We start from the raw sequence: 57671 nt of genomic DNA, 5'->3' as shown, positions 1-57671 counted from the left end.
GGTTTCTCTAGTTGAGAAGGAAAACTGTCGCAGTCCATATGACCTCCTGAAATCTCTCTGCAGTCCTATTTCGGCTCGTCAAAGCAGCTTGTCAATTGCCGCTGCCTCAACGTCATTCCCGGCTTGTTTTTCCATCTCCGAGCTGACATGCGCCAGTATGGATTTTTCGTGTGGCGCCAAATTCAATCGCCTGCGACTGTGACGTGGCTGGAGCTTGCCGTTGTACACATCAGGGTGAATAAGGCCCAGTAATTGAGTTACGTCCGATTGGCGTCTTGCTGCATCACCGGATGCATTTGGCACAAAATCGGCTCGGCATAAATCGCGAAGTTCTGGACGCATCAGGAATCGCTCGAAGCGGGCCGTTTCAATGAACGCCGCCCGTATTACGCGTGTTAATTCGCGGATGCTTTGCCGGCCTTGATCGTCGGTGAGTTGATCTTTTCGCACCAGTGTTTTTACAGTTCGAATGTAATAGTCAAAATGGACGACGAGATCGCTGATTGCATAGCCGTACGGGCTTTTGAATCCCAACAGAAGCACCTTTGGTTCGGCTGAACGCAAGATCGAATATTGAAGGCCCCGGACACGCTGCGCTTCCAGTTTTTGCTGCAGTCGATTGACTTCCCGTTCTAATCGACGGGTGATGTCCTGCATCAGTTCTTCGTGGCGTAATAGTGCCCAATCTGCATAGGGATTATCAGCGCCAGATAAGAGCCAAAGGCATTTAAGTGCGGCAGCGACACGTTTTCCGCCTACAATCTGCGCGTATTGCCCATTTGGATCTTTAGCACGTCCCATAAAGAGGCGAAACGCTTCCTTGGTGTGCAGTTGCATCGTGTCTTGGTCCTCATTAATTAGAGATCCAAGACTTCGCAAATGCACAGCTTCTTGTGTCGAGACAATTTTTTCTGCGCCAGCCCGGTTTTCGTACTCTTCCTGCATGACATTGAATTCCAAGAGACGTTCCTCATACATCATTAGTCGTTTAAATCGTGGGTCATTTTTGTCCGGCGTGTCGGATTCCAAGAGATCACGCAATGCTTCCCGTTCTTTGGGAATGGAATAGCCGTCCGTAAATGGTGAGCCCTCTTCGGTTTCGAATACCACCTCAGTTGTGGTAACAAACGGAGACGGAATAAAAGAGTAGATATCTGCTATTGAAATGAGTCTTGTCGAGGCGTCATTGCCGTTTGCTGTTGAGTCGTCCTGAATATTATCCGCCATGTTAGTCCCCTGTAAGTGGAATATGTTTTATGAAATATTTGAAGCCGTTCTCTTGGACAGGTTAACCAGTTTGTGTACGCAGTTACCTCCATCCCATTTGGTTTCTTGTCGCGCGAGTGGCTGATTATTCTTGGCGGTGCCTTGATTGGTATATGGTTCGAACTCATTAATTACCAGCCACAAAGTCGCCAGGGTATGAGATGGGAAAATATTATGAAGTGAAAAAAGTTGTTCCCGAATTGGCGAAGTCGGACTTGCCTTAACAATTTTGTCCCAACTTTCATGTATGTCCTCGCGTTCATAGGGATTTGGCATTGGAGGCCGTCCCAAGCGTTGCTCGGAAAGTAGAAGATGTTTTGCTGCCTTGGCTTCTTTGCTGCTCATCTTGAACATTTTGCAAATCATCGATACTGAAGCACCATGTCGTACAAAATATTCTTGCAAATGGCGAACCCGCCGTTCATCTGCCGCCTGAGCGAAGGCATGGGATAGTTGCTTCTCGTTTAAGGTAACCTCCATGGTTACGTTTTGAAAATGTGATACACGGAGGGCGTCCCGTGACGACAGGTTGCGTAGATTCTCAACCCATTCGGAGTCGATACCTTGGCTTAACAAGGAGGCGGTATTGTTGTCCGCCTGATCCAGCAGAGATTCGATAATCAATACCCGAATTGCGGCATCTTTAATATTGAGTCTGATCATTTTATTCCCCATGGATCTGATGAAGGGGAGCTATTGGCATAGCGGTTCGAGCCGATGGATGAGATCGGAATGAAGCTAAGGAATTGAATTTTCTCTTCTTTGCCGGAGCGGAGAAGGGGGGATAGATGGGACGCGTCTATAGGATGGAGAAGAAGTCCCGTGGAGAGGAAGTCGCTTCCGAAGGAAATTGCAATATTAAGTTGCAATCTGTGGTCATTAAGCGGCCCCAGCTTTAAAACTGGGGGGACGAAATAAATGATGGGTTTGCTTTGGATTGTCATGATAACTCCTCAAGTTCATCGAACATGAGGAGTTGGCCATGTAGAAACTACACTTTCATTCCCAAAATGGATGAGTCCGCATTTTGTGCTAACGCAATTTTGTATTCAGCCTTCCACCGACCAACCCCGCAAAGTTAATTTAGCACAAAACTCGGGATGTCAACATATTTTTTATCGGTTTGTCTTATGAGCTTACGCAAGGAAGTTATTGAACAGCGATAAAAATTTCATTTGAAAAATAATTGAACATAATAAAAATATATTCCGATAACTAATGAATCTAGAGGAAGACGCCGGCGGCGCCGGGCAGTACCTGCATCGTTGACAGTATCGCGCCGCGCCGCGCCGCGCCGCGCCGCGCCGGCGGCGCCGTGTGGCCCTGCGGCCTGTGGCCGGCGGGCAGGATAAACACATTCATCGATTTTGACAACTAAAAAAAGTTGTCAATGGCTTTCCATGGACTATATTGAATTCACCAAAAACGCTTCCTCAGGTGGTCATCATGAAAATGAAACCGCATGAAATTGATTCTCTGGTCGGTACTCCATGCCTCTGCGGCCAGGTTGGCGTATGGCAAATACACTGCTACCAGGGTAAATCCACACAGACCATCCGCATCGAATTGGCCGCAGCGTACAAGAAGGTTGCGGATGATATTCAGTCTGGAAAATTGACGATCAACGGCTCGGCCATCAGCACCGGAATCGCCTACTGCACAGGCTGTGGGTGTGATGATCGCCATGCGTGCGCGGCGGGTTGCTGGTGGCTGCGCGTTGACTATACAACGGGGATAGGGGTTTGCAGTGAGTGCAGGCACCATGTAGAGCGCTTTGATGATGGGGCCCGGCATTCCTTCCTCCCTGGCACTCGCGTATCGGATCCTGGTCCGACCCACACGCTCGATTTATCCGCACTCATTCCCCCGGAGTTGTCATCTGCTATGCGTGGCGGCACCCTCAACTGGGGCGTACATGGGTCGGCAGCTCAACATATCCGATATTTGGTACTCCGCCCGCTTTTTGTGCTGAAAAGTCCGAAACTGCGTAAGCGTCGATTGAAGGAAGGTCTATGCGCCGCTGGGCCTCTGGTCCAAGATGCTAGCGTGCTATTCGCGCCAGAACGGCTTGGTGATCGCGCTGCGCGATCTGGGGCGCATAGAGCGGACGCTGTTCATTCTGGACTGGCTGCAAAGCGTTGAACTGCGCCGACGCGTGCATGCGGGTTTGAACAAGGCCGAGGCGCGTAACGCCTTGGCCAGGGCGTTCTTCATCCACCGGCTCGGCGAGATCCGGGACCGGAGCTTCGAACAGCAGCGCTACCGTGCCAGCGGACTTAACCTGGTGACGGCCGCTATCGTGCTGTGCAGCCTGCACCTGCGCGCGTGATCATACCGCCAATCGCATGCCAAAACTCAGCGAATATTTCTTTTTTTAAAATAGTCTCAAAAATACAACTCGGCGATATCTGAGTTGCCTTTCCGTCTACTCTTGTAGGCACAAGTTCGTACCGCGCCTGTCAATCCTCTTCCCGCCATGTGCCCTCCGAATCTGCTGCCTCTAGAACACAAGTCTCCAATCCTTGCAATCTGTCCCGGCGCGCTGATGATCAGCGCGTGACTGAATATCAGGAGAAAGCGCGTGTCGATCTACATTGCAATCCCGGTTCCCGGCTTTCCCCAATTTTTCTTAACCGGTCAAGCGGACGGCACCCTTGGCGAAATTGTCACCCCTGCTAACGTCCTGAGCGAGGCTTATGTCGACATCGACCGTATCGTCGGCCCGTGCACGGCCGCACCGCAGGAGGCTGAACCGGCGGCCTGCAGCCTGAGCCTGGCCAGTCCGGTGCGCGTGCACGGCGCTTTGCTGGAAAACGGCGCGTTGCGCGACTCGCTGCAACTGGCCACGGCGCTGGCGCAAGTGGCCGACAGCGTTGTGCGTACGCGCTTTCTGGCACTGGTAGCCGAGGGCCAGCGCCGACTGCAGTCGGTTGATGTCGATTACCAGGCCAGCAACACCGCCTTCCTTGGCGTAACCACACCTTTTGGTGGCGCTGCCGCCTTTGCCAGCGCCAACGTGAAACTGGAACTGTGGAGCATCACCAGCACGCCCGGCGCCAGCGCTATCCTGGCGCTCAAGGTCCATGTCGCCATCGCGGCCCAGGCGCTGGTACAAATTGCCGGCACCATGCGCCCGTATGCGCTGGTTGTCGTCCTCGACGCCGCGCTTGGCGCCACCCTGCGCATCGATCTCGACGATTTTGCCTTGCGTTTGCCATCCTTTGAGCTGCCCTCGTTCGACCTGCGCGTCACTGCTTTTTTGCTCACGCTGAAAGCCAACGGACTGGCACTGGCCGAATCGACCTTCCGGCAGTTCGGACTCGACACACTCGTCAACCTCGAGCATACCAATCCCAGCCCCGCCGCGACCGAGCCACGGCTGTGCCTCAAAATGCGCAGCGGCCAGGCCAAAATCGACTGGGCTGTGGTCACCAACGATTTTGCCGACAGCGAGGACCTGGCCACCACGACCAAGATTGCCACTTTCAAGGTCACGACCACCCAGACTGCCGGGCCTCTTTCGATTGCTATCGACAATCTGCAGCTGGGCGACCTGCCCAACCGCGAAGTGCTGGGCGGCGTGGTCGTGGCCAGCATGGCGCCAATCCATGTCGCCCCCTCCGCGCCACGCCGCCTGGGCCCGTTCGAAGTGAGCTGGAAGGACATGACCATCACGCCGTCGCATCAAGGCAATGCGTTCGGCGGAGCCGCTACTCCGAGCGGCCCCACACTGCGTGCGGTCATCGCGTTCGATCAGCTGACGCTGCGCGTGCGCGACGATGCCGACGCCTTTCTGACCTTCGACGGCAAAATTGAAATCGATCCATCCGGTGCGCGGCTGCTGGAACTGGCGCTGGTGGCACCTTTTCCCATCGTGTTGCTGGCCAAGGCTGCCGACGCTATAGTGCGCGGCGGCGCCGCCGTGGTCAACCTGCTGGTCGACTTCGGCGCGCTGGTGGCCGAGCAGGCTGCCAAACTGCTCGATATCCTCGGCCGCATGGCACTGGCGGCCGGCCGGGCCGCCATCTTCGTCGCCGAACAGGCATGGGCCGCGCTCGGGGCGGTGGGCGACCTGCTGGCGAAAGGCTTGGCAGCCGTCGGGGAAATGCTAGGCGAACTGCTGCGTCAGATCGGCAAGCTGTTGAGCTCAGCCACACCGCCGCGCTTCGCGCTTGAACTGCGCATTGCCACCCAGCCTTTCGAACTGCGCCAGGTGCTGATCACCTCACGCGAGAACGGCGCACCTAGCCCTGCGCGCATCCATGAACTACTCGGCTTGCGTCTGGAGGTGCCGGGCGAGTGGCAGCCCGGCCTGCTGCTCGACTTCGTGAGCGCCCCCGGTGCCTATCTGATTCTCAGCCGCGAGGCGGCCCCCGGCCCCGGAAAAATGCGTGCCGCCACCTTGTCAACCGATCTGTGGCTCGACAGTGCTGATGCCGGAACCGGCCCCTCCAAGCGGCCGCTGCGCGATGTCGACGGCGCCCAGACGGCGCCCGCGGACCGGACTGAAAAAACCAAGCCCTTGCTGAGTCTTGGCCTGGATTTCAAGACCGTGGACGACGGCGCGAATGTGGTAGTGGTGCTGGCCGGGCTGTCGCGCGGCCAACCAGTATTTTTTCAGCGCATGGCCGGCAAATCAACTCTGATCGATGTGCCGGGCAAAATTGGTGTCAAGGTGCGCAGCATGGAAGGACCGATCACGCTGCTGCCGCTCGAGGATGGCTTCGACCTTGACGTGGGATTCGAACCGAAACGCATTTTGCCGCTGCTCGGCATGGGCGAGTCGGGCAACGAAGCGGCGCCTGCCGGCGGGCCGAGCTTCCTCGAAAAACTCCAGGGATCGCTTTCGAACGTCATCTGGGTCAAGGACAGCAAGACCAGCGCCCAGCTGGCCGAGCGCAGCGCCACTGTCCATCTGATCCTCGGGTTGAAGGCGGCCGGGCTGGAGACGAGCATCACGCTCAAAGCCATCCTATCGCTCGATACGTTGTCGATGAAATTTGAAGCCGGTAACAGCTTCCCGATCGCCTCGCGCCGCATCGAGGAAAGCGCACTGGGCCTGCTGTGGGTGATTGAACAGGCCGACCCGGACGAGCGCGCGCAAAACACCAGCATCGACATGTTCGCGCTGGGCTTTGCCGGCGGCCAGAGCGGCTTTGAACTGAATTCGCCCAAGGCCGGTGCCACGAGTCTGAAAGGCAAAGCGCGCATGCAACTGCGCTTTGGCGGCCTATCCTCGGATGGCCAGGGCATCGTGTTCGAGGTAGCGACATTCAAGATTGGTGCCGGCGGGCTCGATTTGGTGGCCAACGTGGCGTGCAATCCGGTGCGCCTGAACGGCATTGACGTCCCGTTCCAGTTCACCCAGGGTTCACTCGAAATCAAGGGCGGCCGTCTGGTCAGCGCCACGGTCGCCGGGCGCGGCGCGCTGCCGCCGGACCTGATCGGCGAAGCCGATTGCACGGTGGCACTGACGTTCGGCCAGGTCGAAGGCGAAGGTATTGTTCTGCAGTCGGGCAAGGTGGAACTGGACAAGAAAAACGACCCGATCATTTGCCACGCCGCGCGCTTCACGCTCACCATCAGCGATCTAGACATCGCGTTCGTCAAGGATGGCGGCTACCACTTCTACTATCTGGTCACGGGGTCGCTGCGCTTTTCGCCCAAGTCTGGCGAGTTTGAAAGCGGCTTGCTGCAGTACCTCGATGGCGTCGAGATGAACCTGGAGCGCACGCCGCTCTCGTCTGACCCGCGCGTTTTGATGAAACATATCACCTTTCAGAAAACCCTCAATCCGAAGAAAAGCTTCAACCTGTTCAACCTGTTCACATTCGAGCTGCGCGGCTTCGGCTACCACCCCGCCTCGCCCAAATTCGATGGCGCCCCGGCGGTGAATATTTCCGGCCAAATCAAGTTCGTCGAGATCGGCGACGTCATGCAACCGTCGATCGATTTCCACGGATTGTGGATTGCGCCGCCTGCCAAAGACCAGTCGCTGCCCCGCATCAAGGCTGACGGTCTTGGCATCGACCTCAATCTCAAAGGCGCGATCCGCGTACGCGGCGCAGTAATCGCCGTCGACGAGAACACTACCACAGTGGAAGGCAAGGAACTGGCGCCCGAGGGCTACAACGCCTACGGCTTCCTGGGCCGGGGCGAATTTGACATTCCCGGCTGGGGATCGATGGGCGCCAGCCTGGGGTTTCTTGAACTCGAAAGCAAGGAACGGCCCGGCGAGCGCCGCAAGTCGTTTTACTTCTACGCCGAGAAGCGCAAGATGGCGATCGAGATTCCCACCGTGATCTGGAATTTCTACCTGCGCGAATTCGGCTTCGGCCTGGGCTTCCGCTACACGCTGGAGGCCATAGCCGCGGCCGACCGCGCCACCTCGATTCCCAAGTTGATCAACACGCTGGACGAGGTAGCCAAGACCCAGGGCGACCTGCACAAATTCTCGGCCTGGAAGCCGGAGGCCGAGGGCGACCGCGTCACGCTCGCGCTCAAGGGCGTGATCCAGGTGTACCCGGCCAACAAGAGCTGGGACGAGGATCAGGAGAAAGCTGCACAAAATCCCTTTCTGTTCGACCTAGTGGCGGTCATCCGCTCCGATTTCACCTTGTTCATGGGCTTGCGCGGCTGGGTCGGCGTCAACTACATCGATTACCTCAACGACAAGGATGGCCTGCGCGCCAATCCCGGCTTGCGCGGCTACCTGTTCATTTCGGCGCCCCAGCAGCGCCTGCTGGCACGCATGATCGGCAACAGCAAGGGCTACATCGGCGATAGCATACCGGCGCTAGCTAAAGGCTCGCCGCTCCGCTCGGCCTTGCAGACGGTCGACTGGTCGGCCACGCTGTTCATCAAGCCGGGCCTGTTCCATTATGAACTGGGCTGGCCGAACCAGCTGGTGGTGCGGCTGATGGAGCAGGAAAACATGCGCGTGACTGTGCGCGGCGGGATGATTTTCCGGGCGGCTGACGATGGCCTGCTGTGGGCTTACAATATCGAAGCCGACGCTTACTTCCATTTCAGCGGCGCCTTGCAGATTGGCCCGGTGGGCATCTGCGCCGAAGCGACGCTCACCGCCAGCCTGGTGGCGCGCGTGCTGTGCTACCTGTCGTGGCGTTTCAAGGGCTCGCTCGTGTACGGCCTGATCTCGCTCGACGCCAGGCTGGAGGTAGCGTTCCGCGCCTGGATGGAAATCGACCTTGGCCTGACCAGCTTCACACTGCGTATCGGCTTTACCGTCACGCTGCAATTTTCGGCGGCGATCGAAATCGCCATTTCGACGGAGGGCGTGGGCGCCAGGGTGCAGGCGCGCGTGGCCGTGTCGGTGTTCGGCTGCACCTTGTCGGTGGCCCTGGGCTTCGTGGTCGGCCAGGGCCAGCTTGATGATGCCCGCGCACGCGTACAGCGCTTCATGGCCATGTCGATCACGGCCGAGGAACCGGATGCCGCGCCGGCCTGGCTGGCCCGCTCTGGCGATGAACGCATGACCGACGACGCACGCCACGCCGATGCTGTGGCCAGCGCGCCGGCGCCGGCCAGCCTGAAAATGGATCCGACGCCATCCGCGCCTGGCCGGCCGGTCAAGCCTCCTTCGCAGGCGCGCTCGCATCTGGGTCATGTACCGCGCCGCACTGATTTCTGGTGCGTCATGCGCAGGGCCGCCATGCACCAAGGCGCGCCGGCGCCCGAAGGCTGGGGTTATGCCGCGCTCATTCCACAGCAGGCCCGTCTGCTCGATCCGGCCATCAAAAAGCCAGCCAAGTCCGATTTCAGCTCGGCGTTCTATGCGGCTCCGTCCAAGTTCCTGAAGGACTCGCCACAGCGCGATGAAAGCCATCCCCCTCATATCCTGGTGCTGCCGGATGCGCCCGGTGCGGCGCTGGTGGCCGCGCTGGCGCAGCTGCAGCATTTCGATTCGGCTCAGGGCAAATTCGTTGCCCTCAATTTTGATGCAGGAAAGCTGCCCGTCAAGGCGAGCTGGAACAAGCCGGTCAAGACCGAGGACGGCTCGACGCTGCTCACGCTGGCCCAGATGTTCGACGAGTGCTACCTGTCCGATACGCTCTGGCACGACGGCGTTGTCGATGTCACGCCGTATCGCCAGTCGGGCCCGTGGCAAGAGCCGGAGGCGCGCATCCACTTGCGGCCCGGCGCCCCAGGCGGCGGCAATGAAGACCAAAAAAACGCCGAGCGTGACAAATTCCAACGGGGACAGCTCAGTGCCGCCGAGGGCAAACCGGTCGACGATGCGGTGCACCAGGCCCGTTCCACCGTGCTGGGCATGTTCGCCGACCAGTTCGTTTCGCTGGCCGACAGTGGCGCCGCCGATGCCCGCTTCGCCCATGTGACCGACATCGGCCTGGTGTTCTATGGGCCGGTGGCGGCGCTGGAACAGCTGGGCAATCTGAAAATTCACCGCAACGATCTGGCCGCGCCGGAAAAAGAGCCGGGCCAGATCACGACCCTCAACCCGCTCTCAACCTGGTTCGACCTGGTCGACCCCACCCTGGCTGCCGATCGCAGCGCGCGCAAGGCCGATGGCATCAAGCTTGACTGGGTGCTCCAGGTGCCTTTCGTGGCTGCCGACCCGACCGCCAACCCCGAGCATTTCCTCCAGCACTACGAGGTCGTGCGCACTGTCGAGGGGCAGGAGTTCACCCCGCGTCCGATGCTGGTCAAGGCCTGCGCCACGCTGGGCCCGTGGAACGAGGCCGAGCGCACCGTCAGCCAGCTGGCACCGGAATGGCAATTGTCGGACGACCTGGCCGACCTGGCGCCGGAAGTGCGGCGCGCGCTGTTACCGGCCAATGGCGAGGCCGATGCGCTGGCCGGCGCGCTCTCCTGGGCAGCCCAGTTCGGCAGCTCGGAAACCGTCTCGCTCAGCTATACCGTCACGCCGGTCGACATCGCCGGCTCGCGCGGGCTACCCAAGTCCTTTCTGGTGGACGTGCCCAAGCCGGTACCGCGCCTGCGTCCGGCCGAGGCGGAGCTGCGTTTTGTCGTCAAGCGCCTGGGCGCGCAGGGCGGCACCGCACCCCACCACGGCGCTGACATGCCGCTTGAGGCACTCGGGGTGGTGATGGGATTGAAGGATGCCTCCATGGCCAAAGCGCCCGGGCATGACGTGGAACGGTACTATGTGCTTTACGCCGATCCGGAAAACATCAGCCCGTCCGGCCACTATGGCACCGATGGCCTGACCGAGCGCCGCCTCGGCATGGCCGCGTCGGCGCAGGCCGGCGCCGACGCGCGCGCCTGGCGCATCGACCCGGCCAGCTTTGTGCTCGTCACTGATGACAATGGCAAGGTGCCGCCGGATACCTTCATCGATGCCCTCGAGCCCGACCACGACACCCTGGCCACTTACCCGCACTGGGCCCTGCTGGCAGGCAGCACAGGCATGGAACGGGTCGACACGGCACTGGCCGGCAAGCCCGCCCCGTTGCCGCACGAACAGGGCGCCATGGACTTCCTGGCCAGCCTGTGGCGTCGCAATGGGAACGGCGCGCGCATTGCCACCCGTTTCACGCTCGTGACCGTGCAAGTGCACACCACGACCCAAGTCGTCAGCAGGTCGCAGCCGGTACCAGTCAGCATCGAGGTACGTGTCGAGCCGACCGACGCGCTGCGTTACGATATCGGCTTGATGCGGCCGGAAGCGTTCGAATGGCCGGTTCATCTCGAGATGCCGCCGCACAGACCCGGCCAGGTGCGCGCCAGCACCGGCTTTGCGCGCTTTCGGGCGCCGTCCGCCGATGCCCGCCTGGACGACCTGCTCAAGCAGACCAACACGCCCCTTGCACTGGTGCGCGACCCGGAACGGCGCGTGATGACCACCGTCAGCTTCGACGCCGCGCCGCTATTTGACGACACCAGCGCCGGCGCCATCGATGCACTGCATGCGCGCTGCGTGGCCGGGTTCGATTTGCACGAACTCGACCTGGACGACCTGGCACCGCTGGACACTGCGGCATTGCCGGTATTCGAATCGAACCCGCTCACGTGGCAACGTGCGCGCCGGGTGGCCCGCATCGAACGGGTATCGACGCACACGGCGCGCCTGCTGCCGGATGCGAACAAGGATTGGCCAGGGTGGCAAGCCCACTATCCGAGCGAGACCTGGCGCCTTCAACAACGCGCAGATGGACGCGCGGGACAATCGGCGCCGCACCGTGCTGCCTGGTATTCAGCGGCCGAGTCAACTATCGCTTTTGCGCGCCGGGTTCCACGCCTGCGCCTGTTTTCAACCGCCTCGGAAGCGGCAGTGGCCGACCTGCTGGCACATGGCGAGCCGTGGCGGCTGCAGGCCAGCATGGTCTGGAGCGGCGCCACCGAAAGCGCCGCCCTGGTGGCGAAGCTTACCGGACGCCACACCCTGGAACTGCATCAGCTCGGTTTTGGCGCCGATGGTGTACCCGCCCATTTGCTGCTTAAGCCCGAAGCGCCGGGCGCCGTGATGAAACTGCAATCGGCGGCGGGCAAGCAATTGAGCCCGGCACAAGTGCGCGCGGCTTTGCTGGCACTGGTGTGCCGGCTCGAGAACAGCCTAGCGGATGATCTCGCTACCGCACTTGCCGACGGCACCAATCTGCTGTGCTCGGTGTCGGTCAGTGCGCTGGACAAGACTGGTGCCAAGGTGCTGTCAACGGTTATCCAGCCGGTCACGTTGTCCGCCGCCCTGCATCCGGTGCTCGAGGAAGTGATCGGCGAGCTTGAATACAGCAGCGACCATGCCAGCCTGTATCGGCGCTACGTAGTGTCGGTCCAGCCGGTGCAGCCGGTTGAAGCGACTACCATGCCGGGCTTTCTGGCCAATACCGCGCCCGATACCGATCCGTACGGTTGGGGCGCCTTGCAACAGCTCGGGCTGGCCAGCACGATCCGTCTGTACGATCGCGATCTCGATCAATTTCTCAGCCCGCACGAGCTGCTGCTGCGTGTGCGCCACGTATTCGAGTCGACCGTGGCCAGATATCGGACCATCTACGCCGCCGGCCCGTCCGCGATCGGCCAGCCTTTCGTGGAGGTGCTGCTGCGTCCCGGCCAGGACCGGGTGGCCGGTCCCTTCGACGCGGTGCTTGCCAGTGCAGGTAAAGAGCTCGAGGCCGAAGGTTTGGAGCTCGACGACGCCGGCCTGTCGCTGGCCCAGCTCTCGCTGCGGCCAGTCCAGGTTCCGGTCTATGATTATCACCGTCTCGACATGACCTGGGAACCGGGCAACTGGCCACAACAGCTCATCCAACTGACGCCCGGCGAACTGCTGCCAGGACAAACTGCGGTGCGCAGCCTGATCGGCTACGAAATCGAATTCGAAGCGCGCGGCCAGACTTGCGAGCTGCTGTCCATGCTCGATGGCCAGGTGACCGAACTGGCTGTCGGCCTGGCCGAGCGCCTCCCCGTGCAGGACTGGAAGAAGGGCGCCGTGCGCGAACTGCTCCCCGCACCGGGCTTGCAGTTTTTCCTGCGCGTGCGCAGCGGCTCCACACTGGACCAACCGGCCATCAGACTCAAAGCGCGAGTGCGCACGGCCACGAGCACAGTCATCACCGCGGCGCTTGCCGCCACTGCCACCACGCCCGCGGTCGCGGAAAAAACCGAACTGGTGATTACCGAAAAGTTGTACAGCGTGACCGAGTTGTTCGCGCTGGTCGACCAACGCGCGACCGAGGCGCTGCATTATCCGTCCGACGGGCTGGTTTCCAGCAAAATCGGCGAACCGGCGTTCCAACCGATTCTCTCGCCAGCAGCGCTGGACAAGGGTGCATCGCCGTACGAACGCTTTGCTGCCATTAATAGTGAGCAGTGGGCACAAGATTTGATGGTGTCCGATGCAAAAGGTGGGGCCTTCCGCTCGTTGCGTATGAATTTGCGCTTCGCCGCGCCGGCGCTGGCCTGGCCGAAAGAACCTGGCTTGGCCGCCGGCACGCTAGACCAGTTCAAGGATATCGCCGCCGTGTACGTTCCCTGGACCATGCGATACCTGGCCCACGGCGCCGCTCTGGATCGCCTGCAGGAAGGCGTGCATTTCGCCTTGGCCGCGCCGATCAAGGCCAATCCGCTTAACCTAGCTGCCGATGCGCATGGACAGATTGTGCTGTCGTTCCTGCATGCCGACCGCTGGGCTCACGCGCGCGTCTATGCAGTGCGGCCAAGTCCGCGCTATCAGAACCTGGCGCTTGGCGCCGGCTACTTTGAAGAGCAGGCCCACAGCGAGCAACTGCTCACCGAAGGCTTGATTGCACGGCCCGCCGGCCAGAGCGCGGTGCTGCGGCGCGCCCTCGGGTACGCGCTGGCAGCCTCGCCCCGTACCGAGCGTATCGAGCCGCCGGTGTTCCTTGGTTCGCGCCTGGTTCGTTCCCCTCAGACGGACAGCGGCCAGTGGGAACTGGTGCTGGCGCGTCACGGCGAGGAGGGCCTGGCGTTCTCCAACCGTTCCCTGTTCGCGCGCCTGGGTACCGAGGGCACGGCCTTGAGCTTCGTGCGCGAATACCGCGATCCCGACTGGCCGGCGCGCCTAAATGCCGCCATTCTGGACCAGAGCCCGCCCAAGGTCGAGCTCTATCCGGAACGGCTGGCCGCGCTGCCAGCGCCACAGCCGGACGCCAGAGCGGGCATCGACGGCGCCGACCTGCAGTATCTGGCCGGGGCTTATCCATCCTTGTGGAAAGGCGCCGATGTCTGGCGCGTCAGCCAGCTGGCGGCCCATTACCGGGTCACCGCGTTGGCGGTGGCGCGTGCCGGACTGGTGGTCTCACGTGTGGTGACAAGCGTCCAGGACGCGACGCCGCGACGGCCGCTCAACATGCTGATGCGCGAGGCCACTGCGGCCGAACTGGCGGCCGGACCATTGCTGGGCAAACCCACGCTGCGTATCAAGCGCGGTGCGGGCCCACTCGCCCAGATCCGTATCGAAGCACTGCGCATGGTATCGCATGCCGACCTGAGCGAAGCATCCAGTCATGAATGGTTCAAGAGCGGCAGCGAAGATGTGGCCTGGTGGCCCGATCCGAACGTGCGCTACACATTACTGCGGCGCGGCACGCTCGACGCAGGCGCCAGCTATGAGGACGAGGAGGCCGAACTTAACCTCGTAGCCAAACCGCTCGGCACCCCGGCCACCGACCTGCCCGAGCCGATTGTGCTGCGCTGCCGGGGCACTCGGTTCGTGGCGGCCGGGACCAGTGGCGATATCCGGGTGAAGTATGCCGACACGGGGCGCGAGCGGGCATTCACGCTCGCTTTCGGCCTCCAACGGCGTACCGATGCAGCGGGAGCTGAACAGCAGCGCCTGCGCCTGGCACCGGCGAGTGATGACCTGACCAGCGCGTTCAATGCCGCAGCTACCGCGTTTGCCCGCATCGACAACCATGTCGTGCTCGCGGTGGGGCCGTTTGACGGCGCGCCCGCCGAACGCGATGCGGCCCAGGCGTGGCTGCGCGGCATGGCCATGCAGGTCGGCGTGTTCGCAGCCGTCCTGCAAGCCTCGGTCGAACCGGCGCTGCTGCCGGCCGCCGTGAAACTGGCCGAGATCGGCGCTGCTATGCAGGCCGAAGCTGACGGCATGCCTGCGGCGGCAGACTACCAACCTCTGCTGGCACGGATCGAACGACTGCGCACGATCACCGTGGACCTGGCGGCAGCCGCCCTGGCGCCGCTGACGGCCGGTGTGACATTTCCATTGACGGTGGAGGCGGAAGCACAAATTCTGACCTTGCACGACTTGCCGACCTCGGAGGAAGCTAAGGCGGCGGCGGGCACCGGGCATGCGGCCGCCGACAAGGGCGGGCAGTTGTGGGCCGCTTGCCGCGCACGGCTGCTGGGCGCGGCCGACTCGCTGGCAGTACGCGCCGTGGACGGGCGCAATGCCATCGAAAAAAACGGCGATAACTGGAGCGCACCGGGCGAAACGGACTGCGTGGTGACACTGCCTGAATGGGCTGGCTGGTAACGACGAGGAGATGAAACATGAGCATCATTGACGAACTGGCTGACCAGCCGGACAAGCTGCGCAAGGTTGCCTTGTTCGGAACCTTGGCTGGCACGGGCGAAGGAGCCTGGCCAATGTGGGTACTGAGCGCCGCCGCACCCGCGTTCAAGCGCCAGAACGCTTACAACGACAAGCAAAAACCATCCGGCACCACCGCCGACCATGCGCACCCGCTGCGCGTACTCAGCGCCGACCAGGTGGACGCCAGGCAGGGCATGCGCCCGCGCTTGATGAGCCTGCACTTGGTGATGGGTGCGCGTAACCCGGTGTATCGCGAGCGCGGCGAAAATTTGGATAACCCCGACGAAGACCCGGACCGCGACGCCCTGCTGCTGGGGTGGAGCCACGACCGAACGGTCACTGCCAAGCCCGAACACGGTCGTATGATGCGCAGCGTGACCGAAGCACCAGATGCCTCCAAGGGCGATGCGCCGTTCGTGCATGTCACGGCCGAATTGCTGCCCGACGGCCTGCCCTCATCGAACAAGCTGCTGAACCCGGCCGGCTGGACGAACGAGAACAGTGGTGCCGATGTGATTGGCGTGGCGCCTATGCGACTGGTGGCCGGGCGGGTCGGCCTGTATGTCAATCCCAATACGGACGGCATGAAATGGCTGGGCAAGCTGGGCATCGAGGGCTGGAGCGCCGCGAATGCCGACGCGAGTACGTGGCCGCGCATCTGGCTGGTCCCCGATGGCATTGAATTTGACGCCCAGCTGCAGTTCCCAGGCCGTCCTGCCCACGCCGCGCCGCTGATTGGACGGGTCTTGCTGCACCCCGATCAAGACAGCGCCGGCCGGGCAGGGTTTCGCCTGACCCTAGTGGAGGCGGCCGATCCGGCGCTGTGGTGGCGTGCCTGGCGCGAGATAGTGCCTGCGGCCGGCAACGACAGCGAGCGCCTGACCGGTCTGCGCTTTAGCGCGCGCACCAGCGGCGTGCTGCCAGCATTTTCGTGGCCTGTCGCGCTGGATGGCGGCGCCCCGGGGCCGGTGGCCAAACGCACAGTTGAGGTGGCGCCCTGCGAGCTGGCCATCGCGCTTGCCAGCCCGGTATCCATGGGCGCCGTCGATAGTGTCGCCACGCTGCGGCTGGAACGGGTCAAGCTGTTCGAAAAGAACATCACCGACCAGAACGGCGCAACGCGCACCCTGGTAACATTCGGGATTGAGGTCACGGTGCCTGCCGGTGCTGCAGGGCCGGACCTGGTTTGCCACTGCAAGGTAGACAGCTTCGAAGTACGCCTGCCTCCCCCGGCCAATGGCAGTGGCGCTGCCACGCTCAGCCTCGACGTCGAGCTGGCCCGGCTGGCCGGTCAGTTGCGCGCCGCGTATGGCATCGCGGCGCCGCCGCCGGTGCCGGTCGCGCGTGCGGCGGGGTTGTCGTACGGTAGCGAGTTTGCACGTCCTCTGCTGCCGGCATTCGTGGCACTCGACAATGGCTGGCTCCAGCTGCCGATTCCCAATCTGGGCCCGCTCGACACCAGCAGCGACCAAGTGCTGTCACCTGCGCAGGTGGCCGGTTCGCCGAGCGTGCTCAATGGCTTTTTGCGCCTGCGCCATGGGGGGCTGGGATCCGAAGTCCAGTCAGGCTACCACCCGGAGCGTACTCCGGCCCGGGGCCGCGGCGCGCCATGGGCGTTGACCGTCGAGCAGGCCGCCGGCGTGAGCGGTGCAATTCATGTGCTGCCGCGCGGTGCCGGCAGCACCGGCCAGCTCGATGCGGCAGTACTGACCCTGATCGCCACCGTGCTATCGGCGCGTGGCTTGCTGTGGTTCTCGGCCGACCGGCCCGATGCCCAGGAAGCCCTGCCGCGCCTCGGGGCAGGACCGGCCTCGTTCGTCGATGCGCTGATGCAGACCGCGAGCGGCGTGGACGCTGCGCGCTCGCCACTGATGGCCAGCTTCGGCAGTTTCGCCATCGTCATCCCGCGCGACCAGAAGACAAAGACCGCGGTGCTGGTGTGGGACAACATGACGCTCCGCTTTCGCACCGGCAGCGCGCGCTGGCAGCATGAAGTGCTCAGGCCGCGCGAAGCGCGCGAGGCGCTCGAGCGCGCCGGCGACTGCATCATGGATGGCTTCCCACGCGCCAACGAGAGCACGGCATACCGCCAGCAGATGGACTACGTCCAATCGCGCAGCGGTCTTTTCAGCGCCCAGCTGGGCAACGCGGCGACCCAGCTTCCGCGCATGTGCGCCTCGCTCGACGCGCTGGCCGCAGTGCCGGCGCTGAAAAAGGCACTTGCCCTGGCAGTCAAGGGACTCAAGAGCGCCGACGAAGGCACCCGCTCCGCCCTGAATCAATTTGTCCACATTAAGAACGCCCTCGGTCTTGCCAGCGATGCCCTGCCCCAGGACCTGCCTCAGAGCCGGCCGTGGCCGGCAGTGGCATGGCTGCGCCATCCGATCATCCCGGCCGTGGCGACCATGCCCATGACGCGCGCAGCGAGCGGCTCATCGCGGCCACTGGAAAGCCGTGACTTGCTGCCCTACGCTCTGCTCAAGCGGGTTGCCGTCAAGGAAAACGACAGAGAACTCGTGACCCTGGCGCAACTGCGCCCGGTGGCCGATTCGCCGCTGCTGATGCTCGATGGTGGCCGCACCGCCGTGTTCGACCTGCGCGCGCTGCGCCAGTGGCCGCACGCCGGCGTGACCGGCGACGCGCGCCCGCAGCGCGGGATCGGCATGGCGGCAGTGGGTATTCCCGGGGTCGAGCTGCGCCCGCTGCGCGACCCGCCCCCAAGCGGCATGGCGCAGCGCTTCGAAGGCGCAGTGCACCTCGATCTACCGCTGCTTGACGAGGCGTTCGCCACCGCGTCCCTGCCGCCGCCAGAGGGCGCGGCAGCGGAGCCGGAGCGCAGCGCCGACAGCGTGCCAACCGCGCTCGACTGGCCGTTGCTGATCAAGTTCTGGCAGGCGCAGGAACACAAGCAGCAAAACTCCCGGGTGGTCGACAGCTACCTGAGCGGTTTCGTAGCGCTCGATCTCCCCTCCACTGTCGAGGTCAATACGCTGGTGCGAGGCCTTTCCTGGAGCACGTCCTTAAAAATCGACACCACGGCCGATGCCGCCGGCGCCGCACTTCCGTACGGTACCTTGAGCATCGGTAGCCAAGACCCGGCCAGTGGCAACACGGCGCTGACCGGCTACTCGGGCTCGTTCACGCATGACCTGGCGGCGAAGACGCTGACGCCATCGGCAGCGGGGGCAGGCACGGTCGATGTGCTCGGCTTCAGTCCGGCCACCTTCGCTGTGGATGGCATCGAGTTCGACAACTGCATGAGCGGCGCGAGCCCAGCCATCCGCAAAGCGCAAGAGCGGATGATGGTCAGGCCGGTCACCTTTGCCGACCCGGATCATCCGGGCGCGAGACATGAATTGCGCTCGCTGATGGGGCCCGAGCAGGTGACGCTGGGCGCCTACAAATTCGAATTCTGGTTCAAGGATGTGCTGTTCAACGGCGACGTGGCGCAGCTGCCCACGCCAAAGGCGCCGCTGCCGGTCGATGCGTTGGCGTTCGATACGCTCGATCGCGATGCGCTGCTGGCCGCCAGCAGCTTCGAATGGCGTTTCGCGCCGGCCGATGCGGTGATGGCCGGGATCGCATTGGCGCTGGGCCGCAACGAACTGCCGATTGGCGGACTACGCCTGGAGCCGCTGCGGCTGCTCTCGCTGAGCATGGATGGCGACCGCGTCGCCGCAGCCACCCTGCAGTGCCGCCTGATGCTCGATCCGCGCAACGATCCTGCCAATCTGGTGGTGCTACATCTCGAGAAAGACGGGCCGGCACTGGCCGCGCACCTGACCCTGGCCGACTCGACCACCGCCCTTGAATTCGGTTTCGACATTGCCGATCCAGTCTCGACCCTGCGTGGCCAAAGCGTGCGGCGCCGGGTCCGCGCGACCGCCGCGCCCACAGCCAAGGGGGTGAAGTTCGGGCTGCTCGGACGCAGCCTGGAAGTGCAGGTGGCCGATACCATGGTAGCGCTGGGCGTGCCCGATATCGATCTGGGGGACGGTAAGGACGGCTGGTTCGAGGTGCAGGTAAGTAAGCGCTGGAACGGCAGGATCGTCGGCCAGCCCGGTGTCAGCCGCTTGCGCATCGAGCATGCCAACCTGTCCGCAGGCTACCGCATCGTCGTTGATGACGACATCAGCGTTTTACGCGAGGTGCCAGCAAGACTGTCGTGGAATCACTTCGTCGAGATATTCCCCGAAGGCGAGCACGCCAATCCGCTGCTCCCGGCCATCGCATGGGACCTGAGCGCGAGTCCTTCCCTGACACTGATGGACCAGCGCGCCCATGAAGCCACGCTCATGGTGGAGGAAGCCAACGGCGCCATCGCCCTTAGCGCCGTTGGCGCCAAATTCACAGCCGCAGGCAAAACGGTGGCCATGGCCGACGGCGCGCTATTGGCGCGCCTGGGGGCCCAGCGATCGGCGGACGGAACTATTGCGCTGGCGGCCGGCCATGGGGAAGCGCTGATCATCCAGAAGATGGACTATACCAGCGCGGCCGGTGACAAATTGCTCGGCCCGGGTCTGCGCATCCAAGGTGGACGGGTGGCGTTGCGCGCCAGCGGCGACGGCCAGGGACACTGGCGTGGCGACGTCAGCGTCAGCGCCCAGATCGCGGCCAGCAGCGATATCGCTTGGCCAAGCGTGAAAGCGAAAGTCGGCCTGGAGGTGTCACTGCCACGTAAGGACAAAAAGCCGAACAATGGCCGGGTGATGATCACGGCCGGGAGCGCCGGCGCGGCGCGCGACGAAGTTCGCTGGGTGCTTGACGGGCACCGCTTGTCGCTGAACCTGGCCACATCGCTGTGCAAGCGCGGCTCGCAGGCGCTGTGGGTCACGCCGGTGGTGACGCATCACACGCTGACCCGTGACGGCAAGGTCTTGCGCTGGAGCGGGATCGAGTCGCTGGCGGTGGGTCGTCCGGCGGCGCTGGTGCCGGCGCTGCCCGCCGACTTGCTGAAGGATGCCAAGACGCTGGCGACGCGCTATGCGCATGCGATTGTCGAAAGCGAGTATGAACCGCGTCCGGAAGCGGGGATGGTGCGTGCCGGCTTCGGCGCGGTCGCGACGGTACTGCAAGGCGCACTGGGAAAAGCGTTTCGCAGCCTGTACCAGAGAACCGACGAGAACGACCGGATCATGCTGGCGGGCGGTTTCCTGGGACTACTAAAGCTTGACGCCAACGCCCACGCCACTCCACTTCTGCGCCTGCCCGTGCTGGCCGGCTTGGGCCTGACGCTCCATCAAAGCGACCTGGAAAAGAGCCAGATCGACCTGGCATGGAGTGACGGAACGGCCACGCGCGCAGTAGCGCTCACCCGCGCCACTGCGCCATCGCCATCGAGCGCATCGTTTGAAGCGCTGGCGGCGGCCCTGATGGCCGGTTCGCTGGCGCGCTCGCCCGAAGGCGCTGAAGCCGAGGCCATTACGGCCGCGCTGCTGGTCGAGCAAAGTTTCGGCACCACTTTCAAAGGACCTGATGCCACGCTGGCCGGCACGCCTTTCTTCCTGGCCGCCGCCGTGTCGGTCAGCGCCATCCTCGACCGCGCGGCCCAGGCGGGCGCGCTGGCGCAACCCGATTCCCTGTCGCTAGTCTCGGGCGTACTCGAACGCTCCCAAGGCAAATTAGCGCTGGCCGCATCGGTGGCCATGCGCGCGGCCCAGCCGATGGACAGCAAGCCGCGCGCCAGCGCCACTCTGTATATCCTCGGCCAGGAGGTGAGCGAGATCGCCTGGCCGCACGCCACCACGTCCGAAAGTGCCGCTCAGCTGGCACCTCACCTGCGCGCCATGGCGCCCGGCCACGACCCTGATCCCGCCGGCTTCCTGCTGGCACTGTACGATCAGGCCGGCGCCGTGACCTATGTCGGCGGGACCATCGCCTCGCTGGCACTGGACACCCGCATCGCGCCAAGGTCTGCCACGGCGGCCTTTACCGACGGCCGGCGCGGCCTGCCGGCCATGCCGGGGACCCAGGACCAGCTGCGCTGGCTGGCCAGCCCGCGCGAGGGCGCCAGCGCGCCGATTCGCGACGCCACGCTGGTCGACGGCGTCTGGCAGGGCTCGGGCCTTGCCGCGCTGGCGAGCCAGATGACGCTGCCGGCCAACGCCAGAGACTGGGACATAGCGGCAATCGCGATGAAGACCGCGCCGCTGGTATGGCTGTCGTCGGCGCAGGTTCCCGTCTACCTGTCGCTGAATATTTCCGGGCTGCGCGGCACGCCGGTGTCATGGCTGCAGCCGGCGCCGCCGCTGGTGCGCCTGCCGATCGACCAGGATGTGGTCGATGCCATCCGCGCAAGCCAGCAGGAGCAGAAGGATGCAAAACCCGCCAAACTGTATGTGCAGCCATTCTTGCCCGGTCATGTGGCCCATGCGTCGGTTGGCGAACGGGCCGGGATCCTGACGCTGCGCCGCACCCGGCTGCTGGCCCGGCTCGACGCCGAAGCTGCCAACAAGATCAGCGCTTTCGACGCCAGCCACCAGCGCTTCGGTGCGCCGGGCCAGGCCGGCTCGTCATGGGCACGCAAACTGCGCACGCCGCGCCCGGGTCCCTTGCCCGTGAATCGTGGTGATGGCGCGCGCGACCGCCGTATCCAGGCGTCGGGAGTGCGTCCGCTGGACTGCGGCAGCGCACTGCTCGGTTCGGCCGACATCGTGCAGGGTGGTCCCGGCGAGTTTGCCGGCTCCGGGCGCTTCGAGGCATGGGCGATTCAGGTCGTAGCCTGCCCGGAAAGCGTCAGCGTAGTGTCGGAGCGCTGGGACGGTGTAGTGCAGCTGATCTGCCGGGTCGAAGTGCGCCTGGTGGGCAGCGCCGGCGCCACAAAGCCGGGTATGGCACCGGTCCGATTTCTGGCGGCGGCGCTGTTCGGCGACGGCAAGCAGCTCGGCGCACAGCTGAACATTGACGAGCAGGTGGTGCGCTATCGCTGGCTCAAGCAGAGCAAGGTACTCAGCGACTGGCGCTCGGATGCGGTGACCCTGCCAGGGCAGACAGTTGTGGCGTGGCACGCCTGCGCGGCCGAGGTGACCCTGATTCTGGACCCGCGCGCATCGCCGTTCGAAACTGCCAATCCGGTTCCTTTCGCCCCGATCGTCGCCGCGCTTGCAGCCAGCTCGGGCGTGCCGCGCATGGAACTGCAATGGACCGTGCTGCCGCGCTCGCTCAACAGCCAGCCCGACCAGGTCAAGGACGAAATGGCCCTGGCGCAGCCCGACCCGAAGCACCCGGCGCTGGTCGAAGGCAGTGTCGAGCGTAGCTCGCTGACCTTGCGCATGCCGCTGTATCCGGTGATGCAAGCGCAGGGCGCACTGGCACTGACTCCCGCCACGCTGATATTTAGCGATCCGGCCTATGACCGCGACTTGGCCGGGCCGCCAGCCAGTGCACGGGTGGTGCTGGAGGCGAATGCACCGAACGATCTCGACAAGCGGGGAGACCTGCGTCTGACCTTCTACGCCGACCGCGGGCGGGTCAATCGGACCGGTGTAGTGACCATGATGCTGGACATCGCCTACGAACGCCGCATGGACGAGCTGGCCCAGGCAGCGGCAGAGCGCGCAGGCGCCGTGCCAGGCGGTGACCTGGTCCCCAGCGGCGGCTTGCCGACGGCGACCTTGACGATCAATCTGGTCGGCGCAAGCGGCAAGGCGCGCGTGCTTCGGTTCGGCTCTGGAGGCGACACGCCTTTGTCGATCAAGCTCGCCAGCGTGGTCGAAATGCCGCTGGCGCAGCTGGTGGAGCAGGACGGTGTGCCGGCCAGGCTGGCGCCGGGAGACATGCTGCAGATCGACGCAGCCTTGACTCAGTCGGCATCGGTCTGGCTGTGGGACACCGGCGCCCAGAAGGCGGTCCCCATCGCGATCAAGTCCGACACCCGGGCGCACTGCCTACTGGCGCTGACCTTGGCCGATGAAGCGGTGGTCGAGCCGCCGCCCGCGCTCTATCTGGCGCTACAGCGTGGCGTCAACAGCGCCGGGCAGTTGCGCATGTCGGTCCCGCTGCACGCCCAGTCGCCCTTGCCGCGCCGGGTCGACCTGACCGATCCGGCGCGCGGCTTTCGCAGCGGTCTGCTGCAGCGGCACGCCGATTTCATCTGGTACCTCAGCAGTACCGCTGCAATGCTTGGAGCGCATTCGATTGTGCCGATCAAGAGCGACCGCAACGGCCAGGGCTACTGGCCGGTGACGGCAAGCGAATTGCTCACGCCAGAAAATTACTATCGCAAACCGGCGCCGCTACGGCCAAGGGCACGCAAGGTGAAATCCGTCATACCCGTCACTTAAGGAGACAACATGTTGAGGCATTGGAGTTTGAGGGAAGTACTCGGGTCGCTGATGCTGGTCCTGGCCACGGCAGCGGCGCCAGAGACTGCAGCCGAAGTGGTCCGGCAGGTCAGCGTGAAGCCCGAGACATCGGTCGAATTGGATCGGGGCAAATGCATCGTGCAGCTGATCAAAAGCCAGGGGGGCGTGGTCTCAACCGACCCGGATGGCACGATGTACCTGCATTACACGGCGCCGGCAGGACAATTCGGTCAGGTCACCATCCTGGCACAGGTAGGCGCAGCGCTCGAGGCGGGTGCCTGCAAACCGGCGATCGAGCGGCGCTATGTGGTGAACATCGATAGCAAGCCGATAATACCGCAGTCGGCGCTGGGCGAGGCTTTCCGGATACTGGTGGCCGCCTTCGTTCTGGCGGTGCTGCTAGAGAGCGCGTTCGAACTGCTGTTCAACTGGCGCCTGTTCCAGGAATACTTTGTCGGCAAAGCCTGGCGTACGCCGATCATGTTTGCCGTGACACTTCTGGTAGTGCGCCAGTTCGGCTTCGATCCGTTGGCGCAGGTGTTCAACGCATACCAGGGCGGTGGGGCGCATGGCAAAGACGACTGGCTGACTGCGATCATCTCGGCGATGATCCTGGCTGGCGGCAGTGTCGGCGTTAACCGCATCATGACCTCGCTCGGCATCCGCTCGCCATTTCCCAAAGCCGAACAGGAGCTGGCGCGCCTGAATGACAGGGAAGCCTACCTGTCGGTGACGGTGCGTGCCAAGGCCGGTAGTGAACGCTACGCGGTCAATATGTCGGATATGCCAGCCGCCTCGGACACGCCGCAGGTACTCGGCATCATCGGCGCCAATCGCGAAGGCAGGCTGCGCAATTTGTTCTTTCCGACCAGCTTGCGCGTTCCGCGCAGTGGCGGCACCCGCGTCTCAGTCGATAAATCGTACCGCATCTCGGTGACCGATCTGCGCACTGGCGACGTGTACGACATCTTTGGCAAGCCAAGCTCGGCGACGGCGGCGCCTCCTCTGCGCTTTGCCCCGCGCGCTTTTGTCGACATCGTCATCATTCTGGACTGAGGAGACCCATATGAACATCCGCAAACGCAAGAAATCGCACGCCGCCGCTTCCTCTGCACGGGTGCGCGGCCATTCTGGCACGCTGTCTGCGCTGGAACAACAGGTCAATCAGCTACAGGAAGCCGTGGACAAGCTGACATGGCGCGCGTTTTACCATGAGCTTGCAACTCCCGTTGTCGAACCTGCAGCTTTGCTCATTGTGGGCGAACGCTATGTCAAGGCAAGCAGCGACGGCTGGGTCAACGTGATGATGAACGGGATCCAGACGGCGGTCGCCTCGGGTACCAGAATTGCGTTCAGCAATAGCGCCGGTGGGCGCGATTTCGGCGCTATCCGGGAGGGCGTGCTCCAAGGACGGCGCTTTGACGTGCCGGCCGGCTATCTGATGAACACCTACGCGCGCTTTGACAACTTGATCATTCGCGTTAGCAAGCGCGCGGGCGCCCCGCTGCTGATCGGTGGCGTCTCGTATGACCTTGAGCTGAAGCTAACATACGCCGAAGGTGGCAGCGCCAGGTCTGCCGGTCCGTTCGCCGCCAAGACGGATCCCGGCAATCCTTTGCCCAACGGCGACCACGCCATCGAAATACCGGACTTCCCGCACGCCCCCGGTTCAGGATACGGTCCACGCGGAACGGTCTGGTTTCGGATCGGGCACAGCGGGGACCGTTACCTGCATCCGGGAAGGGTCTCTGCGGGATGCATCACCTGCGCGCCCGAACACTGGGAAGGGATTTACCAGGTCGCGCATTCTGCGCGCACCAACGACGACTTGAGCGTCGGGCTATTGAAGATGGTATGAAACCACGATCATATGAACTACCCCGGACATTGAACAACCAGGAGAAACTTGATGACTGCTAAGCAAGGCGCACGCCTTGAAAAATACACGCGCATGATCAGCAAGAGCCATGGAAGGATTGACGGTCTGCTTGCAAGCAAGCTGCTTTCTTCGACGGAAGCGCCGTCCTCCGGGCTTGAATCGTTCATTGGCGGTGCGAGTCCGCACCTTGAGGGCGCGCGGAAAGCGTTCGAAACCACGAGCATGGACAGAGGCATGTCGCCGTTGGGGTTTGAAGACACCGAGGCGATCATCGCAGAAGCGATCCGCCCCATGCACAAGGGCCTAGTGGGCGATGTTGTGCTCCTGCGTGGTTTTACCGACCCCGTTCGGCCACCGCCACATAATCGCTTGTTCATCCACTTGACGCGTCGCGGGTGCAGCAGTTGCGGTATTCAGGCTCGCTTTGCCGATTATGGATGCCGTGGTACGTCCGCGAATCCGGTTGACAGCGACGTCGGCCCGTCCTATTGTTGATATTGAATTTGCTCGCACCTGAGCAACTGCGGTGGGTCAAACTCTTGCAACCCACACGTCCTGGCCAGCCATGCCGGGATCAGAGTCTCTGTAGCGCTTCTACCACCCCGATCGGGAAGACCTCTTCTCGATCCCCTGGGGCTCGGATGGTCTTCCTTTCGCTTTTTTTTAACGGAGATCATCATGATGACCAATAACAGCCGCAATAATTACACCCAACTACACTGCCGGCGCACGGCTACCCCTGTTACTGCAGTGTTGGTTACCGATGCATACGAACGGATGGAATGTCTTCCCAACGTGGCGGGGAGACGCTGGGTGTGGTTGGAATACACCGTGTACAGCATGCTCGATCGCATGAGTGACGACTACCAGGGTGCCTACTGGGAGTACTACAAGTTGTCGAATGGCGGTTTCTACATGTCACCGCTAACCGACGATAGCTTTCACATGTGCTGCGAAAACATCTTCGAAGGGGACGTGAGCGCCAAGACGGCGGGGCTCATTGCGTGCGCCATGGCATACAGCCATCTGTCGTTCTTCGAAGATGGCGATTGCTTCGCGGAAGCTTATATGTTGTTGTTCGAATACCTTGCCCAGCAATCGGATGCCGCGATAATTTTCGCGGCTCTGGACTAACCGGTACCAAGTCGGCGGATGTGTTCCCGGCCGTCGCCTGGTTCTGCTGTGATACGCAACTGCGGTGGGTCAAACTCTTGCAACCCACACGTCCTGGCCAGCCACGCCGGGATCAGAGTCTCTGTAGCGCTTCTACCACCCCGATCGGGAAGACTTCTTCTCGATCCCCTGGGGCTCGGATGGTCTTCCTTTCGCTTTTTTTTTAACGGAGATCATCATGATGGCCAATAACAGCCGCAACAATTCTTCGAAAACGCCTGGACCCGTTCACAGCGGTACCAGTCCGTCGAAAACTGCTACCCCGGTACACAACCGTACGAGTCCGTCCAAAACTGCTGACCCAGTGCGTCGACCGACCGGGACGTGCAGGGAGTATCGCTGCTGGTGCAGGGAGTGTCGCTGCTGTTGTGGGCGGCGCGCAACCTTTGCTGGGATGGTAAATGCTGTGTGTTTGGTGATAGCCCTGTACTGCCTGAATGTACTAGACTTTGGAGGAATCATCATGTCACAAGGAAGTGTGCCTGCAGTTACTGACACCAACCCTGTAATCGCGACCATCAACAGTGCTTTCAAGCGCCTTCACCAAATTGGAGAACAAAAGGCCGTCTCGGATATCGTTTATAGTTTTTTGCAACATAGTGGTTTGGAAGTGTCGGAAGGTGGCGCCGAGACGTTGTGCGGAACCAAATTGGGTCAGATCATCCGGGTTCGATTTGGAAAAGTTGATCCAGCCTATGCCGATGTTATGCGTGAACTGGCAGCGATGGATAAGCACGCCAAGGAACACAACGCGCACCCGCAATTAAATAGCAAACTGCTCCGGGTTGATTTGGAGGCTGCCCGGGAAGCATTGAGTCGTGGTGCTTTGGAAGGTAAAAGAACCGTCGGCCAAGGTACGCTGCAGGCGAAAGCTCATCGTTAGCGTGTGCAGCGCATGCAGGCAAAAGTTGGATATCGTGGAAGCTGGCTTTGATTCTTAAGAATCAAATGCCAGCTTCTTCAATTTTTTTGCCGGACTCGACCCATTCTTTTACCCATTTCGGCTGGCGGCCGCGGCCACTCCACTGCAGCGTCGGATCGGTCGGATGGCGGTATTTGACAGCAACTGTTTGCTTCACCTTCGCAGGAGCACCATTTCCGACAAGGTCTTTGAGCGATACGCCTACTCGCTGTGCAATTTCCAGAATTTGCGCGCGAGCATCGTTGATGTCTTTCTGTTCCTTTAACTTCAATTGCTTCTTGATCTGATCTTGCAGTTCGCGAAGTTCGGAAACAGAGAAATTTTCAAGATTCATATGTCATTTTCCTGACGTTAATTAAATCAATAAGTTACCACATGTCCAATTGGCCATGCTTCATTTTTGCATCTGCGCACATGGATAGCACCGCTCCAAGCGCGTGCAGCCACGATTGTTTGCCAGCATGGATGAGTGACAGGGGGCTGAACAAGGCATAATTACCAAAGTCCGCAAAGCTGCAGGTGTGCAGCTGTGCCAGGCTCACACTCTAGAGGTAATCAATGCCACGACCAAAACGGAGAATGAGTGCGATCGAGTTTGACGCGATCCAGGTATTACTGCCTGGTATCAGTAAAAAGCGCTGTGCTGTCGCCAGGGCGGCATTGGTCGATGGCGAGACGTTGGCCGTCGTTGGTGACAGATTCAACTGCTCGCGCCAAGCGGTCAACACGCTGGTCAATATTTTTTGTGACGGACTGGCGCGCTTTCAGGAGGCTCAGCGGGCGATGAATGCCGATGAGCTGGTGCCGCCAGGATGGGAAAGGGCCACGCTTATGGCTCCTAGTCAGCTGATCAACAAGTTCCGTGCAGAGATCAATGAACTGGAAAACACCAACTGACCAGCTCTAGCTACGCGGTGCTGCGTGACTGGCCTGCTTCACCACCCACTCAAGTTTTACTGCTCTTCATCGTAAGGCAATGCGTAGCCACATGCGGGGCAACGAATACTACTATGCTGATTGATGGCGCCGGACTCCGCACTTTCCCACATGCGGTACCGCGCACGTTCATAGGCACAGGCTGGACATTTTTCTTCAAAATGTTCGTCCTGCAACTCCATGCCACCAGGTTCAATTCCATTGCCGAATACAATTGTTGCCATGATGATCTCCTAGGCACGCGGCCTATCTGCGCCAGACGCCAGAAGCGGTGCCAATAAAACGTGCAGAAAAGTTACGTATGGCCCACTTCCGATAAGCAGTCTATTAGCGTTTCCATCAGTTTATATATACTTGTCAAGAATACACTTGGCTTTATTTATAGAAGCTCCTAAAATGAACGGGAACATAGAGCGCATGCGGTGTCCGGCTACCTTTTCAAATTGACGCTGCACATTTTCATATGTCCATTTAGTGTACGCAATCACATCAGACGGGTCGTCAATACTTATGGTCATCCGTCGGCCAAAATGCGCTTCGCAAAATGCACTAAAGATGGTATTAGACACAACGTTTCGGAACCAATCATTGTCGGCTCGCTCAGTGACATGAATTGCTTGTTTTGTTTCGTAGCATAGCGAGTAGCATCCACTGTCGTGCCAGCTGCTATTTACCTCTTCGGACCTGCTGATCAGTTTTTTCACGGCGTACCTCAGTCTTCGCTGCTAACCGCCAGTGCGCCAAAACCTAGGCGACGCCGGGATAAGTTCGGTATAGTCCCAGGTCCGTGGCAACTGCCCGCGACTACAGGGCTGGCAGGCTGGAGTCATGGTTTGGGTATAGACGTACACTAGATCGATTTCAACTAAGACGCGGTGCGCGGTTGTCAAAATAGAGCGCATGGTTGCTGTCACGAATGATTGCTTGTTGCGCTAATAAATGGGTTCGGGGGCGGCACGGGCATTACCCAGAGTCTCGGGTCTTTCAACACGACTGCCGACAACTTGCTCGCCACCTGCCCCCCTTTTTTCGAGACGAACAAAGTCCAGACATTTTTCCCTCCAGGCGCAGTGGCATGCCACTGCGCCCGCAGGAGTTCCCGCTGAACACGCATTGCAAAATCGCCGTCTTCGTCGGATGGGGCACTTTGGGCCTCGGTTGCTGTTGCATACAACCGAAAAATTAGCGGGGATACCAGTGCCATCCCATATTCAATGAAATGAACCGGCGCGCCGGCCTCGTTGTGCTTCATCGACCCGTCGGCCAGATTGCGCTGCACCCACTTCATGAAGTCGACGGCCAGTACCGATGGTTCCTTGGCTCCTTTTTGCGCAAGAACAGGCAATTTTTCGATAGGCAGTGGCACTGGAAAGACAAGGGATGACGTCGCGTGCGGCATGCTCTCTTGTCGCACGGGCTGTTTCGATTCGTTATCCTCGGCGTCGTTCTGATGGGCAGGAACTGTTTCTGGTTCACTCTCTGCTTCCTGCTTGCGCCGGTCCTTGTCGCGGCGTGCGTTACGCGCTTCCGCTTCGGCCGTGTCCCGTTCGTCCAAAAGATCTTCGGCATCTGCTGTCGCCGAATTCTTCATGGCCCTACTATCCTTGGAGACAAACTTGGGCGCTGGCACCTTCTTCGTGTCAATCGGCTCGGTCGGGGAGTCAACAGATACGGAAGCTGACGCACCGTTTTCTACCGGGTGCTGGAATTGTTGATCTCGGTTTGACTTTCCTTGCGATCCGGCGGGCAAGGCCTCAATCATGCCTGACATCGCTTCTGGAATTTGGGATCGATCGCTCCATACTTTAGCGACAGGAAAGCATAGAACGCTGAGTTCATGCTTATAGGCGACGACGCCCGCCTGGTCCGTCCCAGTCACGACCACGCGCCAGATCGCCTGTCCTGTCACTGGATTGATACGGATGCAGCCATATTCCTGCCATGCGTCGAAAAGCCTGTCATTCTTGGCATCGCCCGGAAAGCCGGCTTCTTCATCCTCCTCCTGACGCAAGATGAACTCACGCACGCTGTCGGCCAACCGTTTCGCCACCAGCCACAAGCAGTTGTCGTACACCCAACCCGCCGCGCCGTCCCGATTGAGGGGCAGGTGGCCGCCTTCCAGGAACATCAAGGTCATGGCTCCCATGAGTCGCTCGATCAACGGCACCGCCCTGGCAGAGCTGAACCTCGCGCGCGAGCCGGTGGCAAGATTGCGGCGTGTGGATTCCTGATCGGCTTTTTGGACAATCTCGTGCAGGGCACCACTGCGTTCGCCGCCCAAGTATTGGTTCAACTCTTGAAGGCCCGCAGGCACGTGCGCCATCGAAGCAAGCGTGGGGCCAGGCACCAGTCGCTGGAGCAGCATGGCACCAAGTTTGGCGTGCGAGTCGTAGTTGCGCTCACTCTTCTTCTTGAAACCGACGCAATATTCGGTGGCTGCACAGTCGTTCAACGAGCCGGCGGTCGCCGACCAGAGCGTTGGTTCGCTGGTCCTACCGCGCTTCCATTGAATCTTCAGATCCGCCATTGGTTTACCGACGTCGTGCAATAGGGCCGCGAGAAACACGGCATAGGTCCAGAAATCTCGCTGAGCGGCGATGACTTCGGCGCCGGCGCCGAGAGGTAGCAGGTAGCCGGTGCGGATGGTCAGCGCGTACAAGACAGTTTCGAGCGTATGGGCCAGCAAACCGCCTGGATTGGCGTGGTGGTGTGACTCGGATGCTGGAAGCAATTGGACGAACTCTGCAAAGTTCAATAATGCGGGTTGAAGATCGTGCGCGAAAATGTCTGGTGCAATACGGGTGGCGCGGACGATTTTATTTATCACCTCGTCGCCTTCGATACAGCGGATGAGATCCCTCGCTGGAAGCACGTTGTACCATCCAGTTTCGGATCCCCGGTAGGCGATGCGCTCGCGGATCACGGGCGGAGTGCTTTGAGGAGCGTTACCGCTAGCGGGGATGTCCAGTGGACGTTGGTCACTGGTAACGACTTTGTCTAGGCCTGGTGTACCGGCATCGAGATGATGGGATGCGTCACGCAGTAGTTGCGCCAATCGTTTCAGCAAAGTCTGTTTGCTGGTCCAGCGAATCTCGATAATTCCGAGCGCTGCGGCAGCACAGATCACCGTGGCGATCACGAAGGAAATTAACCATACTGACACAACACCCCCGAGTTGGGACACCGTCACACGAAGCCATTTACCTTGACGTAATTTGCCAAAAGATGCCTTCTCACCTCGTCCAGACTGGGATTGACCACCGAGGTTTTCCAGGCTTTCCAATCGTCACCAGGCCCTTGCAGCGCTTTGAATTCTCTGAATGTCATCTGGAGCGGGTTCCAGGTCAATATGGGAATCGCCGAACCGGATGTGAACCAGGCTGCTCCATACAACAGTATTTGCAGGCTACACAAATCATCTGCGAATTTCCCTCCCAGAGGCGGACTGCCGTTCAGGCTGTATCGCTGCAACAAAAATCGGACCGCTGGTAATGGATCATCATTCGGAGCGAACACTTCGATTTCTGCGTAGGTATCAAGCAAGATCAGCAATGGATGCATCCACGTGGCTATGCCAATCTCCCCCAACAATTCAGCGATCTTCAAAATTTGAATTGATCGACCATCCGAGACAATTGCAGGGGTACTGCGCGATCCTTGTGCGACGAGTAATCGAGAGGTGGGAGGCTCGAATTGCATGTTTCACCAGTATGACGATATAGGGACACAGCGTTCACTTCATCGTGAAAACAGACCTCGAATGGTTCCCTTTTTTACTTGTGACGCAAACCAAAGCATGGTAACGCGTGCATGCCCGGGGAGCGCCTTCGATTTTTCCTTCCCCGCCTTGCTTTGCTCCCGCCCACGGGAGCAAAGCCTACCCGTATGTCGGGTACCGGTAAATCCCTTTGCCGCACGCTGCGGGGTTATAGCAGCGTGCGGCACCCTTTTAGATCAGGCCCTTAACCAGTCAAACCCTTGCCCGTAATCCGTCCGATGTTCCATTTGACGCCTTTCCCCGCTTTGCTATTACAGCATAGCACTACGTTGACAACCAATGGGCACCTCGAATAACTAAGGATTCGAGGATGAGGGCTGAAAAAATAGCGACGTAGAGAGCGATCACGTCGCCAACCTGGCCAACTTCTTGGCCTTCATCAGGTGGCAAAGGCGCTGCAGATTGTATGTGACAACTTTCCAATTCAAGTGCAGCGTAGCGCGCGGTAGACCGACCGAGCGCAGCACCTTGGCGCCCATATGTGCCAGGCTGGCGAAGATGTGTTCCACACGCACCCGGGATTTGGCGATGCGTTTGTTCCGGCGTTCCTGCGCTTCTGAGATCGGCTTGTCTTTGCTGCCCTTGCGTTGGATATGCGTACGCGAGCCTTGCCTTTTGAGGCGCATCTCACGTATGCCGCCGACATAACCCTTGCTGGCATATAGGTCACGACTGGTGTTGGCCGGATCGATCACCTCTCCAACGTGCAGCGTGAACGAAGGTACTGCAATATCTTAGTTTGTCATGATGGGATTTGGGTATTTTTGCACGAATCTCGGCCGACTCTCGATTCTTATATTTTTACTAGTGGTAATGTGTGAGTTAAATAATAGTTACCAAAGAGGAAAAGTTCTCAATAAATAAATAAAATTGCCATGCGGAAATATTTATTTTATAATCTACTTGAGTAAATAATTACGTAAGGCAACATATGCACCTGCGCTTGACGCCATGGTGCGGTGTATTTTTGTTTAGCGGCACCTTGTGCGCCGCCGTGTCCGCGCAGACCCGTCCCGAAATCGCGCCGCCCCTTCCCAATACGCCTGGCATCAGCCAGCGCGATGATGCCAGCCAAGAATTAATCCGCCAGCAAGAACGTGAGCGCCTCCTGCGGCAGCAGCAGGAGCGCAATCCCGACGTGCGCCTGCTCGAGGCGCCGGCAGCCGTCTCCGCCAATCGCCTTCCTGAAGGCGAATCGCCGTGCTTTACCATTAGTCATCTCGAACTGCGGGGAGAGGACGCCGCGCAGTTCCAGTGGGCGCTGGCCGCCGCCGGGCGCGACGACCTGGGCGCGCCTGATTCTCCGCTGGGCCGCTGCCTGGGCACGCAGGCCATCAATGTACTGATGGGGCGGCTGCAAAACGCCATCATCGCGCGCGGCTATGTCACCACGCGCGTGCTGGCCGAACCGCAGGATTTGAGCCGTGGCACGCTGGCCTTGAGCCTGGTACCGGGGCGTATCCGCCAGATCGGCTTTGCACCCGGCACCAATCCCCGCGCCACCTGGTGGAATGCCGTGCCGGCGCGCCCGGGCGACTTGCTCAATGTGCGCGATACGGAACAGGCGCTGGAAAACTTCAAGCGCGTGCCGACGGCGGAAGCCGATATCCAGATCATGCCGGCCGAGGGCGGCAACGCGAAGCCGGGCGAGAGCGACCTGCAGATCCAGTGGAAGCAGGGCTTGCCGTTTCGCCTGGCGCTGGGCCTCGACGATGGCGGTTCGCGCTCGACCGGCAAGCTGCAGGGCAGCGTGACCCTGTCGTATGACCACTGGCTGACCTTGAACGACCTGTTTTACCTGAGTCTGAACCAGAACGTCGACGGCGACCGTAATGGCCCGCGCGGCACGGGCGGCATGGTGGCCCACTATTCGATTCCCTACGCCTACTGGCTGCTGGCCTTTACGGTCAGCGACAGCCATTACCACCAGTCCGTGGCCGGCATCAATCAGGACTACAACTACAGCGGCGCCAGCCAGAATCGCGAAGTAAAACTGTCACGCCTGGTGTACCGCGATGCGTCGCGCAAGACGACGGTTTCCCTGCGCGGCTGGCAGCGCGCCGCACAAAACTTCATCGATGACACGGAAGTGGAAGTGCAGCGCCGCCGCATGGCAGGTTGGGAAATCGGTATCGGCCACCGTGAATTCGTGGGCAAGGCCACCTTTGACCTCAACCTGCAATACCGGCGCGGTACGGGCGCGATGGATGCGCTGGCCGCGCCCGAGGAAGCGTTTGGCGAAGGCACTTCGCGCATGCGTCTGCTGCTGGCCGACGCGGCCCTGTCGGCGCCGTTCACGCTGGCTGGCCAGCCGCTGCGTTATTCGGCGAGCTGGCGCATGCAGCACGACCGCACGCCGCTGGTGCCGCAGGACCGCTTCGCCATCGGCGGGCGCTACACGGTGCGTGGCTATGACGGCGAAAGCAGCCTGTCGGCCGAGCGGGGCTGGCTGCTACGCAACGAAGTTGGCGTGCCGCTGGGCAGCAGTGGCCAGGAAGCGTATGCGGGTCTCGACCATGGCGAAGTGGCGGGACCGTCCGCCGAATGGCTGATCGCGCGCAACTTGACAGGCGCCTTCGTCGGCTTGCGTGGTCAGTGGCTGGGCGTGCAGTACGACGCCTTTGTCGGCTGGCCCGTGCGCAAGCCCGACCTGTTCCGCACGGCCGGCCATACGGCCGGCTTCAGCCTGAACGCCAGCTATTAAAAAATAACAAGGTGAGACGCCGCCATCCGCCAGCCGTTCTCTTCTCCCTTTCGCATTAATTGATTGTCAGTAGGACATGTCATGAACAAGAACCTGTACCGCATCATCTTTAATAAACGCCGTGGCCAACTGATGGTCGTCGCCGAAAACGCTTCTTCGCAAGGCAAGGCGGCCAAGGGCGAGGGCAGCTTGACGAATGGCGTGTTTGAAGGCGATGGCGGTGGCGGGCTAAGTTTAAGTGTGAATGGCAAGTTGCGGCCGCTGGCCTTGGCGATATTTGGCGCGCTGGGCATGGTGAGCTTTGTGTCCGGTCCGGCCATGGGGCAGATCGTGGCCGACCCGAACGCACCGGGCCGCCAGCGTCCGACCGTGGTGCAAAGCGCCAACGGCGTGACGCAGGTGAATATCCAGACACCGAGCGCGGCGGGCGTGTCGCGCAATACCTACAGCGAGTTCGACGTGACGGCGAATGGCGCCATCCTGAACAATAGCCGTGGCAATGTGCAGACGCAGACGGGCGGCTGGGTACAGGGCAACCCGTGGCTGGCGGGCGGCAGCGCGCGCGTGATCCTCAACGAAGTCAATTCGGCCAACCCCAGCCAGCTGCGCGGCTATGTGGAAGTCGCGGGCCAGCGCGCGGAAGTCGTGATCGCCAACCCGGCCGGCGTGGCCATCGATGGCGGCGGTTTCATCAATGCCAGCCGTGTCGTGCTGACGACGGGCACGCCGATCCTCAACGGCGGCAGCCTAGACGGCTACATGGTGCAGCGCGGCGTGGTCAGCATCAACGGACGCGGCCTGGACACGTCGCTGAGCGACTACACGGCGATCCTGGCGCGCGCCGCGCACATCAATGGCGGCATCTGGGCGCAGGAGCTGAAAGTCGTCACGGGACCTAACCAGATCGATGCGACGCATGGCGTGGCGGGCGCCGCGTCTGGCGCGGGCCCGGCCCCAGCCTACGCGCTGGACGTGGCGCAACTGGGCGGCATGTACGCGGGCAAGATCACCCTGGTCGGCACCGAAGCGGGCCTGGGCGTGCGCAATGCGGGCGTGATGGCGGCCACGGCGGGCAATCTGGTGCTGCAATCGAATGGCTGGCTGAGCAACAACGGCAATATCCAGTCGGCAGGCAGCGGCAGCCAGACGAGCATTACCGTCGCGGGCGACGTGGCCAACAGCGGCACCGTGTATGCGGGCGGCGACAGCCAGGTGCAGGCGCAGGGCAATATTGCGAACAGTGGCGTGATCGCGGCCCAAGGCAATGTCAAGGTGCAAGCCACAGGCGCGGCAGCGCGCATCGATGCCACGGCTGGCTCGGTACTGGCGGCTGGCTTGAATCTGGACAATACCTTGGCCACGAGCGGCAAGCTGAGCGTTTCTGCCGGCGATACCATTGCCGTGCATGGTACTGCCGTGGCGGGAGGCGACAGTACTCTGGCGGCGCGCCAGCTGGATATTACTGGAGCGCAAATGTCAGGCGCAAATATCAGCCTGGGCGCCAGCTTCGGCGACCTCGACGCCAGCCGCGCGCAGGTCACTGCCCGCGAACGCCTGCAGCTGGACGCGGCGCGCACCGTGCGCAGCGATGGAGGACAACTGACAGGCCAGCAACTGGGCGTGCAGGCGCATGACCTGTCGAACGTGGGCGGCCAGATCATGCAACTGGGCAACAGTGATCTCGCCATCAGCTTGCCGGGTGCGCTGGACAACACGCGTGGCGTCATTGCCACGAATAGCCACGCCTTGCGCCTGCATGCTGCCAGCCTGAGTAATCAGGATGGGCAGATCCAGCATGCGGGCACGGGCGCGCTGGAGATTGGCGCAGCGCACATCAACTTGCAGCGCGGCAGCATCGTCAGTAACGGCGCCATGGCGCTGACGGGAGAGCACATCGACCACCGCGATGCCCGCACGGTGGCGGGGCAGTTAAGCGTCAACGCCGGTACCTTGGACAACCGGGGCGGCAGCCTGGCGCAGAGCGGCCAGGGCGCGACCGGCGTGCAGGTGCGCGGCGGGCTGGACAACCGCGGTGGTGCGCTGGAAAGCAATGGCGCTTTGAGCGTGCAGGCGAGTCATGTACAAAATCAGAAGGGCCGTATCGTGTCGGGCACGGACCTGGCACTGTCCACAGGCGTGCTGGACAACACGGAAGCGACCCTGGCGGCGGGCGGCAAGCTGCGCCTCGATAGTGGCGACGTCAACAATACGCGCGGCCAGATCCAAGCAGTGGGCGGCGACGCCAGCCTGTCCGTGGCAAAGCTGAACAATACGGCCGGTAGCGTGTTTGCCGGTGGCAACCTTGCCACCCGGGCCAGTGAAGTGCTCAATAGCGGCAACCTGTATGCTGCCGGTAACCAGACGCTGCAGGTGAGCGGCGCCGTCAGCAACAGCGGCGTTATCGCCGCACAAGGTGATAACCGCGTCAATGCCAGCCGCATCGATAGCGCTACTGGCAGCTTGCTGGGCGCCGGCATCCGTGCCGACGGCGGCCTGGCCGGCAGCGGCCAGCTGCAGCTAACGGCCACGCAAGCGATCACCGCCCATGGCCAGAATCTGGGCGCCGGCAAGACCAGCATGCACGCCGCCGTCATCGACCTGAGCGGCAGCCAGACGGGCGGTGCGGCGATCTCCCTGAATGCCAGCGCCGGCAATGTCGTCACCGATGGCGCGCTGGTGACGACCAGCGGCTTGCTGTCCGTGACGGCGGTCGGCAGCGGCCAGGTCCTGTCGAACGTGCGCGGCACCCTGAGCGCGGGGCAGCTGGACCTGACAACAGGATCGCTCGACAACCGCGGCGGTACCCTGATTCAGACGGGCAATGGCGACACGGCATTGCAAGGCAGTACCCTGGACAACACGGGCGGGCGTATCGCCGTCAACAGCGCCAACCTGGCGCTGCATGCCGACAAGGTGATTAACCGCGACGGCAGCATCGACCACGCGGGCACGGGCAGCTTGCACATTGAAGCAACGCGCTTCGATGACGAGCGGGGCAAGATCACAGGCAATGGCCTGGTCGATATCCAGGCGGAAACGGTCGATCACCGTCATGCCGTTACTTCCGGGCAGCAGGTAGCCTTGCAGGCCAGCCAGTTGGACAATAGCGACGGTACCCTGCAGCAGACGGGAGCGGGGCAGATGCGTGTGGATGTGGCGCAGACGCTGGACAATACGCGTGGCAACATCGCCGGCAATGGCGGCCTGCAAGTACAGGCGGGCGTGCTGGACAACAGCAAGGGCCGCATCACCTCCGCTGCCTCGGCGGACATTACCAGCAAGGGCGCGCTGAAGAATACGGATGGCGTGATCGCCGCCACGCAAGATCTGCAGGCGGCAGGTATTGGAATCGACAACACCCGAGGCGTATTGCAGGCGGACAATTTACGTCTCGATGCGACGACCTTGCTGAACCAGCATGGTACGGTGACTGCGGGTACGGATCTGACGGCGAAAGTCAGCAGTGAGCTGAACAATACCGGCCTGCTGTATGCAGGCCGTAACCAGCAATTGACGGTGGGTGGAGTGCTCAACAACACGGGGTCGATTGCCTCCGTCAACAACACCCATATTACCGCCGGCAAAGTCACCAGCAGCGGCTTGCTGGGCGCCGGTGTGCAAGCAGACGGCAGCCTGGGCACGGCGGGCGACCTGACCATCAATGCCGATGGCGTCTTGCAGGCGAGCGGGCAGAACCTGGCGGCTGGCAGCGCCATGCTGACGGGCGATTCCATTGATCTGTCTGGCAGCCAGACAGGCGCGGCAAACATCGGCATCACTGCGCGCGGTGGTGACGTGCTGGCCAACAAGGCGGTCATCTCGGCCAGTAATCTGCTGGCCATTACCGCCAACGCGAATAACGCCCAGTCGTTGGTGAATACCCAGGGCCAGCTGGTAGCAGGGCAGTTGCAGTTGAATGTGGCCAACCTGAACAACGCCAGCGGTGAGATCGTGCAGACGGGCGCGGGCAACACCGTCATCACCACAGGCAAGCTGGACAACACGGCTGGCCGCATTGCCGTCAATAGCAATAATCTTGCCTTGAATGCGACGGTCTTAACAAATATCAATGGCAAGCTGGAGCATGCAGGTGCGGGCGTTCTGTCCATCAACGCAGGCCAGTTCAACAACCAGCACGGCAAGATCACGAGCAATGGCAAGCTTGACATCACGGCAGCCGCCTTCGACCACCGTAATGCAACGACGGTGGCCAATCAGCTGACCATCAACGCCGGCAGCATGGACAACCGTGCCGGCAACTTGGCGCAGACGGGTACCGGACTGATGACGGTGGCGGCAACCGGCCAGATCGACAACACGGGCGGCAAGATTGAGGGTAACGGCGATGCGCTGGTGAAAGCCACAACCTTGCTGAACAAAACGGGCCGTATCGTGGCTGCGCAGGATGCCGAACTGCAGGTTGGCAGCCTGGACAATACCGAAGGGATCGTGGCCGCAGGGCGCAACCTAGCATTGAATGGTGGCGACATCGACAATACCAAAGGACAATTGCAGGCTGTCGCTGGCAATGCGACCTTGAAGGGTGGCAAGTTGAATAACACGGCAGGCAGTGTGTTTGCCGGAGCCAACCTGAACACCACGCTCGACACTTTGAGTAACACCGGCAGCCTGTATGCTGCCGGAAATCAATCCCTTACCGCAAAAGGCGCCGTCACGAACACGGGCGTGATCGCGGCGCAGGGCAACGCCAGCCTCACGGCCAATAGCCTCGACAGCAGCGAAAACAGTCTGATTGGTGCGGGCATCAAGGCCGATGGCAGCTTGGGCACGGCTGGCGACTTGACGGTGAGCACAACGCAAACGCTGGTCGCGCATGGCCAGGTTCTGGCTGCAGGCAGCGCCAATTTGACCGGCGCCGCGCTTGATATCGGCGGCAGCCAGACCAGCGCCGCGAACATTGGCCTGACGGCAACACAGGGCGACGTCAGTACGACCAAGGCGGTCATCACGACGGCGGGCACCTTGAACGTCACGACCAGCGCCACTCTGCACAACACGGAAGGCACTGTGCAGGCGGGCCAGCTCGACCTGCACGTGGGCAATCTGGATAATGCCAAGGGAACGGTGTTGCAGACGGGCACGGGCGGCACCGTCATCAAGACCAACAATCTGGATAACACGGCAGGGCGCATCGCCGTCAACAGCAGCAATCTGACTCTCGATGCGAGCACGCTGACAAACCGCGATGGCAAGATTGAGCATGCAGGTTCTGGCATCCTGGCAGTGCAAGCGGGCGTGCTGGACAACAGCAAGGGGCGTATCACGTCGGCTGCCTCGGCGGAGATTGTCAGCAAGGGTGCGCTGAATAATACCGACGGCGTGATTGCCGCGACTGCCGACTTGCATGTTGGTGGTGTGAATATCGACAACATGCGCGGCGTGTTGCAGGCGGACAATTTACGTCTGGATGCCGCTGCCTTGCTGAACCAGCAGGGCACGGTCAGCGCCAGCACGGACCTGACGGCAAATGTAAGCGGTGACCTGAACAATGCCGGCCTGCTGTATGCAGGCCGCAACCAGCAATTGACGGTCGGCGGCGTGCTCAACAACACGGGTTCCATTGCCTCCGTCAACAACACCCATATTGCCGGCGGCAAAGTCACCAGCAGCGGCCTACTGGGCGCGGGGATCAAAGCCGATGGCAGCCTGGGCACGGCAGGCGATCTGACCATCAACGCCGATGGTGTCTTGCAGGCGAGCGGGCAGAATCTGGCAGCGGGCAATGCCGTGCTGACGGGCGCCAATGTGGACCTGTCGGGCAGCCAGACAGGCGCGGCAAACATAGCTATCACCGTACGCAGCGGCGACGTGCTGACGAATAAAGCCGTCATCTCGGCCAGCAACGTGCTGGCCATCACGGCCAATGCAAATAACGCCCAGTCACTGATTAACAATCAGGGCCAGCTGGTGGGCGGTCAGTTGCAGCTGAACGTGGCCAATCTGGATAACGCCAGCGGCGAGATCGTGCAGACGGGCACGGCCGATACCGTCATCACCACGGGAAAGCTGGACAACACGGCCGGGCGCATCGCCGTCAACAGCGCTAACCTGGCCCTGAACGCGACGGTGTTGACGAACATCAATGGCAAGCTGGAACATGCGGGCGCCGGCCTCTTGGCCATCAACGCGGGCCAGTTCCTGAATCAATCCGGCAAGATCACGGGCAATGGCAAGCTCGATTTTACCGCTGTGACGTTGGATCACCGCAATGCAACGACCATCGCGAACCAGCTGACGGTCAACGTCGGCACGCTGGACAACCGTGCTGGCAGCCTGGCACAGACGGGCACGGGTTTGATGAAGGTAACGGCCACGGGCCAGCTGGACAACACGGGCGGCAAGATTGAAGGCAATGGCGATGCGCTGATCAAAGCAGCTACCTTGCTGAACAACACAGGCCGCATCGTGGCGGCGCAGGATGCCGCGTTGAACGTGGGCACCCTTGACAATACGGAAGGCACCGTGGCTGCCGGCCGTCATTTGGCATTGACCGGCGGCGACATCGACAATACCAAGGGCCAGCTGCAAGCCGTGGCGGGCGATGCGACCTTGAACGTTGGCAAGTTGAACAACACCGCGGGCAGCGTGTTTGCCGGCGCCAACCTGAACGCCACCATGGCGAGCCTGAGCAATACCGGCAGCCTGTATGCAGCTGGTAATCAGGTCCTGAATGCCAGCGGCGCCATCGTCACTACGGGTGTCATTGCGGCACAAGGCAACAACAGCATCACGGCGAAAACCATCGACAGCAGCGCGAGCAGCTTGATGGGCGCGGGCGTCCAGTCCGATGGCAAGCTGGGCACGTCGGGCGACCTGACGATCAGCACGTCACAAACGCTGGCTGCGCATGGCCAGAACTTGGCGGCGGGCAAGGCGAACCTAACGGGTGTCAGCGTCGATATCAGCGGCAGCCAGACCAGCGGCGCCGACATCGGCTTGACGGCAACAACGGGCGATGTCAGCACGAATAAAGCGGCGGTCACGACGCCAGGCACATTGAACGTCACGAGCAACGCGACCTTGCACAACACGGAAGGCACTTTGCAGGCAGGCCAACTGGATCTGCATGTGGGCAATTTGGACAACGCCAAGGGTACGGTGTTGCAGACGGGCACGGGCGACACGAGCATCGTTACAGGCAATCTGGATAACACAGCGGGCCGCATTGCCGTCAACAGCACGAATGTGACCCTCGATGCCGCCACCGTCACCAACAAGGACGGCAAGATTGAACATGCGGGCACGGGAAGCCTGACTATCAAGGCGCCAACACTCGATGGTAGTGGCGGCACGATTATCGGTAATGGTCTTGTTGATATCGCTGCTGGGGAGTTCAATCACGGTAAGGCAATTACATCGGCAAACCAGCTGCTTGTGCACGCCGAGGCGATGAATAACCAGGGCGGAAAGTTGCAGACGACCGGCAAGGCCGAAGTGCACGTGAAACAAGGCCTGGAAAACGGTGGCGGCATCATTGCGGCAAATGGTCTGTTGCAAGTCTCTGCGGCCACACTCGATAATGCCAAGGGCAGCATCAATGCTGCCACCGATGCCAGTATCTTGGTACTCGGTGCGCTCAACAATACGGGGGGCGTGATTGCTGGCGGGGAAACCTCGCAGGTGACAGCGCAAGCCATCGACAATACGCATGGCGTGCTGCAGGCGGGGAAAGGGAAATTGGGGATCGATGCCAGCAGCCTCCTTAATGCTGGCGGTGAAATCAGCGCCGGGACTGATCTGACGACGACGATACACGGCGACATGAATAATGCCGGCCTGTTATATGCCGGTGGCGAACAGTCGCTGAAGGTGGCGGGTGCGCTCGTCAATACGGGCTCCATTGCGGCGCTGGGCAATACTACTGTGGCAGTGGGCAGCATGACGGGCAACGGTTTGCTTGGCGCGGGATTGAAGACGGACGGATCGTTGGCGCAAACGGGGGACTTGAGTGTCCGCGCTGGCGGTGTCCTGCAGCTTGGCGGGAAAAATCTCGCTGCCGGCAACATCGTATTGGGCGGCGCGGCGCTTGACCTTTCGGGCAGCCAGACCAGCGGTGTCAATATCGCGTTGGCCGCCGGTAGCGGTGACATCAACACCGCGCGCGCGACGGTCAGTACGCCGGGACTGCTCAGCATCATGGCCAGTGCGCAGAACGGTCAAACCTTGCTCAACCAGCAAGGCAGCTTGAGCGCCGGACAGCTCGACTTCCGCTTGGCCAATGTGAACAATGCCGGCGGCAGCATTATTCAGACGGGTAGTGGCGACAGCGCCATTGTGCTGACAGGGACTGACGGTAGCCTGGACAATACAGGCGGACGCATTGCCACCAACAGCCAGAACTTGCAATTAAAAGCAGGGAAGCTGACGAATACGGATGGCAAGATCGAGCACGCCGGTAGCGGCACACTGTCGATCACTGCGGCGAATTTGTATGTGCAACGGAGCCAGATTACGGGCAATGGCGCACTGGACGTGCGGGCTGATTATGTGGATCACCGCAACGGCAGTGCCATTGCACAGCAAGTAAATTTTGCGACCGCGACGTTGGACAACCGCCACGGCGAACTGGTGCAATTGGGCACCGGCAAGGCATCGATCACGGCGAGCATCAGCCTGGACAATGGGAATGGCAAGATTGAAAGCAACGGCAGCACTGCGCTGGACACGGCGCGGTTGTTGAACCAGTCCGGGCGCATCGTGTCCGGCGGCTCGCTGGAAGTGGGGGCAAGCGGGGGATTGGATAACAGTGATGGTACCGTTGCTGGCAGCAAGGGGCTGTTGTTGATGGCAGGCGATGTGAATAATACGCGCGGCAGCTTGCAGGCGATTACTGGCGATGCCAGCTTGCATGTGAAGGACTTCAGCAATAGCGGAGGCAATGTTTTTGCTGCCGCAAATCTGTTGACCCAAGCGGTAAATGTTACCAGCACAGGCAGCCTGTATGCGGGCGCTACTCAAGTACTGACCGCCACCGGCAAGCTCAGCAATGGTGGCGTGATCGCTGCGTTGGGCGATACCAGTATTTCCGCAGCCAGCCTTGACAGCAGCAAGGGCGGCTTGATTGCGGCAGGCATGCAAGCGGATGGGAAATTGGCCACGACGGGCAATCTTACCATCACGACAGTGCAGGAGTTGCGCGCTGTAGGCCAGAATCTAGCTGCAGGACATATCGTTTTCAAGGGTAATGCGGTCGATCTGGGCGGTAGCCTCAGCAGCGGCGCCAATATCGCCCTGACAGCTACCGGCGGCGATATCAGCACCAGTGGCGCAGTCGTCAATACCGCTGGCATCTTGAGTGTTGACGCACTGTCGAATAGTGGGCAAAGCTGGAATAACAATAAGGGCGAGATTGTTGCCGGGCAGTTGCAGGTACAAACCGCCAACTTGAGCAACAACAAGGGCAGTATCGTGCAGAGCGGTAGCGGCGACACGGCCATTGTGATGCGCGTACCGGATGGTATTCTTGATAATGCCGATGGCCGCATTGCCGTCAACAGTGCCAACTTGACGCTGGGGGCGGGCACTCTGACCAATATAGGCGGAAAAATTGAGCATGCGGGCAATGGTTTGTTGGCCATCGGTGTTGCCGCATTGAATGGTCAACGGGGCCAGATCACCGCCAACGGGAAACTGGATATTACCGCAACGAGCATCGATCATAGCAATGCCAGTACGCAGGCGGGGCAACTGACGATCAAGACAGCCAACCTGAATAACAGTCAAGGCGAGCTGATTCAGCTGGGGCAGGGTGCGAGTAGCATCGCTGTCTCGCAGACACTGAATAATCAAGGTGGCAAGATCGCCAGCAACGGCAATGCTGCGGTGGGCGCACAAACGCTGAATAACCAGGGCGGCATCGTACAAGCTGCAGGAGAGGCAACGCTGCAACTGACGGCCAGCACGCGCCTGGACAACACTGGCGGCGGCACCATTGCCGCAGGCGGCGGCGCCACGCTGCAGGTCGGACGTTTGCTGAACCATGGTGGCTCGGTGACGAGCGGCGCTACCATGTTGCTGACTGCGACTCAGGACATCGACAATGCTGCCGGCCTGTTGGCGGCCAACGGCAATGTGGATATCACTGCGGTCAGCCTGGACAATACTGGCGGCAAACTGGCCAGCGTCACGGGTAATCTGATTGCCAATACTGGTTCCTTAATGAACGCCAGTGGCCAGATACAGGCGGGAAACGATATCACCCTGCGTACCGCAGGTCTCAACAATGCTCTGGCGTCTGGCCATACTGCTGCAGGCAGCATCAGCGGCCGTAATATCAGCATCGATACCGGTGGCCAAGCTTTGGATAATTATCTTGGCACCATCGCCGCATCGCAAATATTGAATGTGCAGGTTGGCGCGCTGAACAATGAGGGCGGCCTGCTACAAGGCGGCGGCGCGTTGGTACTCAATACGCATGGCCAGGCCTTGAACAATAGCAATGCAGCTGCCTATGCAGTACGCCATCCCGGTATGGCTGGCGGTATCAGCAGCGGCGGCAGTACCAGCTTGGTGACAGGTAGCTGGAACAACACTGGTGGCTACTTTGGTTCTGCCGGACAAGTAGGGGGCAGTACCGGCGCTGTAGACAATCGCGATGGAAAAATTGTATCGAGCGGCGGACTCGATCTCGTCATTGGCGGATTCCGGAATCAGGGAGGCCAGGTACAAGTTGTGGGCAACCTGAACTTGCAAGCGGGTGCAGGCACGATCGACAACACATCGGGTTTGATACGCAGCGGCGCAACAGTAACATTGGGTGCTGGCACGATTGACAATCAAATGACACAGGGTGCGGGACAGGGCATAGAGGGCAAAGATGTCAATCTCTCGGCGACGAACCTGAATAATAGCCAAGGCGGCTTGCGTGCGGATAACAACCTCAGTATCCATAGCAGCGGTAGTGTGAACAATGTGTCAGGCCTTCTCAGCGCAAACAATATGGTCAGTGTGCGCGATGATGGCAGCAACCGTAACCTGACAATTACAAATGGCGGCGGCACCATAATTGGCGGACAGATGGCCGCAATCAGGGCAGCTGGCTTGAGCGGTGCGGGCAATCTGATGTCGAAAGGCGACCTGAATCTTGATTTGACGGGCAGTTTTACGGTCGATGCCGGTGGCCAAGTCATTGCCAATCGAAATGCCACGTTGACAGTTGCCGGCAATCTTCTCAATGCAGGGAAAGCGCAGGCAGGAAACACGCTGGCGATCAATGCCAGCAGTCTCGACAACACTGCAAGCGGCGATATCAACGCCAGTGTCAGTACTAAAGTGAATGTGGCAGGTACCCTGAACAACCGTGGCGTAATCGATGGCAGTAATACGCAGGTGGATGCCGGAACGCTTATTAATATCGGTAGCGGTCGTATTTATGGTGATACGCTTAGCATCGCGGCAAGCACGCTGAAAAATGATGTCGAGGGCGGTGTTGCGGCAACGATAGCTGCGCGCGGCAACCTGGATATCGGCGCGGGTACCATCAATAACCGCGAACATGCGCTGATCTTCAGCGCGGGTGACATGGCAATCGGCGGCACCCTGGATGGCACTCGCCGTGCGACCGGGAGCGCCGCAAGCCTCACCAACGCAAGTGCGACCATTCAGGCACTGGGAAATCTCGTCTTGTCTTCCAAAGCAGTCAATTTGTTAAACAATAATTTCCACCTTGATTTTGATATTGATAGCGGCATAGAAGAAACCATTCTTGATTTTGATATTAATGATGGAAAACGTTATAAATTCGGTGATCCGGATGTGGTTCCTAGGGTGATAGGGGTTGATGGGCCTATTCGTATGCTCACAAATCATGTGTTCATACATGGAAAAGATTACACTAAATATATCGCTCGCACCTACAAGCGGTTCACCACGAAAGGAACCATTGTACGTTCAGATCCCGCTGCAATTTTGTCGGGAGGAGATCTGACTGTCAATGCGGATAGTGTATTGAATGAGAACAGCCGATTTATTGCCGGAAGAAATTTAAATATTCACGGGGTTGTCGATAACAAATTTACAGGAAATCAAACGCGCGTCCTTGATTCTGGAATGGCAGAGTATCATAATGGTGAGTTACAACACCCGAATAAGCCATCAAATATTCCGAGGGAGCAGATTTATGAATCAAAGTATTACATAAGAAATGCTGATCAGGAAAGTATATCTATTTCTTCTCCTAATAATAGTGTTGCGGCAAAAGCTTCTGTTACTTCTAGTAATGCAACCGCTAGTATCAATGCAACAAGTGCCAATGTCACGCTGACTTTGGTGGGATCGGCTGTGAATGCCGTAGCTGGCGTGAGTAGCAGTCAGGGGGCGCACCTGAGTGAGGTGGGCGGCGGTAGCGCTGTGGGAGGAAGTGATGCCATAGGCGACGCTGGAAAAAACACGAACTATGCCGGCGCAATGGGAAGAGTGGCCAATGAAGTTGGCACTACTGGCGAAAGGATGAATGCCCCTGCGATCACACCAAGCGACGTGGCTGTCAGCGGCAATGTTACCGGTACTGATCAGATCACGGGGGGCGGCACGCCTCATGCTGTTGATCGAACGTTGACAGGGCAACATGGCCAGATAAATGGTGTGTCGGCGAAGGCCGTAGACGCTGTTGCAGGTGTCGCACCAGTGTCCGATGTCGCGGACGCAAACAAGCTGATATCGGCTGTTCAGAGTGGACCGTCAACAGTCTCTGGCGAAGGTACTCCGGGCGGCGGCAATCAGGCAGGCATTGCCGTCAAAGGCAACAGTATTGCTGCTGTGGTTGCCAAGACGCTGTTGAAGATTGATGGTGCTGGCGGAGCAGCCCAGGCTGACATCAAGGGTGGCGAGACCGCCAGCATTGGTGCGGCAGTGGGAGCAGCAGCGAAGGCGGCCCCCGGCGCCAAGATTGGCCAGGCACGATCCGCGCTGATACGGCAGGTGGCGCTGGCGAATCCACGTGGCAAGGCCGAAGTGGTCAGGACGGGCGCCAAGCCCGTGCAGTTGCCGAACGCCAGCCTGTTCAAGATCAGTCCGTCGGCTTCGGCGCATTATCTTGTCGAGACCGATCCCCGCTTCGCCAACTTCCGTACCTGGACGGGATCGGATTACATGACCGGCAAGGTCCAACTTGATCCGGCAGTCACGCAAAAGCGATTGGGTGATGGTTTCTACGAGCAACAGCTTGTCAGGGAACAGCTCGCGGATCTGACCGGCCACCGTTTTACTGGCGACTATTCGAACGATGAAGAACAGTATCGCGGCCTGATGGATGCGGGAGTCAGCTATGCTCAGCAATGGGGCTTGCGTCCTGGCGTAGCATTGACCGCGGAACAAATGGCGGCACTCACGAATGATATTGTCTGGCTTGTCGAGCGCGACGTCACCTTGGCGGATGGAAGCACACAAAAAGCCCTAGTTCCGCAAGTGTATGTGCGTTTGCGGGCCGATGACATCGACGGTTCAGGTGCGCTCTTGGCCGGCAAGGAAGTCAATATCGAGACCAAAGGCGACCTGACCAATAGTGGCACGATTGCAGGACGCGATGTGGTCCTGCTGAATGCTGAGAACGTAAGTAATTTGGGTGGCCGGATTGATGGCGATGCCGTCGCGATTGCAGCGCGCAACGATTTGAACAATATCAGTGGAACGATCTCCGCAAACAGCACCTTACAGGCTAGCGCCGGACGCGATATCAACATTACGACAAGTGCCTCCGAAGTTGGTCGAGGCTTCGATCGCGTGGCAGGGTTGTATGTGAGCGGAAACCCTTCAGGTGACGGCAATTTGCTGTTGTCTGCAGGCCGGGACGTCAATATTGCGGGGGCTATTGTCAGCAATACTGCTTCTGATGGCTACACCATGGTCTCCGCTGGCAAGGACCTGAATGTGACCACGGTGGTTGCCACGCCGGGTGCCGGTATTGGAGCTGAGCATATCCAGGATAAGACCAGCGAATTGCAGAGTGGCAAGCTCATGCTGCTTGCCGGTAATGACATCAATAATCGTGGCAGCAGCATGATTGCTGAAACACAGTTGGTTGCCAAAGCCGGGAGAGATATTAATTTCTTATCCACAACTGTGGACAGCGCAAATACCAAGTTGGTCGGCAACAAGCTTGTAAGCGAGACTACGACTGGAATTGACAATGTCGCGGGGATGTATGTTACCGGTACGGGTGAGGGCAATACATTGATTGCCCAGGCTGGCCGTGATTTGACCATGACCGGCAGTATGGCGGCCAACGCCGGTGTGAAAGGACAGACAAATTTAATTGCCGGCAATAATCTAGTCTTGAATACCGTTGCGGTTGCTTCCACTCATGATGAGTTTGTGGGTTCGGGTAATTATCGCAACCAAAGCAACAGCGGCGAAGTCGGCAGCCAGATCACGGGCACAGGCAACGTCAATCTACAGGCGGGCCATGACCTGCTGGCGCGCGCGGCCGATGTGCAGGCGGGCGGGGCGCTGGGCTTGGTGGCGGGCAATGACATCAGCCTGGTCAATGGTTTCCAGAACGAAGTGACCGATGTCGCCAGTAAATCGACGAAGAAGGGCTTCTGGAACAAGACCACGACGACCAAGCATGACGTGGTCGATACCACCACGGCAATCGGCACCTCGCTTGGCGGCAGCAGCGTGACGGTGCAGGCGGGGCACGATCTGCAAGTCACCGGTTCGAGTATCTTGAGCGACGATGCGACGAAATTACTCGCGGGTAACAACATCACGATCGACGCGGCCACCAATACCGTGTACGAACTGCATCATTCCAGCACCAAGAAAAGCGGTTTCATGAGTAGCGGCGGCATCGGCTTCAGTTACGGTACCAAGACCACGACGGTGGACCAGGAGCGCGATGCCACCTTGCAAAGCGGCGAAGCGCGCAGCTCGATCGGTGCCACGGGTGGTGCGCTGACGATGGTCGCCGGCAATAACGTGACGATAGGCGGCAGCGATATTCTCGCGGCCACCGATCTTGACATCATCGGCAAGAGCGTCACCATCAAGCCGGGGCAGGACAATGAGAAGGGCAAGTTCGAAGTCAAGACCACGCAGGATGGCTTGACCCTGGCCTTGGGTGGCAGCGTGATCAGCGCCATCCAGACGCTGCAAACCATGAGCTCTGCGGCCAGCACGGCCAAGGATGGCCGCGTCACGGCCATGGCGGCCGCCACGACGGCCATGGCCGCCAGCGACGCTGCCAAGGAGATGATGAAGGAAGGCGGGCCAAGCATCAGCATCAGTCTGACGGCGGGCCATTCGGAAAGCATACAGACGCAAACGACGGCGAGCACCACGCATAGTGGCAGCGTATTAATAGGTAACAATATCAACATCACGGCCATGGGCGGTGGCAAGGATAGCAACATCAATATCCTGGGCAGCGACCTGAACGCGAAGAACGATATCCGCCTGCATGCCGATAACAATGTCAACCTGCTGGCGGCACAGGATACGGAAAGCCAGCACAGCAAGAGTTCGAGTATCAGCGCTTCCGTCGGCGTGAAGGCCATCGTGAGCACACAGGGCACCTCGTTCGGATTCACGGCCAGCGTCAGCGGCAGCAAGGGGCATGAGGACGGCGACGGCACGACGCAACTCAATACGCATGTGAATGCGGGCGACAAGCTGGTGATCAGTAGCGGTGGCGATACCAACATCAAGGGCGCTGTGGCCAGCGCCAACCAGGTGATTGCCGATATCAAAGGCAACCTGAACCTGGAAAGCTTGCAAGACCTGGCGAAATTCGACAGCAAGAGCCAGAGCATTTCCGCCAGTGGTACGGTGGGTATTGGCGCCAGTGTCAGCGGCAGCTATAGCCAGAGCAACATGCACAACGACTACGCCAGCGTGCAGGAGCAGAGCGGCATCAAGGCGGGCGATGGCGGCTTCCAGATCAAGGTCGGCGGCAATACGGACTTGAAGGGCGCCGTCATCAGTGCCACGCAGGCGGGCAAGCTTGGCAGTAGTCTGACCACAGCGACCCTGACGCACAGCGACATTGCCAACCATGCGATATCGAAGGGCAGCAGTGTGGGTGTGTCGGGCGGCTTTTCGGTAGCGGGCAAGGAGACCGAAGAGAATAAGAATTTGACCAATGTTGGCGGTAAAGGCGGCACCACCGCAGGCCTGCCTGCCATTGTCGCGCTCAGCGAGAACGCTAGCAGTACTACGCGTAGCGGCATCAGTGGCGGCACTCTGGGCATCACCGATGATGCGGCTCAGCGCGCAGCGACGGGCAAGGGCGCGGATGAATCTGTTGCGGGTGTGAACCGCGATGTGACGACTGGGGTAGATTCCAGTGGGAAGATTGGCAACAACTTTGACAAGGCTGCGCTGCAGGCGACCATGGATGTGACGGCGGCGTTTGCGGCCGCTGCTGCAGAGAAGCTGGGGACCTATGCTTCCGACAAGCTGAAAGAGGCGAAAGTATTGGCAGCTGAAGCACATAATCTCCGTGAAACCGATCCTGAAAGAAGTGCAGAGTTAACGCGTCAAAGTGTTGAGTTAACAGAGAATTGGAAAGAGGGTGGGCTAGCGCGGGTCGCGTTGCACACGGCGATTGGCGGGCTTGCCGGTGGTGCCAATGGTGCTTTGGGCGCAGGCGCGGCGGCGTTATCGACGGATAGTATTGCCAAGCACCTGAAGCAACTTGATATGCCTGAAACGCTGCGTGACGCGTTGACGTTGGCGGCGGGCGCTGCGGTGGGCGCCGCCGCTGGTGGGGCGACGGGAGCGGCCACTGCGGCGAATGAGGTGGCGAATAATTATCTGAAGCACAAGGAAATTCTTGCTAAAGAGGAATTGGCGATAGCATGTCAAAGCGGTGATAACGCATCTTGTAAAGAAGGTAATATTTTGAGTGTCCGGAGTGATATACGCGACGCGCAACTTCTTGCATGTAAGGGCGTTGCAAGTGACGCCTGCGAGACGCTGTTCAGTGAAGCCAGGCAAGCATTTTCAGAAATTAGTAGAGAAGGCCCGTATTCTCCAACTTTAAGTTATCAAAAAGAGAGTGATTTGACTTTTGATATCGCACATGGTTGGGATGGAGTGCGGACTGATGGGGCGGGACAACAGTACCAAGGGACGAATGATAGTGTCATACGTCCAATAGGTACTCTTGAGGGGCTCTTGACGTTTAATCAAGTTGGAGTATTCACAAAAGGAGTTGGTGAAGGTATTTACTCAATAGTCCGTCTGCCATGGGACGTTTCTGTGGGCATGGGAAATCTCTACCAAGATGCATTTGGATATGGCGCTCAGTCAGTTTTTGGCTCACCTGGAGACATGACAGGACAAGCGAGGCCTTATTCAGCTAAGAATGGCATCGTCCAGTCGTTCGTCAATAATGGTGCCGTGGAGACAATTGGTGGCTTTATACATGATACTACTATGGCGGTGTCAGGGGCTTCTTTACTAAATTCAATGTATCGTAAAGACTGGGGTTCTGTGGGTGCAGCTTTGCCAAGCACCCTCATGATATTTGCTGGTGGAACTACTACTCAGACAGTTGCTAGTACGAACGTTACCAGAGCATTGAATACCGAGGTTATTTCTACAGCGCAATCTAGCCGACTGGCAGACCTGCTTCCAGAGACCTCTTTATCACGCAAGCAAATAGATATCCATACTCAACTTTCAGAACCAGGAACTTTTGCAACTATCCCTAAGAGCCTAGTCTCCATGAAAGATTTGCGTGCGATTGGTGAGGTTACAGGTGATGAATACAATATGTTTACCAAAGGAGGGGAACGTTTGGTTATTCGGGGAGAAGGAAGTAATATTCGAGTTTCTCCTGAAATGTATGAGGATCTATTGGATGGGAAATACGGGAAATTTTCTGGGCACACTCATCCTCCTGGGTATTCGATTGAACCAGGTCCCGCTGATCGTCCATTTTTACGGATGATGCAGCAAGAACGAAGTGCGATATGGGGAAGCGATGGTTTTCGTATATTTGGACCTGTTGGCCCTGCGGACGATGCGAGGATTTTGTCAGAAATCAATCGTGCGAATATGATTAAGTTGTATGGGGGGTAACTATTTTATGGTTGAAAAAATGAAATTTGAAGACGCAGTAATTTTGACGAGAGATGCTTTTTTGGAGATACATCCAGATGGTGAGGTACCTACTTGGTTTAAAGAAGGCGCTTCCGTTTCTGGATTTAAAAATAACTTAAAAAAGTGGATAGTTCGCTATTCGCTTGTTCCTTTTTCGCCTCTTAAGGAAAACCAAAAATGGGAGAAAATTCGAGGGGAGAAAGTAGTTGTTGAACTAGATCCCATTACCGGGAAGAAATCGATTGTTATTAGTAGAGAGGGGGCGGAGCCAATAATTTTTTTTGAGGCGATGATTGATTTTGATACGAAAAAAGTTTCTATAATTATAGATAATGATTTTTCAAAATTTGATGGTAGTAAATTTGAAATTTAAAGCGGGCGCCATCTCAAATAATTGAACTTTGTAGTAACTAGGTGTCTAGAGTCGTGTGATTATGTACCCCACCGTAGCTGGCCGCTATTCAAAGCCAGACACGTTTTGCGTACACTGTTGGACAACCTCAATCAGCAGCCTTCTCATGACTCAAGCCCTGCATAGCCGCGCCCGGACAACTCACCTGATCCGCGAAGAAATCAAGAACTCTACGTTGTCCCAGGCCGAGTTGGCCAGGTTGTACAACGTCAGTCGCCAGACCATTCGCAAGTGGCAGGACAGGGACAGCGTCGATGATGTTTCGCATCGTCCCAAAACGATGTACACCACGCTGACGCCCGCCCAGGAACTCATCGTCGTGGAGTTGCGCCGCACGCTGCTGTTGCCCACCGATGACCTGCTGAGCATTACCCGCGAATTCATCAATCCGGCCGTATCACGTGCTGGCCTGGGACGCTGCTTGCGCCGACATAGCGTGTCCGATCCGCGTGACTTGGTACCGGAACTGCCTGCCGGAACGGTCACCAAGAAAACCTTCAAGGATTACGAGCCCGGCTTTTTACATATAGATATCAAGTACTTGCCACAGATGCCCGACGAGCAACAGCGGCGTTATCTGTTCGTCGCCATTGACCGCGCCACACGGTGGGTCTACATGGCAATCTACGCCGACCAAAGTGACTGTAGCAGCGTCGATTTCCTGAACAAAGTGAAGCAGGCCTGCCCCGTCAAGATCGTCAAACTGCTCACCGATAACGGCAGCCAGTTCACGGATCGTTTCACCAGCCAGAGCCGAAAGAAGGAACCCAGTGGCCACCATGTCTTTGATCGCCTCTGCAAGCAGTTTGGCATTGAGCATCGGCTGATTCCGCCACGCCATCCACAAACGAACGGCATGGTTGAACGCTTCAACGGGCGCATCAGCGAGATCGTCGGCCAGACGCGATTCGGGTCTGCGGCAGAACTCGCATCGACGCTGCAAAGCTATTTAAAACTCTACAACCACAACATTCCGCAGCGCGCCTTAAATCATCAAACTCCCATCCAGGCGCTCAAAGAATGGCAGGCAAAGAAGCCGGATTTATTTGTTAAGCGTGTTTATAACCAGACGGGTCTTGACAACTAGGCACGCCGTCGGGACCGCGGCATGATGCGCGTCCAATTTGCTGCTGTTTTCAGTGCGTGCGATCAGTCGGTTGGCTGCAGCGCCAAGCTTCACAGGGCAGCCGGCGCCCCATTAGGACCCTTGGTTCCGTGTTTCAGAATGCCGGTAGATCTCGTTTTTTCAAATACACGAGTCGCTGCAAGTTGTAGCTGGCAGTTTTGAGGTTCAACGCGAAGGTGGCGCGCACTATCCGCATGCAGCGCACCAGTTTTCCTCCCATGTGGCGCATGGCGCCGAAGACGTGCTTGACGCGGGCGCGTGGTGTGGCGATACGCATGTTGTGCTGCTTTTGCGTTTGCGAGATCGGCTTGGTGGCGCTACCTTTGCGCTGGATGTGGACGCGCCCGCCCGCCCCTGTCAGAGTCGCGTCTTGCTCGGTACTAGGGTAACCGCGGTCGGCATATAGGTCGGGACTGGTATTACTCGGATCAAGCAGGTCCTCAAACACCGTGGTGTCAGCGACGGCACCATGGGTGATGATGACTTTGCGCACGAGTTTATGCCGCTTGTCGATATTCGCGTACAACTTGTAGCTGAAATGGCCCTTGCCGAGCTTCTTGGTCCATTTTGGGTCGACGTCTTTTTGCGCACGCTTGAGGGCCGTATAACCATTCGGCATATTCCTTCGTTGACCGTGTCAGCCTCCTCGCACTTGTTGCTCTGAACCGGCGTCTGCAATAGTGACGCGTCAATGATCTGGCCGCAGCGCGCCAGATGACCGCGTAAAAAAGGTTTCGCTGGCGCCAGCCTGGATCAGGCGTTCCTTGAACGTTCAGATCGTGGTCCAGTCGGGAATCTGGCTGCTGCTGCACAGTGCCACACAGCGCTGGAAACTCAGGCGGTCAGGCAGTTGGAACTCCATTTGCTCATCGCTCAAATCGAACAACTGCTGAATCAGCAGCACTGGCACCAGCAACTCGGTGGGAAATGGTGCGCGGCCACTGCGTTCACGGCTGGGGCGTGGCAATGCACGGTCGACCGCTGCGGCCAGCACCGCGAAAGCGACATGTTGTTCCCTCCCCGCAGCGCGTCGCCAAGCTTGTTCAGCTTCGCTTCGCATTCCTGGTCGACAATTAGGCTAGTTTTGATCATAGTAATAAAGTCAGAATCAGCTCGCTTACATCATGCCAGAGCTTGGGTGGTTTTTCGGGGTGCCCTAACACATAGAGGTGTGGCATCCGATGGCGCCATGGCAGTCCAAGATATTCGGTCTTGCCTCGCGTGGAAATACAAACCTGGCGCCCTCCGGCGTCAGGCTATATCAGCGGTGCGTCTATCACATTCAGCGCACCGTGCCAACTATTTAACGGCACAACCTGGGACCGATTTGTCGGGGACGGTACTGGCGATATTTCCTATGCTGCGACGATCAGATACCCGGTCAGCACAGGGGAACTCTGTAGGACTGGGCGTTTGATGCATGGGCAGCACCCTATGTTTGATGCGCGCGAACAAACTGCTGTTTCTCTCAGGAGACGTATATGCATCAGCGGCTGGGCTTTCTCAATCCCGTTCTTATCGCGCTGTTTCTTACGGCAGGGAACGTTCTGGCCGATACGTCGACGATATCAGCCACCGCCAATGCTGAAAGCCTGCTGCCTGGCAAGATTGCAGGGCGGTCCGGTGAAGGTGAAGCATTGGTGAATCGATACACGGCGATATCGCTGCAGCCTGGTGCAGCCGACATTGACCCGACGCGGATCGTTGCTCAAGTTAATTTCCCCAGGATGAATACCAAGACTGTCGGTGAGGCGATCCGTTATCTCCTCATCCGCGCCGGATATGACTTAGTCGAAGAAAGCCAGCTGGATCCACAGGTTGTTGCACTGCTCGCCAAGCGGCTGCCGGACTCACAACGGACGCTGGGACCTTACCGCGTGGACACAATGCTAAAAATCCTGATAGGCCCCGCTTTTGATTTAAGCACCGATCACGCCAGCAGGCGTATTTCTTTTCATCCGGCGGTGCCAACCGATGCCGCTGTCAGAGCACCAGGAACATCCGAGCAGCGCAACAAATCAGATGCGGCAGTAGCGTCCGGTGGCGCTGCCGACTAGTCCATTTATTGCCACATATAGACGACTCTGGAAGAGGACATACCATGATCCAGCCAAACACAACTTCTACTACTGCGGGACCAACGGTCCCTGTGGGCAGTCCTGCCGCTCCGGAAGCACCTGCGAAAGTTCGGTCAAGGAAGCTGCTGTTGTGGGCTGCTGCGGCGTGCTGCGCCATAGTGGCAGTGCAACTCGCGATGAACGGACGCGCACCACAAGTGCCGCCAAAGCTTCCCGATCCTGTCGCCAGTGCTCAAGTGGTGCCAGTACCCATGAAGGTTGCGAATCCCAGCGCGCCGGCAAGTGCCGCAACCGCGACAACCATGGCGCCCGCTGCGCACGCTGTGCAAACTGTGACAAATTCGACCTCGGCCGAGACCGTTGTGTCACGACAAGTTCCCGAAAGCGATGGTGCGCAAAACCAGCAGGCCAATCCGGTCGAGCATGTTGGATCGAGGGAGATTCTCGAAGCCTTGCAACACAATGCCGACGCGCTCGCCAGCCTTGAGCAAGGCATCGTCGATTTGAAGGAGCAAGTAGCAAAGTTGACCCACGTACCAAAGCGGCCGGTCAAAACCAGTGAGGCCGCAGCGCCAACGCGTACCATGCCGACCCGTTCAAACGCTGATCCCGACGCGCCCCAATTGCTGTCCATCGACCTGTGGGGCGACAAACCCTCCGTGGTGGTGGGCCGCAAGCGCGGCGACGGTACGGAAGTGACATTTTTGAACGAGGGTGAAAAGCAAGGACGGGTAACTGTCAAGCGAGCCGATGTAGGAAGCCAACGCGCAATTCTGGCGACAGAACGTGGCGATGTCGTGTTGAACAGAGAAGAATGAGCTTCGGCGAGACAGCTATGAAACCCGTTATTTTCTTGTTCCTGTTGATGGGCGCAAATGTGAGTGCCCAAACATCGTCGAACACGACCATCACTGCGCGCTCACAACAGTCGACAGCCATAGCCCAAATGGAGGCGCAAGCGACTGCAACACAGGCCTCGGACCAGATCGCACGGCAAGTTTGGGGGCTCAC

Annotated in this window: 28 protein-coding genes and 1 pseudogene (2 of these 29 running past the window's edge); 16 read left to right on the top strand and 13 right to left on the bottom strand. The window is 59.8% G+C overall.

Translation table 11 applies throughout. The features are described from left to right. From ACQ4W7_RS24370 to ACQ4W7_RS24345, 6 genes are all read right to left on the bottom strand, one after another. Nucleotides 1-38: the 5' end (the start) of a hypothetical protein gene (locus tag ACQ4W7_RS24370; RefSeq protein ID WP_436533945.1), read on the bottom strand. It extends 529 nt beyond the left edge of the window; the window shows 38 of its 567 coding nt (coding positions 1-38); the start codon lies at nucleotides 36-38; its stop codon lies off the left edge, out of view. 40 nt (nucleotides 39-78) lie between these two features. Further along, nucleotides 79-1227 (bottom strand): PFL_4669 family integrating conjugative element protein, encoded by a 1149-nt coding sequence (locus ACQ4W7_RS24365; RefSeq protein WP_436533943.1) that lies wholly within the window; start codon nucleotides 1225-1227, stop codon nucleotides 79-81. Nucleotides 1228-1254: 27 nt separating this feature from the next. Further along, nucleotides 1255-1929: an STY4526/YPO1902 family pathogenicity island replication protein gene (locus tag ACQ4W7_RS24360; RefSeq protein WP_436533941.1), complete on the bottom strand. Its 675-nt coding sequence runs from the start codon at nucleotides 1927-1929 to the stop codon at nucleotides 1255-1257. Continuing rightward, nucleotides 1926-2210, bottom strand: a complete 285-nt coding sequence (locus ACQ4W7_RS24355; protein ID WP_436533939.1) for a hypothetical protein — start codon at nucleotides 2208-2210, stop codon at nucleotides 1926-1928. Before ACQ4W7_RS24355 ends, ACQ4W7_RS24360 begins: the two co-directional genes overlap by 4 nt. A gap of 280 nt (nucleotides 2211-2490) precedes the next feature. Then, on the bottom strand, nucleotides 2491-2628 hold the full coding sequence (locus ACQ4W7_RS24350; protein WP_436533937.1) for a hypothetical protein: 138 nt from the start codon (nucleotides 2626-2628) through the stop codon (nucleotides 2491-2493). Between the two features lie 54 nt (nucleotides 2629-2682). Continuing rightward, nucleotides 2683-3060: a hypothetical protein gene (locus ACQ4W7_RS24345; protein ID WP_436533935.1), complete on the bottom strand. Its 378-nt coding sequence runs from the start codon at nucleotides 3058-3060 to the stop codon at nucleotides 2683-2685. Between the two features lie 253 nt (nucleotides 3061-3313). Between ACQ4W7_RS24345 and ACQ4W7_RS24340 the strand changes: the two are divergent. The 8 genes and pseudogenes from ACQ4W7_RS24340 to ACQ4W7_RS24305 form a co-directional block, all read left to right on the top strand. Further along, a pseudogene (locus ACQ4W7_RS24340) lies at nucleotides 3314-3571 on the top strand (Tn3 family transposase); the annotation flags it as partial. 276 nt (nucleotides 3572-3847) lie between these two features. Continuing rightward, the gene (locus tag ACQ4W7_RS24335; RefSeq protein ID WP_436533933.1) at nucleotides 3848-15223 is read left to right on the top strand and encodes a hypothetical protein; all 11376 of its coding nucleotides are present in this window, start codon (nucleotides 3848-3850) and stop codon (nucleotides 15221-15223) included. A 17-nt stretch (nucleotides 15224-15240) separates the two neighbouring features. Further along, a complete protein-coding gene (locus ACQ4W7_RS24330) occupies nucleotides 15241-23565 on the top strand; it encodes a hypothetical protein (RefSeq protein WP_436533931.1) in 8325 nt (2774 codons plus the stop codon). Between the two features lie 9 nt (nucleotides 23566-23574). Then, nucleotides 23575-24642: a hypothetical protein gene (locus tag ACQ4W7_RS24325; RefSeq protein ID WP_436533929.1), complete on the top strand. Its 1068-nt coding sequence runs from the start codon at nucleotides 23575-23577 to the stop codon at nucleotides 24640-24642. 10 nt (nucleotides 24643-24652) lie between these two features. Next, complete coding sequence (locus tag ACQ4W7_RS24320; RefSeq protein ID WP_436533927.1) at nucleotides 24653-25444, top strand: hypothetical protein; 792 nt, start codon at nucleotides 24653-24655, stop codon at nucleotides 25442-25444. A gap of 51 nt (nucleotides 25445-25495) precedes the next feature. Continuing rightward, a complete protein-coding gene (locus ACQ4W7_RS24315) occupies nucleotides 25496-25960 on the top strand; it encodes a hypothetical protein (RefSeq protein ID WP_436533925.1) in 465 nt (154 codons plus the stop codon). Nucleotides 25961-26143: 183 nt separating this feature from the next. Beyond that, entirely contained in the window at nucleotides 26144-26599 is a 456-nt protein-coding gene (locus tag ACQ4W7_RS24310; protein ID WP_436533923.1) for an antirestriction protein, read from the top strand. Between the two features lie 502 nt (nucleotides 26600-27101). Then, complete coding sequence (locus tag ACQ4W7_RS24305) at nucleotides 27102-27521, top strand: hypothetical protein (RefSeq protein WP_436533921.1); 420 nt, start codon at nucleotides 27102-27104, stop codon at nucleotides 27519-27521. Nucleotides 27522-27582: 61 nt separating this feature from the next. Here the strand turns inward: ACQ4W7_RS24305 and ACQ4W7_RS24300 are convergent, their stop codons facing one another. Beyond that, nucleotides 27583-27894: an H-NS histone family protein gene (locus ACQ4W7_RS24300; RefSeq protein WP_436533919.1), complete on the bottom strand. Its 312-nt coding sequence runs from the start codon at nucleotides 27892-27894 to the stop codon at nucleotides 27583-27585. Between the two features lie 245 nt (nucleotides 27895-28139). Between ACQ4W7_RS24300 and ACQ4W7_RS24295 the strand changes: the two genes are divergently transcribed. Next, nucleotides 28140-28457, top strand: coding sequence for a hypothetical protein (locus ACQ4W7_RS24295; RefSeq protein WP_436533917.1), 318 nt, complete (start codon nucleotides 28140-28142; stop codon nucleotides 28455-28457). Between the two features lie 56 nt (nucleotides 28458-28513). On the opposite strand, the gene ACQ4W7_RS24290 is transcribed toward ACQ4W7_RS24295, so the two are convergent. From ACQ4W7_RS24290 to ACQ4W7_RS24275, 4 genes are all read right to left on the bottom strand, one after another. Next, the gene (locus ACQ4W7_RS24290) at nucleotides 28514-28720 is read right to left on the bottom strand and encodes a hypothetical protein (protein WP_436533915.1); all 207 of its coding nucleotides are present in this window, start codon (nucleotides 28718-28720) and stop codon (nucleotides 28514-28516) included. A gap of 686 nt (nucleotides 28721-29406) precedes the next feature. Next, complete coding sequence (gene mobH, locus ACQ4W7_RS24285) at nucleotides 29407-31686, bottom strand: MobH family relaxase (RefSeq protein ID WP_436533913.1); 2280 nt, start codon at nucleotides 31684-31686, stop codon at nucleotides 29407-29409. Next, nucleotides 31683-32195: a hypothetical protein gene (locus tag ACQ4W7_RS24280; RefSeq protein WP_436533911.1), complete on the bottom strand. Its 513-nt coding sequence runs from the start codon at nucleotides 32193-32195 to the stop codon at nucleotides 31683-31685. The genes mobH and ACQ4W7_RS24280 overlap by 4 nt, the downstream gene beginning before the upstream one ends. 423 nt (nucleotides 32196-32618) lie before the next feature. Then, on the bottom strand, nucleotides 32619-32969 hold the full coding sequence (locus tag ACQ4W7_RS24275) for a transposase (RefSeq protein WP_436533909.1): 351 nt from the start codon (nucleotides 32967-32969) through the stop codon (nucleotides 32619-32621). Between the two features lie 236 nt (nucleotides 32970-33205). On the opposite strand from ACQ4W7_RS24275, the gene ACQ4W7_RS24270 reads away from it, so the two are divergent. From ACQ4W7_RS24270 to ACQ4W7_RS24255, 4 genes are all read left to right on the top strand, one after another. Then, nucleotides 33206-34978, top strand: coding sequence for a ShlB/FhaC/HecB family hemolysin secretion/activation protein (locus ACQ4W7_RS24270; RefSeq protein WP_436533907.1), 1773 nt, complete (start codon nucleotides 33206-33208; stop codon nucleotides 34976-34978). An 81-nt stretch (nucleotides 34979-35059) separates the two neighbouring features. After that, nucleotides 35060-53023, top strand: a complete 17964-nt coding sequence (locus ACQ4W7_RS24265) for a two-partner secretion domain-containing protein (RefSeq protein WP_436533905.1) — start codon at nucleotides 35060-35062, stop codon at nucleotides 53021-53023. A 19-nt stretch (nucleotides 53024-53042) separates the two neighbouring features. Then, nucleotides 53043-53417 carry a hypothetical protein gene (locus tag ACQ4W7_RS24260; RefSeq protein ID WP_436533903.1) on the top strand — a complete coding sequence of 125 codons (375 nt, stop codon included), beginning with the start codon at nucleotides 53043-53045 and terminating at the stop codon, nucleotides 53415-53417. Between the two features lie 145 nt (nucleotides 53418-53562). Continuing rightward, a complete protein-coding gene (locus ACQ4W7_RS24255) occupies nucleotides 53563-54543 on the top strand; it encodes an IS481 family transposase (RefSeq protein ID WP_436533901.1) in 981 nt (326 codons plus the stop codon). A 133-nt stretch (nucleotides 54544-54676) separates the two neighbouring features. On the opposite strand, the gene ACQ4W7_RS24250 is transcribed toward ACQ4W7_RS24255, so the two are convergent. Both ACQ4W7_RS24250 and ACQ4W7_RS24245 read right to left on the bottom strand, forming a co-directional pair. Further along, nucleotides 54677-55201, bottom strand: coding sequence for a transposase (locus ACQ4W7_RS24250; protein WP_436533899.1), 525 nt, complete (start codon nucleotides 55199-55201; stop codon nucleotides 54677-54679). A 153-nt stretch (nucleotides 55202-55354) separates the two neighbouring features. After that, entirely contained in the window at nucleotides 55355-55642 is a 288-nt protein-coding gene (locus ACQ4W7_RS24245; RefSeq protein ID WP_436533898.1) for a transposase, read from the bottom strand. A 421-nt stretch (nucleotides 55643-56063) separates the two neighbouring features. On the opposite strand from ACQ4W7_RS24245, the gene pilL2 reads away from it, so the two are divergent. The 3 genes in view from pilL2 to ACQ4W7_RS24230 are tightly spaced (at most 44 nt apart) and all read left to right on the top strand, a layout consistent with a single transcriptional unit that may run on beyond the window. Next, the gene (pilL2, locus tag ACQ4W7_RS24240) at nucleotides 56064-56639 is read left to right on the top strand and encodes a PFGI-1 class ICE element type IV pilus protein PilL2 (protein WP_436533896.1); all 576 of its coding nucleotides are present in this window, start codon (nucleotides 56064-56066) and stop codon (nucleotides 56637-56639) included. A 44-nt stretch (nucleotides 56640-56683) separates the two neighbouring features. Further along, the gene (locus ACQ4W7_RS24235) at nucleotides 56684-57478 is read left to right on the top strand and encodes a hypothetical protein (RefSeq protein WP_436533895.1); all 795 of its coding nucleotides are present in this window, start codon (nucleotides 56684-56686) and stop codon (nucleotides 57476-57478) included. After that, nucleotides 57475-57671 carry the 5' end (the start) of an integrating conjugative element protein gene (locus tag ACQ4W7_RS24230; protein WP_436533893.1) on the top strand. Its footprint extends 346 nt past the window's final position, so 197 of the gene's 543 nt are visible here — the first part of the coding sequence; the start codon lies at nucleotides 57475-57477; the stop codon falls past the right edge of the window. Before ACQ4W7_RS24235 ends, ACQ4W7_RS24230 begins: the two co-directional genes overlap by 4 nt.

Source organism: Janthinobacterium algoris, from assembly GCF_051380935.1.
GTDB lineage: Bacteria > Pseudomonadota > Gammaproteobacteria > Burkholderiales > Burkholderiaceae_D > Janthinobacterium.
This window is presented reverse-complemented; position numbering and strand designations above follow the sequence as displayed.

What these genes read in the sequence shown, in the direction of transcription:
- ACQ4W7_RS24255 (WP_436533901.1), top strand. Translation starts at nt 53,563, where the DNA reads ATGACTCAAGCCCTGCATAGCCGCGCCCGGACAACTCACCTGATCCGC.
- ACQ4W7_RS24360 (WP_436533941.1), bottom strand. Translation starts at nt 1,929, where the DNA reads ATGATCAGACTCAATATTAAAGATGCCGCAATTCGGGTATTGATTATC.
- ACQ4W7_RS24290 (WP_436533915.1), bottom strand. Translation starts at nt 28,720, where the DNA reads ATGGCAACAATTGTATTCGGCAATGGAATTGAACCTGGTGGCATGGAG.
- ACQ4W7_RS24235 (WP_436533895.1), top strand. Translation starts at nt 56,684, where the DNA reads ATGATCCAGCCAAACACAACTTCTACTACTGCGGGACCAACGGTCCCT.
- ACQ4W7_RS24305 (WP_436533921.1), top strand. Translation starts at nt 27,102, where the DNA reads ATGTCACAAGGAAGTGTGCCTGCAGTTACTGACACCAACCCTGTAATC.
- ACQ4W7_RS24315 (WP_436533925.1), top strand. Translation starts at nt 25,496, where the DNA reads ATGACTGCTAAGCAAGGCGCACGCCTTGAAAAATACACGCGCATGATC.
- ACQ4W7_RS24350 (WP_436533937.1), bottom strand. Translation starts at nt 2,628, where the DNA reads ATGAATGTGTTTATCCTGCCCGCCGGCCACAGGCCGCAGGGCCACACG.
- ACQ4W7_RS24325 (WP_436533929.1), top strand. Translation starts at nt 23,575, where the DNA reads ATGTTGAGGCATTGGAGTTTGAGGGAAGTACTCGGGTCGCTGATGCTG.
- ACQ4W7_RS24345 (WP_436533935.1), bottom strand. Translation starts at nt 3,060, where the DNA reads ATGCCGGGCCCCATCATCAAAGCGCTCTACATGGTGCCTGCACTCACT.
- ACQ4W7_RS24245 (WP_436533898.1), bottom strand. Translation starts at nt 55,642, where the DNA reads ATGCGAAGCGAAGCTGAACAAGCTTGGCGACGCGCTGCGGGGAGGGAA.
- ACQ4W7_RS24320 (WP_436533927.1), top strand. Translation starts at nt 24,653, where the DNA reads ATGAACATCCGCAAACGCAAGAAATCGCACGCCGCCGCTTCCTCTGCA.
- ACQ4W7_RS24280 (WP_436533911.1), bottom strand. Translation starts at nt 32,195, where the DNA reads ATGCAATTCGAGCCTCCCACCTCTCGATTACTCGTCGCACAAGGATCG.
- ACQ4W7_RS24260 (WP_436533903.1), top strand. Translation starts at nt 53,043, where the DNA reads ATGAAATTTGAAGACGCAGTAATTTTGACGAGAGATGCTTTTTTGGAG.
- ACQ4W7_RS24295 (WP_436533917.1), top strand. Translation starts at nt 28,140, where the DNA reads ATGAGTGCGATCGAGTTTGACGCGATCCAGGTATTACTGCCTGGTATC.
- ACQ4W7_RS24330 (WP_436533931.1), top strand. Translation starts at nt 15,241, where the DNA reads ATGAGCATCATTGACGAACTGGCTGACCAGCCGGACAAGCTGCGCAAG.
- ACQ4W7_RS24365 (WP_436533943.1), bottom strand. Translation starts at nt 1,227, where the DNA reads ATGGCGGATAATATTCAGGACGACTCAACAGCAAACGGCAATGACGCC.
- ACQ4W7_RS24265 (WP_436533905.1), top strand. Translation starts at nt 35,060, where the DNA reads ATGAACAAGAACCTGTACCGCATCATCTTTAATAAACGCCGTGGCCAA.
- ACQ4W7_RS24250 (WP_436533899.1), bottom strand. Translation starts at nt 55,201, where the DNA reads ATGCCGAATGGTTATACGGCCCTCAAGCGTGCGCAAAAAGACGTCGAC.
- pilL2 (WP_436533896.1), top strand. Translation starts at nt 56,064, where the DNA reads ATGCATCAGCGGCTGGGCTTTCTCAATCCCGTTCTTATCGCGCTGTTT.
- ACQ4W7_RS24355 (WP_436533939.1), bottom strand. Translation starts at nt 2,210, where the DNA reads ATGACAATCCAAAGCAAACCCATCATTTATTTCGTCCCCCCAGTTTTA.
- ACQ4W7_RS24270 (WP_436533907.1), top strand. Translation starts at nt 33,206, where the DNA reads ATGCACCTGCGCTTGACGCCATGGTGCGGTGTATTTTTGTTTAGCGGC.
- ACQ4W7_RS24310 (WP_436533923.1), top strand. Translation starts at nt 26,144, where the DNA reads ATGATGACCAATAACAGCCGCAATAATTACACCCAACTACACTGCCGG.
- ACQ4W7_RS24300 (WP_436533919.1), bottom strand. Translation starts at nt 27,894, where the DNA reads ATGAATCTTGAAAATTTCTCTGTTTCCGAACTTCGCGAACTGCAAGAT.